Origin of the sequence: Pantoea sp. NPDC088449, from assembly GCF_044753225.1 — a bacterium.
GTDB lineage: Bacteria > Pseudomonadota > Gammaproteobacteria > Enterobacterales > Enterobacteriaceae > Pantoea > Pantoea floridensis.
Window position 1 is genome coordinate 2,117,214 of the sequence record NZ_JBIVMT010000001.1, and the last position, 57,064, is coordinate 2,174,277.

Consider the following 57,064-nt stretch of genomic DNA (forward strand, 5'->3'; position numbering starts at 1 on the left):
TTGCCCTGGCGTACGTGGCGGCTGCGCGCGGTTACAAGCTGACGCTGACGATGCCGGAGACTATGTCAATTGAGCGTCGCAAGCTGCTGAAAGCACTAGGCGCGAATCTGGTGCTCACTGAAGGCCCAAAAGGCATGAAAGGTGCCATTGCGAAAGCCGAAGAGATTGTAGCCAGCGATCCCGATAAATATGTGCTGTTACAGCAATTCAGCAATCCAGCGAATCCAGAAATCCACGAGAAAACTACCGGACCAGAAATCTGGGAAGATACCGATGGTGAGGTGGACGTATTTATCGCCGGCGTCGGCACTGGTGGCACACTGACTGGCGTAAGCCGCTACATCAAAAATACCAAAGGCAAGAAAGACCTGATTACCGTTGCGGTTGAACCAACCGATTCTCCGGTCATTGCTCAGGCGTTGGCTGGCGAAGAGATAAAACCTGGCCCGCATAAAATTCAGGGTATTGGTGCCGGCTTCATTCCTGGCAACCTTGATCTGAAACTGATCGATCGCGTGGTGGCGATCACCAATGAAGAAGCCATCAGCACGGCACGCCAGTTAATGGAAGAAGAAGGGATTTTGGCGGGAATATCGTCAGGCGCTGCTGTGGCAGCCGCCCTTAAGCTGCAGGAAGACGAAGCCTTCGCCAATAAGAATATTGTGGTGATCCTGCCCTCCTCGGGCGAACGCTATTTAAGCACCGCACTGTTTGCCGATCTCTTCACCGAGAAAGAACTGCAGCAATGATGTACAAAGTCTGAAACTGATGAAAAAAGCACCCGCATGGGTGCTTTTTTGTGGCGCAGATCTCACTTTTATCACCAGACAGATTGCTTTCAGTGATAGGGCTCTGGTATTTAAGCTTCCAATTATTTCGGTGCCTGAAATTAATCTGCCTTTGAAGTGGATCAAGCTGAATCGATTTACTGATTTGGCTAAACGGCGAATCACGGCATAATGAGAAGAGTGACGAATCAGTGCGGTTTTTGATCTTTCCAGGTTAATGACCTACTTATTCAAGCGCATTTTTTGGTCAGCTTTATGCCATACCAGCGCACCTATACAGGCTAAAGTTACGGCTCCAGGCTAGACTTTAGATCCATAACACCAAACCTGATAAAGTTGGGGAAATAGAATGTTCCAGCAAGAAGTTACCATTACCGCACCTAACGGCCTTCATACCCGTCCTGCAGCTCAGTTCGTTAAAGAAGCCAAGGCTTTCCAGTCAGAAATCACTGTGACTTCCAATGGCAAATCGGCCAGCGCGAAAAGCCTGTTCAAACTGCAGACTTTGGGTCTGACTCAGGGTACGGTTGTTACGCTGTCTGCCGAAGGTGAAGACGAGCAGCAAGCGGTTGAGCACCTGGTTAAGCTGATGGCTGAGCTGGAGTAACCGGCTCAGTTCGCAACAAAACCGACCCCTTTGCCCCATTGAGTGCAAATATCTTGATCGCGGACAACCTGTCCGCGTTATTGCTTCCTTAGAGTACTGCTCCGCGACAGTGGCGACGCATTGGGTCAATGAGCCATCGTGATTAAAAGGTAGGGTTATGATTTCAGGCATTTTAGCATCACCGGGTATCGCTTTCGGCAACGCACTCCTGCTGAAAGAAGATGAGATCGTCATCAGTCGTAAAAAAATTACCGACGATCAGGTTGAGCAGGAAGTTCAGCGCTTCCTCGATGGACGCAGCAAAGCTGCTACACAGCTCGAAGCCATTCGCATTAAAGCCGGTGAAACCTTCGGTGAAGAGAAAGCTGCGATCTTTGAAGGTCACATCATGCTGCTCGAAGACGAAGAGCTTGAGCAGGAAATCATCGACCTCATCAAGAAAGATCACGCTACTGCTGACGCTGCCGCACATTCTGTGGTTGAAGGCCAGGCCGTTGCGCTGGAAGAGCTGGATGACGAATACCTGAAAGAGCGCGCCGCTGACGTGCGTGATATCGGTAAGCGTCTGCTGCAGAACATTCTTGGACTGCACATCGTCGATCTGAGCGCGATTGCTGAAGAATCTATTCTGGTGGCCAAAGATTTAACGCCGTCAGAAACCGCACAGCTGAACCTGAAAAAGGTGCTGGGCTTTATTACCGATCTGGGTGGACGTACCTCTCACACCTCGATCATGGCGCGTTCGCTTGAGCTACCAGCGATTGTTGGTACCGGCAACGTGACTGCCACTGTTAAAAACGGCGATTTCCTGATTCTGGATGGCGTAAACAACAAGGTTTACGTGAATCCTACTGAAGAAGTACAGGAAGAACTGAAAGCCATCCAGACACAGTATCTGTCTGAGAAACATGAGCTGGCAAAACTGAAAGATCTGCCAGCGATTACGCTGGACGGTCATCAGGTTGAGGTCTGCGCCAACATTGGTACAGTACGTGATGTAGCAGGTGCAGAGCGTAACGGCGCGGAAGGCGTAGGCTTATACCGCACTGAATTCCTGTTTATGGACCGTGATTCATTGCCAACTGAAGAAGAGCAGTTCCAGGCTTATAAAGCGGTAGCTGAAGCAGTCGGTTCACAAGCGGTTATCGTGCGTACCATGGACATCGGTGGCGACAAAGATCTGCCTTACATGAACCTGCCGAAAGAGGACAACCCGTTCCTCGGCTGGCGCGCCATCCGTATTGCGATGGACCGTAAAGAGATCCTGCATGCGCAGCTGCGCGCTATTCTGCGTGCCTCCTCTTTCGGCAAACTGCGCATCATGTTCCCAATGATTATTTCAGTAGAAGAAGTTCGCATCCTGAAAGGCGAGCTGGAGCTGCTGAAAACGCAATTGCGTGAAGAAGGCAAATCCTTTGATGAGACCATTGAAGTGGGCATCATGGTAGAAACGCCAGCTTCCGCAGTGATTGCTCGCCATCTGGCGAAAGAAGTCGACTTCTTTAGTATTGGGACAAATGACCTGACGCAGTATACTCTGGCGGTCGATCGTGGTAATGATTTGATTTCACACCTCTATAACCCAATGTCACCGTCTGTTCTCGGTCTCATTAAGCAAGTGATCGATGCATCACATGCCGAAGGGAAATGGACCGGCATGTGTGGTGAGCTGGCTGGTGATGAACGTGCTACACTACTGTTACTGGGAATGGGGCTGGATGAATTCAGCATGAGCGCCATTTCAATCCCGAGCATCAAGAAGATTATTCGTAATACTAATTTCGAAGATGCGAAGGCATTGGCGGAGCAGGCTCTGGATCAACCGACAGCGGATGATTTAATGAATTTAGTTAACAAATTCATTAAAGAAAAAACGCTCTGCTGATCCACGGACGCTAGCCTCAAATTACTGCTTAGGAGAAGATCATGGGTTTGTTTTCTAAACTTTTTGGCGAAAAATCAGAGAGCGCGTCAGGCACTATTGATATCGTTGCGCCTCTGTCAGGCGAAATCGTAAATATCGAAGACGTACCTGATGTGGTATTCGCTGAGAAAATCGTGGGTGACGGTATCGCAATCAAACCAACCGGTAACAAAATGGTTGCTCCGGTTGATGGTACTATCGGCAAGATTTTCGAAACTAACCACGCATTTTCAATCGAGTCTGATAATGGTATCGAGCTGTTCGTTCACTTCGGTATCGACACGGTTGAGCTTAAAGGTGAAGGTTTCAAACGCATCGCTGAAGAAGGCCAGAAGGTCAAGAAAGGCGACGTGGTGATCGAGTTTGATCTGGCACTGCTGGAAGAGAAAGCGAAATCGACGCTGACGCCGGTTGTGATCTCGAATATGGACGAAATTAAAGAGCTCATCAAACTCTCCGGTCAGGTAACGGTAGGCGAGACGCCGGTTATCCGCATCAAGAAGTAAGCTTCGGCTGATTCGCGATAATAAAAAAACGGCACCCACTGGGTGCCGTTTTTGTTTTACAGCCGCAACAATGCAATGCGATCGCTAATACCAGACGAAATCACTGCTGCTTCCAGCGCGGCAGCCTTAACGTCAACTCCAATCCCCCTTCCGGGCGATTGACCGCCTTAACTTCACCGTGATGTGCCAGAATCACTTTCCGGACAATCGATAGCCCTAAACCGTAACCTTTGCCCATCAAGGGCGAATTCACGCGCACAAAGGGATCGAAGATGCTCGACAGCTTCTCATCATCCACTCCGGGCCCCTGATCGCGCACGCTGATCGCCAGCCACTGATTTTCCGCCTGTAGACTCACGTTGATATGCTGCCCTTTATGCGAAAAACGCAGCGCATTGCGCAGCACGTTCTCTACGCCACGCCGAATCAACTCGGCATTACCGTGCACGGTATAATCCGCATTTTCATCAACCTGGAAATCAACTTTCACACCGGGGATCTGAGCCTCATAGCGAACGTCGGTGACCACCGCGTGCAACAGGCCGGTGAGGTCGAAATATTGCTCGCCCGGCATGCTCTCATGTTCGGCTCGCGACAGCGTCAACAGCTCGCCAATCATCTTATCCAGACGGCGCGCTTCTTCATCAATGCGGTTGAGCGAGGATTCCACCGAGGCTGGCGTTTGACGCGCAAGGCCGGTCGCCAGCTGTAGACGCGCCAACGGTGAGCGCAGCTCGTGCGAAATATCGTGCAGCAGCTCTTCACGCGCTTTCACCAACGTATCAAGCCGCTCGACCATCGCATCGAAATCTTGTGCAACATTTGAAAGCTCGTCATGGCGCTTACGCATCACCGGATAGAGGCGCACCGACAGATCACCGCTGGACACGCGCGCAAAGCCCTCGCGCAGCTGACGCATAGGGCGTGTCAGGTTCCATGCCAGCAGCAGGCTGAACAGTAATCCCAGCGCACCGGCAAAGGTAAACATCGGCTCCGGGATATTGAGGATACGTCGCGGACGGCCACCGCCCATCGAACTGTCTTCGCGCAGCCCCTTCACGTCATAGCGCAGTTCGTACTGCTTGCCATCCTGCCCTTTCACCCAACGCACAATCACATCAGGGAAAGGTCCATGAAACGGCGCACTAAAGGTTTCAGGCGGCGCATTACCTGGCATCGCGACGGGTTTATCGTGCTGAATAACGGAGAAAAATTGACGATCGTTAGGTTCCCAATCCGCCATCATATCGTCCAGCGAACTTAAGCCACCGCGTTCCAGTACCGAAACCGCCGATGCCATTTGCAGATTAACGATGCGTCGAATAGCGACGATCTCCGGTGGCTCGTGGCGATTACCCGATAACGTAAAGCCAAGCCACAGCAGCTGGCTAATAATGACAAACACAATCCAGAAGCCCAGCAAAATCTTCCAGAACATGCGGCCGCGGTAGCTGTGTTTCATCGAATGCGGTAACCAATACTGCGCACAGTTTCAATATTGACGCTGTCAGCCGTTAACGCTGCCAGCTTTTGGCGAATATTGCTGATATGCACATCCACGCTGCGATCGTACGCTTCACGTGGGCGACCAAGGCCTTTTTCCGATAGCTCATCTTTCGATACCACGCGATCCGGTGCACGCAGCAACAGATCCAGCAAATTAAACTCGGATGCGGTGAGATCAAACGCTTTGCCCTGCCATTCAGTAATCCGCGTAGCCGGATTGAGGCTCAAATCGCCCCAGCGCAGCAGCTCTTTCTTATCGGGCACCGGAGCCTGATCTTCAAAGCGGCGCAGTACCGCACGCAAACGAGCCACCAGTTCACGCGGATAGCACGGTTTTGGCATGTAATCGTCTGCGCCCATTTCGAGACCAATCACGCGATCGATGTTGTCTCCTTTGGCCGTCAACATAATCACCGGTAAGCGGCTGTTCTGACGCACCTGCCGCAGCACATCAATGCCGCTCATATCGGGCAGCATGATGTCGAGAATCATCGCGGTATAGTTGCCGGATAACGCACCTTCCACGCCAGCGTGACCGGTTAAAACCAGTTGTGTTTCAAAACCTTCCGCAATCAGGTATTGGCTCAACATGGTGCCGAGTTCTACATCATCATCAACAAGCAGAATTTTCATCTTTATCTCTCGTACAAAATTGCCGCTATTTTGTCCTGAGTTCATTACGAACGCAGCCGGTTTTACGCGATCCTTACAGACGATTATTAGGGAGACTATAGACAAGAATGGCCTGTGCGCACCATTACGGTAGGCACAGGCCAGATAAAATGCGGAAATAATGACTCAGTGGAAAACGCCAGTGGAGAGATAGCGATCGCCGCGATCGCACACAATCGCGACCACCACGCTGCCAGGTTGAGCCGCAGCAATACGCAATGCGCCAGCTACCGCACCGCCAGAACTGACGCCACAAAAAATACCTTCACGCTGAGCCAGCGCTCGCATTGTCTCTTCGGCTTCACGCTGCGTCATATCAATCACCTGATCCACCAGTTCCGGACGAAAGATACCGGGCAGATAAGCTTCCGGCCAGCGACGAATACCGGGAATGCTACTGCCCTCTTGCGGCTGCAGGCCAATCACCTGCACCGTCGGCGCAAACTCTTTAAGGTAACGTCCCACGCCGGTAATCGTGCCGGTAGTGCCCATGCTGGAGACAAAATGCGTCATGCGCCCATGAGTTTGCTGCCAGATTTCCGGGCCGGTGGTGAGATAGTGTCCTAGCGGATTATCGGGATTGTTGAACTGATCCAGCACGCGACCCTCGCCGCGATCGGCCATCGCCTGTGCCCGATCCCGCGCCCCTTCCATGCCCTGCTCACGCGTCACCAGCAGCAATTCAGCACCGTAGGCGCGCATCGCATCCTGACGTTCCTGGCTCATGTTATCGGGCATCAGCAAACGCAGCTTGTAGCCTTTCATCGCCGCAATCATCGCCAGCGCAATGCCCGTGTTACCGCTGGTCGCTTCGATTAAGGTATCACCCGGTTTAATCTCACCGCGCAGCTCCGCCTGATGAATCATCGACCAGGCCGCACGGTCTTTCACCGAGCCGGCTGGATTGTTGCCTTCCAGCTTTAGCCAGATTTCGCTGCCGTTGTCAGGCGTCAGGCGCTGCAACTTAATCAACGGCGTATTGCCGATGGTATTTTCCAGTGTGGTCACGTTTGATTCCAGACGAAAGAGAGGCAAATAATTCGGGCGGGAAAGTCCCGCCCGAAGGAGTGTCAAAAATATCAGGCGCTCTCGGCAAAGGCAACCGGGCTTAGCGGCGTAGTGCCATGATAGATGCGGGCCTGTTGCAGGCCGACAAACAAGCGTTCACCGCGAATCGGCGCAGTATGATCGCCATCGAACACCACGGAGAAGACGTCGCCCTGCCAGCCACTTGGCTGCACGACCAGCTGCCAGAAGTGGCCGCGCGGGCTAATTTCCAGCACCTGCACCGGCAGCGGTGTTTCCAGGCTGCTCTGGCGTGAAATATCAATTTCCCATGGACGCAGGAACAGCTCGACTTCGCCCTGATGTGCAGGCGTATAGCCCAGCGGCCAGCGATGTGCGGCAACGTGGAACTGCGAGCCGTGCACTTCACCATTAAAGCGGTTCACTTCACCGAGAAACTCCAGCACAAAGCGAGTAGCCGGATCGCGCCACACGTCATCAGGCGTACCCACCTGTTCGATATTGCCCTGGCTCATCACCACCACGGTGTCGGCCACTTCCATCGCCTCTTCCTGATCGTGGGTGACGAACACGCTGGTAAACTTCAACTCTTCGTGCAGTTGACGCAGCCAACGGCGCAGCTCTTTACGCACCTGCGCATCCAGCGCACCAAACGGTTCATCCAGCAGCAGAATTTGCGGCTCGACCGCCAGCGCACGTGCCAGTGCCACACGCTGCTTTTGGCCGCCCGAAAGCTGTGCCGGGAAACGATTTGCCAGATGGCCCAGCTGCACCATCTCCAGCAGACGCGTTACGCGCTTTTTGATCTCTGCCGCATTCGGCCGTTCACGGCGCGGCAGTACGGTCAAACCAAAAGCAATGTTGTCGAATACCGTCATGTGACGGAACAGCGCGTAATGCTGGAAGACGAAGCCGACCTGGCGATCGCGCGCATGGATGCGGCTCACGTCTTTGCCATTAAAATGGATCTGGCCGCTGTTCTGATGTTCCAGCCCGGCGATAATGCGCAGCAGCGTGGTTTTCCCGGAACCGGACGGTCCCAGCAGCGCCACCATCTTGCCGGAAGGAATATCCAGAGAGATGTCGTTCAGTACCGACGTGCGGTCAAACGCTTTGTTAATTTGTTTAATCTCAATGCTCATGATTTTCCTCCTGTAGGCGCTTCTGCTGATGCTCTAATCGCCACTGCACCACGCTTTTCAGAAACAGCGTCACAATTGCCATCAGGGTCAGCAGCGCGGCGGCGGTAAAGGCGCCCACGGTGTTGTAATCCTGATGCAGTAATTCAACCTGAAGCGGCAAGGTATAGGTTTCGCCGCGTATCGATCCCGAAACCACCGAGACCGCACCAAACTCACCAATCGCACGTGCGTTAGTCAGCACCACGCCGTACATCAGTGCCCAGCGGATGTTCGGCAGCGTCACGCGGCGGAACATCTGCCAGCCGGATGCGCCAAGCAGCACCGCCGCCTCGTCTTCGTGGCTACCCTGGCTGAGCATCACCGGCACCAATTCGCGTACCACAAACGGGCAGGTAACGAAGATGGTAGCCAGCACCATGCCGGGCCAGGAGAACATAATCTGGATATTGTGTGCATCTAGCCAGCCACCTGCCGGGCCGTTAACGCCCCAGAACAGCAGATACATCAAGCCAGCAACCACCGGCGACACGGCAAAGGGGATATCAAAAAGCGTCAGCAGCAGTTGGCGCCCCGGAAAGGTAAAACGCGTCACCAGCCACGCCAGCAGCGTACCGAACACCATATTCACCGGCACGGTAATCAGCGCCACTAAGAGGGTCAGCCAGATGGCGTGCAGCATGTCGCCATCTTTCAGGTTAGTCAGTGAAGCCACTAAGCCCTGATTAAGTGCCTCCCAAAAGATGGACACCATCGGCACCACCAGCAGCAGCAGGGAAACCAGCGCGCCGATGCCAATCAGCAGCCACTTGCCCCAGTTAATGGGCTGGCGATCGGCGTGATTGAGGTGTGAAATCTCCGCCATCAGTGGCCTCCTAAGCGACGGCCAAAGCGGCTCTGCAGGGTGTTGATCGCAAACAGCAGCAGCAGAGAAGCCGCCATGATCACTGAAGCAATCGCGCTCGCTGCCGGGTAATCGAACTCCTGCAGGCGGACAAAAATCATCAACGACGTCACTTCCGTTTTCCAGGCAATGTTACCGGCGATAAAGATCACCGCACCAAACTCGCCAATGCTGCGGGTAAACGACAGCGCGGTACCCGCCAGTAAAGCCGGTGCGACTTCAGGCAGCACTACGCGCCGGAAACTCTGCCAGCGCGTAGCGCCAAGGGTTTCTGCCGCTTCTTCATATTCCGGTCCTAACTCTTCCAGCACTGGCTGCACGGTACGCACCACAAATGGGATGCTGGTGAAGGCCATGGCGACGGCGATCCCGAGCCAGGTGTAAGAAACTTTGATATCAAAATGCGCCAGCCACTGACCGTACCAGCCGTTTACCGAAAACAGGCCCGCCAGCGTCAAACCCGCGACTGCGGTGGGCAATGCAAACGGCAGGTCCATCAAGCCATCCAGCAGCGTGCGGCCCGGGAAGCGATAGCGCGTCAAAATCCACGCCATCAGCATGCCAAATACCGCATTGAACAGTGATGCCACCCCCGCCGCCAGAATCGTCACTTTATACGCGGCGATCAGCTGCGGATGCGTAATCACATCCCAATATTGCGTCAGCGTCATCTGCGACAGTTGCATCAGTAACGCGCTGATCGGCAGCAGCAGAATCAGGCAGGTGAACAACAGGCTGGTGCCAAGGCTCAAGCCAAAGCCAGGCAAGACTCGTTTTTGCGCCAGCGCGAACATTATCCGCGCCCCGCTGCCAGTAATTTGTCCAGCTCACCGTCTGAACCAAAATGGACTTTCATCACGTTATCCCAGCCGCCAAAGGCATCGTTGACGTTGAACAGGTTGGTCTGCGGGAAGCGGTCTTTCTGCTGCGCCATCAGCTGTGGGTTATTTACGCGATAGTAATAGCTGGTGATGATTTTCTGCGCCTCAGGCGTGTAGAGATAATTCAGATAGGCTTTAGCGGCGTCAGCGGTGCCATTGTGTTCGACATTTTTGTCGACCCACGCCACCGGGAATTCCGCCAGAATATTCGTTTCCGGTACGATCACTTCATACTGATCTTTGCCGTACTGATTGCGGATATTATTCACTTCCGATTCAAAGCTTACCAGCACATCACCTAAGCCGCGCTCGGCAAAGGTGGTCGTTGCGCCACGACCGCCGGTATCAAACACTTCGACGTTCTTCAAAAATTTTGTCATGAAGGCTTCAGTTTTGGCTTTATCTTTACCATCTGCCTGATCGGCAGCGCCCCACGCGGCAAGATAGGTATAGCGCCCGTTGCCTGACGTTTTGGGATTAGGGAAGATCAGCTTCACGTTGTCGCGTGCCAGATCGGCCCAGCTGTGAATCTGCTTTGGGTTACCTTTACGCACCAGAAATGCCATGGTGGAGTAAAACGGCGAGCTGTTGTTGGGTAAACGTTGTTGCCAGTCAGCCGGAATCAGTTGACCTTTGTCATGCAGCACCTGCACATCCGTTACCTGATTGTAGGTCACCACATCAGCGCGCAGACCTTGCAGAATCGCCAGCGCCTGCTTGGAAGAACCGGCATGCGATTGCTTGATCGTCAGCTTGTCATTGGGATGCGCAGCGTCCCACTGCTTTTCAAAGGGCGCATTCAGGGCGACGAACAGTTCGCGTGAAACATCATATGAACTGTTGAGCAACTCGGTCGCCTGCGCCGCACTCGCGATACTCAGCGAGAGCGCGATACCGCCAAGCCATTTTTTCGAAATCGGAAGTGTCATGCTGCACCCTGAAAGACGGCCATTACGCCAATGTCATTAGATGCAGTCAGTGTATTTATAACTCAGGAGAAAGCTGTAACGGTTTTATATATCGTTTAGGGATTTCAAAGTTTAAAAAAGCATAAGACGGCGGGAGAGTTTATGCAGCGGATGGGATTGAACCGGGTTAAACAGGTCGCCATAAATGGCGACACTATAATGCGAGATTTCGTAGGGGCGCCATTTATGGCGCCCTACCTTAATCAAATCGCGTGCAACGCCGCCAGCGACGGCGCAAAAAAGTAGCTGCCGCTGACCGGCTTAGTGAAGCGCAGCATGGCATCCATTTTGCCGTCGCGCTCGCCGAACATGCTCAGCAACTGCTGCTCAATGTTATACAGGCGATGACAGTAGGAAATGAAGTACAAACCGTGCTTACCGCTGGCGCTGCCGTAAGGCAGACTTTGACGCAGAATCTTCAGGCCCTTGCCCTGTTCTTTCAGATCGACACGGCTGAGATGTGAAGTCTCCGGACGTTGATCCCCCGGTAGCTCTTCATTGGTCTCTTTAGTACGCCCAATGATCGCTTCCTGCTTTTCTTCCGCCAGACGATTCCACAGTTGGAGATTGTGCTCCCAGCGCTGAGTAAACACATAGCTGCCGCCAGCATCCGGACCTTCACCAATAATCGCCACCTGTTGGCGCGCCTCGCCCTGTGGGTTTTCCGTGCCGTCAACAAAGCCGGAAAGGTCACGATCTTCTATCCAACGGAAACCGTGCGTCTCTTCTTCAATATTAACGGCATCCGCAAAGGCGCCGATGGCAGCCTGCGCCAGCGCGAAATTCACGTCATGCCGCTGTGATTGAATGTGGATCAGCACATCGCGTTGGGTCGCAGGCGCAATACCTTTACCCAACGGCGCGAAAGCTTTGAGCTCTGGCGCGGAGGCGCTGCCCTGTAGATCGCGCCACAGCGCATCACCAAAAGCGATCACCGCGCCTAGTCCAGCCTGACTGAATTGGGATTGCAGCGCATTGAGCTGCTTTAAGAAGGATTTGCTGCCCTGACGCAGCGCATCAAGGTCGCCCGTAACGCGGGCTTCGAGCCAAATGGCGAATCGGCGGTGTTCCAGCAGGATACCGCTCTGAAACTGAGACATGAATGTGCTCTCCGGCATGAAGGTTAGACGGTATTTTTTCGCCCGTATCATACCGGAAAGCCGCGCACTCAGTGTGCGTTTACGCAACGTTTAATCGATTAACGCTGCCAGACGATCTTACTTATTTTCCAGCTTTTTAGGGTGTCGTCAGATGGCATCAAACCTTCAGGGCCATGCCATTCACCGCTGTAGACAAAGACAATATGCTGGCTGCCCGGTGCACGGCATTCAACATCATGCGCATCCAAACCTGAAGCCATTTTGCAGTTATTAAACGCTTTGCTGAATTTTTCACTGAACAGGTCGCCAATCTTGCTGCCGTCTGCCGCTTTAGCATCGGCATCCTGCACTTCAATACGCTCAACGCTGGTAGTGCCGTTAATCACCAATTTGACGTTGTCGCCATCCAGCGCCTGCCAGAAATCGACCACCTGACCATTCTGCGTGCGCATGCCCTGACGCAGTTTATAATCGCCGTTTAGCGCTTTATTGATGGCCTCCTCCGACATCGCCGTGGTGCTTGTCAGGCCCGCCACGCCTTGTTCAGTCACCTCAAGCGATCCGCCAAACCAGCCCAATGGATTTAGCGCAGACCAGTGATAGCTGAGTGGATTGTACCAATGGCTTTCGCTCGCGCTGGTAGAAGAACCCGAACTGGCGCAGCCAGCCAGAACCATGCTGCTAACCAGCAGTGCGTGACGAACAACTTTCATGAAAACTCCTTGATCTGCTAAGCCGATTGGCGTGCCTGTTGGAGTCACAAACCGGCAAAAAGTTTACTCGACGTGCTGATGCTCTGGTAGAAAGCAGTCGCGTAGCCGCCGTTGGGTTTGCAGCCAGAACAAGGCGAGCAAATCGAAAAGCGTCAATAACAGCGGCAGCGGCGAGTCGGGAAACGCCCCCTGCAGCAAGCTGGAGCCTTGCCACAGCAGGCTTATCAGCAGCGACGCACTCAATACGTGACGCCAGCTTTGCCACAGACGCGGCCAGCGCTGACGATAGCCCGTCAACAACAAGCCGATGGCCGCCGGGATGCCTAATGCCAGTCCCAGCCAGAAGCTTTGGCGATCGGGATAGAACAGCGCCAGCAAATCGTTGCCCTGCTGGCGAGAGGCACCCGCCATCACCAGCAGCAGCCAGGTGCGCGCCTGCAATAACAGAATCAGCCAAAAAAGAAATGGCAGCCGCAGCTGCCCTTTCGCATCGTACTCTTCAGGAAGGTATTTCAAACCGATCATTAATACTCACGATCTTCAATTAAACGCTTGCCCAGCAGCAGCGCGTCCACCGGCTCGTAATCCAGCTTCTCATAAAACGCCACCACCTGATCGTTCTCTTCGCGCACCATCAAATTGATTTTTGGACAGCCACGCGCGATCAGCTTCTTCTCCAGACGATTCATCAACGCATTGGCAAAACCACGCCCCTGATAATCGGGATGTACCGCCAGATAGTAGACAGAACCGCGGTGGCCGTCATAGCCGCCCATCAGCGTACCGACTACTTCACCGCCGACTTCCGCCACCAGAAACAGTTCCGGGTCGTGGTTCATTTTGCGTTCAATATCCAGCTCCGGATCGTTCCAGGGGCGTAACAAATCGCAACGCTCCCAGAGCGTGATCACTTCTTCAAAATCTTCCTGGCGGAAAGAACGGATTTCCATCGACGTTACCCTGCTGTTAGGCACAATTCGCTGATTATCACGCATTCTTTGCCAGGCGCAACCCTCAGGCGACACAACGGTGCAAAAAAAGCGCGACATTTCTGTTAGTCAGTTGCAATAGAAAGTAAACGCTTGAAATAGTTACGAGGTCGCCGCCTGGGCATTGTTACGCTATAACATTGGGCAGGATTTACCTGTCATGGACCCGTTAATGAAGAAGATTTCACTGCTTAAGCGCCTTACCAATCGTCGCCAACTGATTCTTTCCGGTTTAGCGCTGGCGGTGTTGTCGCCGCGCGCCGTGCAGGCAACGGAAGAGAACAGCACTCTGCGCGTCAACTCGCGCCATACGCCACCGAAACCCGCCGCTAATGGCAAACGTATCGTGATGATCGATCCCGGTCACGGCGGCATTGATTCCGGCGCGGTAGGTGAAGAAGGCTCCGAAGAGAAACATATCGTTCTTGCCATCGCCAATACCGTGAAAACGTTGCTGCAATCGCATCCGCGCATCGAAGTCCGCCTGACGCGCGAAAGCGACCACTTTATTCCGCTTTATCAGCGTGTTGAGATCGCCCACCAGCATGGCGCCAATCTGTTTATGTCGATTCACGCCGACGGCTATACCAGCCCGGACGCCAATGGCGCGTCGGTGTTTGCGCTCTCCAACCGCGGAGCCAGCAGTGCAATGGCGCGCTACCTGTCGCAGCGTGAAAACGATGCTGACAAAGTGGGCGGCGCCGAAGTGCAGGATAAAGATCATTACCTCAACCAGATTCTGTTCGATCTGGTGCAGACCGACACCATCCGTAACAGCCTGACGCTCGGCAAGCACGTGCTGGATCAGATCCGCCCGGTGCATCATCTGCACAGCCAGCACACCGAGCAGGCGGCTTTTGCCGTGCTGAAATCGCCGTCGATTCCTTCGGTATTGGTTGAAACCTCCTTTATTACCAATCCGCGCGAAGAGCAGCTGCTCGGCACCCAGGCATTTCGGCAGAAAATCGCCAGCGCTATTGCCGATGGCATCTCCCGTTACTTTGATGAGGTCGATCGTCGCGAAGCCTAGCTTTTTCCTGTGATAGAATCGCGGCAAATTTCCGGAACGAGTAACTGATGAGCAATCCCGATATTTCCCGCGTCAAAGCCTTTTTGCTGGCGCTGCAGGATGATATTTGCGCCCAATTAGCGGCGGAAGATGGCAAGGCGAGCTTTGCTGAAGATGAGTGGCAGCGCCCCGGCGGCGGCGGCGGACGCAGCCGCGTGTTGCGTAATGGTGCGGTATTTGAACAAGCGGGCGTGAACTTTTCACATGTGCATGGCGACCAAATGCCGGCCTCCGCCACTGCGCATCGCCCCGAGTTGGCGGGTCGCAGCTTTGAAGCAATGGGCGTGTCGCTGGTGGTGCATCCGGAAAGCCCTTACGTTCCCACCAGCCACGCCAACGTGCGCTTTTTTATTGCAGAAAAACCAGGTGCCGATCCCGTTTGGTGGTTCGGCGGCGGATTCGACCTCACGCCCTATTACGGCTTCGAAGACGATGCGCTGCACTGGCATCAAACCGCCCACGATCTGTGCCAGCCGTTTGGCGAGGATATCTATCCACGCTACAAAAAATGGTGTGACGATTACTTCTACCTCAAGCATCGCGACGAGCAGCGCGGCATCGGTGGGCTGTTTTATGACGACCTGAACACGCCGGATTTCGACTATTGCTTCGATTTTATGCAAGCGGTGGGCAACGGTTTCTCTCAGGCCTATCTGCCGATTGTGGCGAAGCGCAAAGCGTTGCCGTGGGGCGATCGCGAGCGCCAGTTCCAGCTCTATCGTCGCGGTCGCTATGTAGAATTCAATCTGGTATGGGATCGCGGTACGCTGTTTGGCCTGCAAACCGGCGGCCGCACCGAATCCATTTTGATGTCGATGCCGCCGCTGGTGCGCTGGGAATATGATTATCAACCGGAAGCCAACTCTCCCGAAGCCGCGTTATACCGTGATTTTTTGCCGGTGAAGGATTGGTTGGCATAACTCGTAAGGTCGCCATTAATGGCGACCTGGTTTCACAACGGTTCGGTCTGCGCCTCTACTACCGCTAACGCCACCATATTCACAATACGCCGCACCGAGGCAATACGCGTCAACACATGTACCGGCTTGCTGATTCCCATCAACACTGGCCCCACGGTGACCCCTTCTGAACAGGAGACGCGCAGCAGGTTGTAGCTGATGCGCGCCGCTTCTACGTTGGGCATAATCAGCAAATTGGCGGTGCCCTTAAGCGGGCTATCCGGCATCAGTTCGCGGCGAATACTCTCCACCAGCGCGGCATCTCCGTGCATTTCACCATCAATCTCTAAATCCGGCGCACGTTGCTGGATCAGCGCCAGCACTTCGCGCATTTTACGCGCGCCCGGCGCGTTGGACGTACCAAAGCTGGAGTGCGACAGCAGCGCCACGCGCGGCTCAATCCCAAAGCGCCGCACGGTTTCCGCCGCCAGCAGCGTAATATCCGCCAGCTGCTCGGCGCTGGGATCTTCATTAACGTAAGTGTCAGCGATAAAAGTGTTACCGCTCGGCAGCAGCAATGCATTCATCGCGCCCGCCACCTTCACGTCATCGCGCAGGCCAAACACTTTCTCCACCACATCGTAATGTTCCTGGTAATCGCCGATGGTGCCGCAGATCAGCGCGTCGGCTTCTCCACGATGGACCATAATTGCACCAATCAGCGTCGGATTACCGATCACCGCACGCTGGGCGGTTTCCGGCGTTACGCCGCGCCGTTTCATGATTTGGTAATACTCGTTCCAGTACTCTTTGAAGCGCGGATCGGACTCGTTATTAACGATCTCAAAATCCTTACCCGCTTCGATTTTTAATCCCTGCTTTTGCAGGCGCATGGCGATCACGTTGGGACGGCCAATCAGAATCGGCTTCGCCAGCCCGAGCGTCACCAGCTCCTGCGTGGCGTGCAGCACGCGCACCTCCTCCCCTTCCGCCATCACCACGCGTTTCGGATCTTTGCGCGCCTGCGAGAAGATCGGCTTCATAAACAGGTTGGTTTTGTAGACGAACTCGGTGAGCTTCTCACGGTAGGCATCAAAATCGTCAATGGGCCGCGTAGCCACGCCAGATTCCATCGCCGCTTTTGCCACCGCTGGCGCAATCTGCACAATCAATCGCGGATCAAAAGGTTTAGGAATCAGGTATTCCGGACCGAAACTTAAGTCTTGATCGTCATACGCTGAGGCCACCACATCGCTCTGCTCCGCCTGCGCTAACGCCGCTATCGCATGCACCGCCGCCAGCTTCATCTCTTCATTGATCGCCGTAGCGCCCACGTCCAGCGCGCCGCGGAAGATAAACGGGAAACACAGCACGTTGTTTACCTGGTTAGGGAAATCAGAGCGCCCGGTGCAGATAATGGCGTCAGGTCGTACCTGCTTCGCCAGCGGCGGCATAATTTCCGGTTCAGGATTGGCGAGTGCCAGAATCAGCGGATCCTGCGCCATCTTTTGCACCATCTCCGGCGTCAGCGCTTTAGGGCCGGAACAGCCGAGGAAAATATCCGCGCCGCCAATCACCTCATCCAGCGTGCGTGCGCCGCTGTCGGCAACCGCATATTCAGCTTTGGTCGGCGTCATGTTGGGCTCGCGATGGCGATAGATCACCCCTTTGGAATCGCACACCACAATGTTGTGCTTCTGCATGCCGAGCGCCACCAGCAGATTAAGGCAGGCGATGGCCGAGGCGCCCGCACCGGATACCACCAGCCGCACATCGCTAATGGCTTTTTTGACGATGGTTAAGCCGTTAAGCACTGCGGCGGTGCAGATAATCGCCGTGCCGTGCTGATCGTCGTGAAACACCGGAATCTGCATGCGCTGGCGCAACTGCTGCTCAATATAAAAACACTCCGGCGCTTTGATATCTTCCAGGTTGATGCCGCCAAAGGTCGGCTCCAGCGCGGCGATGACTTCAATCAGCTTGTCGGGATCGTGCTCATCAATTTCGATATCGAACACATCGATGCCAGCGAACTTTTTAAACAGCACGCCCTTGCCTTCCATTACCGGCTTACTCGCCAGCGCGCCAATGTTGCCGAGCCCCAGCACCGCGGTGCCGTTGGAGATCACCGCCACCAGATTGCCACGTGCGGTGTATTTGCCCGCGGCCAGCGGATCGGCGGCGATTTCCAGACAGGGCGCAGCTACGCCCGGCGAGTAGGCCAGCGCCAAATCACGCTGCGTTGCTAAAGGTTTGGTGGGTGAAACCTGAATTTTTCCGGGGGTGGGATATTGGTGAAAATCGAGAGCGCTTTGTTTGAGTTGATCGTCCATTAGGCATCCTGTGGCGCAGCTAAATGAGCGTTCAGTATAGGAATCTGTGCAGCAAAAGAGGGTGAAGGCGCTCAAAGAACGCGCAGTCTGAAAGGCACGGATTGCTACCGCTTCGCCTGCGGCTTTGCCACAGCCTGCTATTCTTAGTGATGGCAAAAAGCGTAGCTGAACCGATTAAGGCCCGTCCTCCTTTCACTATCGCACCTCTTAAGCGCCACGACGGCACAATCAGAGAAAACGCATTTTCTTCGTGCAACGTCTGTAGCACTGTGTTGGACCACTACTTAACAGGAATGGGTGCAGCACGTTTGCCCACATTATTGCTAATCAAGGAGTTAAGCGATGAACCAGCTAGATGCATTAAAACAGTACACCACCGTGGTGGCTGACAGTGGCGACATTGAATCTATTCGCAATTATCACCCACAAGACGCGACCACCAACCCATCATTGATCCTGAAAGCCGCCGGTCTCGAGGGTTACAAGCACCTGATTGATGACGCCATCGACTACGCAAAAAAACAGGGCGGCAGCAAAGAGACGCAAATTATCAACGCCAGCGATAAAGTGGCGATTAATCTCGGTATGGAAATTCTGAAAAGCGTGCCGGGCCGTGTTTCGACCGAAGTGGATGCGCGCCTCTCCTTCGATCGTGGCATGTGTGTCACCAAAGCCGAGAAGCTGGTGCGTCTGTACGAAGAGCACGGTATCGATCGCTCACGCATTCTGATCAAACTGGCCTCCACCTGGGAGGGCATCAAAGCCGCCGAGGAGCTGGAGAAAAATGGTATTCAGTGCAACCTGACGCTGCTGTTCTCGTTCGCCCAGGCGCGCGCCTGTGCCGAAGCCGGTGTGTTCCTGATTTCACCGTTCGTTGGCCGTATTTACGACTGGTACAACTCACGCAAACCTATCGATCCGTATGTGGTGGATGAAGATCCAGGCGTGAAATCTGTGCGTCGTATCTACGATTACTACAAAAAGCACCGTTACAGCACCGTCATTATGGGCGCCAGCTTCCGTAAAGTGGAACAGATCCTGGCGCTGGCCGGCTGCGATCGCCTGACCATTTCGCCAAATCTGCTGGAAGAGCTGGCCAACAGCGACGCGCCACTGGAACGCAAGCTGGAGCCATCAACTGAAGGCTTCCATCAGCCGGCTTCACTGTCAGAAGCGGAATTCCGTTGGGAACATAATCAGGATCCGATGGCGGTTGAAAAACTGTCAGACGGCATCCGTCAGTTCGCCATCGACCAACAGAAGCTGGAAGACGTCCTCTCGTCACGTCTGTAACCCGCAATCACTCTTATGGCGGATGGGCAACGGCTCATCCGCTATCGCCAAATCACAAGGGAGAACCTTATGTCTTCACGCAGAGAGTTGGCTAACGCGATTCGTGCACTCAGCATGGATGCGGTACAAAAAGCAAATTCCGGCCACCCCGGCATGCCAATGGGCATGGCAGATATCGCCGAAGTGTTATGGCGCGATGTCCTGAAGCACAATCCGAACAACCCGGCCTGGGCCGATCGTGACCGCTTTATCCTCTCCAACGGTCACGGCTCAATGCTGCTCTACAGCTTGCTGCATCTCACCGGCTACGATCTGCCGATGGAAGAGCTGAAAAATTTCCGTCAGCTGCATTCAAAAACCCCCGGTCACCCGGAAATTGGTTACACGCCAGGCGTGGAAACCACCACCGGGCCGCTGGGCCAGGGCTTAGCCAATGCGGTCGGTTTGGCGATTGCTGAACGTACGCTGGCGGCGCAGTTTAACCGTCCCGGTCACGACATCGTTGACCATCACACCTACGTGTTTATGGGCGATGGCTGTTTGATGGAAGGTATTTCGCACGAAGTCAGCTCGCTGGCCGGCACGCTCGGCCTTGGTAAACTGATTGGCTTCTACGATCACAACGGTATTTCCATCGATGGTGAAACCGAAGGTTGGTTCACCGATGACACCCACAAACGCTTCGAAGCCTATAACTGGCATGTGATCGGCAGCGCAGAAGGCATTGACGGCCACGATTCAGAAGCCATTGCTGCCGCAATTAAAGAAGCACAAAGCGTCACCGATAAACCGTCGCTGATTATCTGCCGCACCACCATTGGCTTCGGCTCGCCGAATAAAGCCGGTAAAGAGGAGTCGCACGGCGCGGCGCTGGGCGAAGAAGAAGTGGCGCTAACGCGGCAGAAACTGGGCTGGCACTATCCACCGTTTGAGATCCCGAAAGAGATTTATCAGCAGTGGGATGCTAAAGAAGCGGGCGCACAGCGTGAGAAATCCTGGGATGAGAAATTTGCCGCGTATAAAGAGGCGCATCCCGAGCTGGCACAAGAGTTTAGCCGTCGTCTGAACGGTGAAATGCCAGCCAACTGGAACAGCGAAGTACAGAAGTTTGTTGAAGAGCTACAGGCTAATCCGCAAAAAATCGCCAGCCGTAAAGCATCGCAAAATACGCTGGAAGTGTTTGGTAAGCTGCTGCCGGAATTCCTTGGCGGTTCTGCCGACCTGGCGCCAAGTAACCTCACCATTTGGTCAGGCTCGAAATCGATCAAAGAGGATACTGCCGGTAACTACATTCACTACGGCGTGCGTGAGTTTGGTATGACGGCAATCGGTAACGGTATCGCCCATCACGGCGGCTTCGTGCCTTATACCGCCACCTTCCTGATGTTCGTTGAGTACGCGCGTAATGCGGTGCGCATGGCGGCGTTGATGAAAGCGCGTCAGGTATTGGTGTATACGCATGACTCGATCGGCCTCGGAGAAGATGGTCCCACGCACCAGCCGGTTGAGCAAATTGCCAGCCTGCGCGTCACGCCAAACCTTAGCCTGTGGCGTCCGTGCGATCAGGTGGAAACCGCCGTCGCGTGGAAAGCCGCCGTTGAGCGCCATCACGGCCCAACGGCGCTGATTCTGTCGCGTCAAAACTTGCTGCAGCCGGAACGCAGCCAGGAGCAGGTGGCAAATATCGCGCGCGGTGGCTATGTGCTGAAAGACAGCGACGGTGCGCCGGAAGCGATCATCATCGCCACCGGTTCAGAGATCGAAATCGCGTTGGGCGCAGCGGAGAAGCTGACCGCTGGCGGCCATAAAATTCGCGTGGTTTCACTACCAAGCACCGACGTGTTTGATAAGCAGGATGCTGCCTATCGTGAATCGGTACTGCCATCCGGCGTGAAAGCGCGCGTGGCGGTGGAAGCCGGTATCGCCGATTACTGGTACAAGTATGTCGGTCTGGACGGCGCAATTGTCGGCATGACCACCTTCGGTGAGTCTGCACCAGCTGGCAAACTGTTCCCGGAATTTGGCTTCACCGTCGAGAACATCGTCAGCCACACCGAAGCCTTACTCAAGCCGCACTAATTGATTTGGCCCTGCGTCTTTTAGGCGTAAGGGCCATTTTTTGATCACAGCCTGATACAGAAAAAAATCCGCTCTGCCCTCTTCACGCCTCGCACAAACTGATTACTATAAGCTTTCCTCCGATTCTGATAGCGGACGCTTTCCCGTTGAAAAAACGTACCCCTTTTTTACTGGCCTTAATGGTTTCAGTGCTTCCATTAAAAAGCATGGCGCAGTCGTCGCCCGATCCGTTACTGGCTTCACAGATTGTTGATCGCTACGCCGAGCACATTTTCTATGGCAGCGGTGCCACCGGTATGGCGCTGGTGGCTATTGATGGTAACCAGCGCGTTTTCGCCAGCTTTGGTGACACGCGTCCCGGCAATAACGTGCGTCCACAGCCTGATTCCGTCATTCGTATCGCCTCACTAAGCAAGTTAATGACCAGCGAAGTGATGGTGAAAATGGCCGAGCGTGGCCAGATTCGTCTTGACGATCCGCTGAGCAAATATGCCCCACCCGGCGCGCGCGTGCCGAGCTATAACGGACAACCGATTCGCCTAATTAACCTGTCCACGCACACCAGCGGGCTGCCGCGCGAGCAGCCGGGCGGCAAACCGCATCGTCCGGTATTTGTCTGGCCAACCAAATCCGATCGCTGGCAGTGGCTGAGCGGTGCCGAACTGAAAGCGATGCCCGGCTCGCGCGCGGCGTATTCCAATCTCGGCTTCGATCTGCTGAGTGATGCGCTGGCCAAGGCGGCAGGCACGCCGTATCCGGCGCTATTGCAGCAATTAGTGACACGTCCGCTCGGTATGAAAGACACCACTTTTACGCCATCACCGGATCAGTGCCAGCGCCTGATGGTGGCGGAAAAAGGCGCCAGCCCGTGTAACAACACGCTGGCCGCGATTGGCAGCGGTGGCGTTTACTCAACGCCAGACGATATGGGGCGCTGGATGCAGCAATTCCTCAATTCCGCCGTGAATCACCGCACGCCACAAATCGATCGCCTGCAAACCCTGATTTACCGCCGTGACCAATTAACCAAAGTAGAAGGTATGGATGTGCCGGGGCGCGCGGATGCGCTGGGCATGGGCTGGGTATATATGGGACCGAAAGAGGGGCGTCCGGGGATTATTCAGAAAACCGGCGGCGGCGGCGGCTTCATCACCTATATGGCGATGGTGCCGCAGCACAACGTAGGCGTCTTTGTGGTGGTGACGCGTTCACCGCTCACGCGTTTCACCCCGATGAGCGATGGCGTTAACAATATGCTGACCGAACTGGTGGGGAATCAGTCCGGTTCACCTATGACGGTGCAAGCGATTCGCTAACGAGATGGATGGCGGTCGCCATAAATGGCGCCAACTTCAATGCCACGATTAACACGGTCGCCATAAATGGCGCCAACTCCAATGCCGCGATTAACACGGTCGCCATAAATGGCGACCCTACAAACAACCGTAGGGTGCGCATTTATGCGCACCGGGTTAACGCGATTGCACTGCATTCTGCGATTGGCTAACCCACAAGGTTGGCCAGTCATCACTGCTGTGCCATGCATCACAGGTTTTCTCCTCCGCATATTCCGCCAGCACAAACTCGTTGCCGTCAAATTGCCAGCGCGTTGCCACACCGCAATCTCCCAAGCCACGCCCTTTACTGAAGGTGTAGAGCAAGCCATTGCTGGCATCGAACTCCGCATTGACTAACTCCAGCTGATTATCGCTGCGGGAAGCGGGGGTGAATGGCAAAGTTAAGCTCAGACCGCGCGCCACATAAGGCGCGCTACGCGTCACTTCAAATGCCAAATCGATAACGTTATAAGCGCCGGTTTCGCAGCTGACCAGCAGCAGCGCTTTGCTGTCGGTGAGCGGTGAGACACTCACTTCGCGCCGCAGCGGATCGAGCGAGCAGTTATCGGTATTTACGCGCCAGGTGCCGTAATCAATCAATCCGCTGGTCTCTTCCTGAGTCAACGGCGCAGGCGGCGGCAACGGCGTTGGGAGCAGCGGCAGTAGCGGCTGCGGCGGCACGTCCCACTGCACGCGATCGCCGCGTTTCACCCATGCGCTGGCACCGTTCACCCTGCCCTGCACATCATCCATCAACAGCAGCGCTGCCTTCATACCGCTGAGCGGAATGGTGGCATTAGCCTTGTAAGTTAATTGCAGATTTTGTGCATCCAGCGTTTGAGCCAGAAACTCGTCAATAGCGATGGCATTGCTGGTCGCGAGATGGTGAGGTTCTACCGTCCAGTGTTTGAGATCGGGCGTTAAACGGCGCTGATCGAGCAGCAGGTTATCTTTTAGCGGACCGCCCGGCAGCTCACCGCTGTAGGCGCTGCCGTAATCGATACGCAGCAGTGGACGATCGTTAACGCCAGCATGACGCGAGAGTGTCATCACCAGGCCGTTATCGCCGGGAAAACTGCGCGCCACGCAAAAAGCCGCATTGTTACAGGTTAGCTGCCAGTCAGAAAACGACTTTTGCAACGGTTCGGCCTGTACGCACGCGACAAAGAGGAAGGGCAATAAAAGCAGTAACTTCATCCAATACGACATTAAAAAAATCGGTCCCCAAATTCCTGGAAAGAAAATGATAGCGCAACGGGAACGCTGTCAGCAGGCCTAAACTGTGAGCCGGCCCTAAAAGCGGGGTTAACTGCTGCAAAAGCAGTCACCCTATGTCGATCGGGTACGGGATAACGCGATATCTCCATCATCCTTTTCGCACGATTAGTACTCAATCGGATTCGTCGGACAAATGATGCACCATCACAAAACGGTCAAATACACATAAACGGTCACAAGCGGTCATGGTAGCTTTATTTGCCATGGTCGGCATTCAACGCGCGTAGATAGCCAATTAAGCCATATGACGCTTATTGCTGTGACTCGTGTCACTTATTTTTGATAACCAGACATCTCATTTACATAAAAAGCAGATCCAAATCACTCTACTGGGGTCAGGCATTTTGACGACTGCGGACTCGTGCGCAGCCCACACTTTCCTGCGGCACTATCCAGTAATTTATAACCATCGGAGGGAGTCATGTTGCCGATTGAAAGACAGCAGCGAATTATTGATGAATTAAATTTAAATGGTCGGGTCATTGTCGCTGAATTAGTCACGTTATGTCAGGTTTCACAAGAAACTATTCGTCGTGATTTAACTCAGCTGGAGAAACGTGGTCTGTTACAACGCAGCCACGGAGGTGCGGTACCAGCAAAAAGACAGGCCGCCAACATTCAGGGAAATACAAGAGGTGTTAACGAGTATGATCTATCTTTCCGCCAGCGGGTAAATGAAAACGTCGATGCAAAGATGGTTATCGCCAAACGTGCACTCGATTTCATTAGCCCAGGGGATTGTATATTACTCGATAGCAGCACCACTTGCTGGTATTTAGCGCGACAGCTTCCGGATATTGAATTAACGGTGTTAACCAATTCAATCCGAATAGTGCAAACCCTTGCAGCACGCGGCAGCATCCGCACTATCTGCCTGGGTGGAGAATATTCAGACCGTTATGAAGATTTCCACGGCGTCGTCGCTGAGCAGCCGCTCAGGGAATTTCAGATTAATAAAATCTTTTTTTCCTGTAGCAGTTTAGGCAATGACGGTTATTTACGTGAAGGTAACGAAAACAACGCACATTTAAAACAACAGATGTTATTAGCAGCGGAAAGAAAGCATCTGCTGCTTGACGGAAGTAAATTCCTGCGGCCCTCATTCGCGCGTATTTGCCATTATCGCGATGTGGACTTCCTTATTACTGACCAATTAAAAGACAAAGAGCTGGAACAAGAATTAGCCTGGAACGGCGTCAATATTATTGATTGCTCCCAGCGCAGCCATTCTATGCAGCTAATAAAAAATTAAATCGGAGTCTTTATGAAAAAACATCTTATCGCCTGTTCCTTACTCGCCCTGTTCGCTGCCACTGGCGCACACGCCGCTGATAAATTACGCATGGGCATCGTGGTGAAAATTGGCGGTATTCCGTGGTTCAACGCCATGGAAGCGGGCATTAAGAGTGAAGCAGCCAAACGTGGCATTGACGCGTGGATGGTCGGTCCAACTGCCGCCGATCCGGCTTTGCAGGTGCGTGCGATTGAAGATTTGATTGCGCAGAAGGTCGACATCATTGGCGTGGTGCCGAATGACCCGAAAGTGCTGGAGCCGGTGCTGAAACGCGCGCGTGATGCCGGTATTGAGGTGATCACCCATGAATCACCGGATCAGAAAGGCGCGAACTGGGATTTCGAACTGGTGGATGCGTCAACGCACGGCATCAATCACATGAAAGCGCTAGCGCAATGCATGCACGAGGAAGGCAAATACGCCATGTATGTCGGCAGCCTGACGGTGCCGCTGCATCAACAGTGGACCGACGCCGCACTGAATTACCAGAAAGCGCATTATCCAAAAATGCAGATGGTTACCGACAAATTTGGCGTCGGCGAATCGCTGGACGACTCCATTCGCACCACCAACGAGCTGATGTCTAAGTACCCGGATCTGAAGGGCATTATGGCCTTCGGTTCACAAGGTCCAATTGGTGCCGGCCGTGCGGTGATGAACCGCAACAAGATTGACCAGGTTTGCGTGATCGGTGCCTTCAGCCCTGGCCAGGGCGCATCGCTGGTGCAGCGCGGTGCCATCAAAGGCGGCTACATCTGGAACCCACAGACCGCTGGCGAAGTGTTTGTGCGTATCGCTGACATGATGCAGAAGAAAGAGCCCATCACCGACGGAATGACCATTGAGGGTTTAGGCAAAGTGAAAGTTGACGAGGCGACCCACACCATCCTCGGCAACAACACCGAAAGCCTGGACAAAGAGAATCTGCCAAAACTGGTGAAAATGGGGCTGTAATGATGAATGAGGTGATCCCACAGACGCTGATTGCGCTCGATAATCTGTCGAAAACCTTTGGTGGTAACCGCGCACTGAGCGATATCTCGCTGACCTTGCTGGCTGGCGAAGTGCACTGTCTCGCTGGCACTAATGGCTGTGGCAAGAGCACCTTAATCAAAGTCATCTCCGGGGTGCATGCCCCGGATAGCGGCAGCCGCATTACCCTTGGTGATGGGCAAACCTTTCCGCGTCTGACCACCCGTCAGGCGCGTGACTTCGGCATCCAGGTGATTTACCAGGATCTGTCGCTGTTCCCCAATCTCAGCGTGGCGGAGAACATCGCCTTCGAGCATAACCTGAATAGCCTGCTCGGCTGGCATCGCAAAGCCAAACTGCGTACCACGGCGCAGCGCATCATTGATGAATTGAAGTTCGAACTCGATCTCGACGCGAAAGTGTCGTCGCTATCGATTGCGCAGCGCCAGCAGGTGGCGATTTGCCGGGCGCTGGTGGCAGATGCGCGGCTGGTGATTATGGACGAGCCAACGGCATCATTAACGCGTACCGAAGTGAATCAGCTGCTGCGCACCGTGCGTTATCTGAAGGATAAAAACATCTGCGTGGTGTTTGTCAGCCATCGCCTGGATGAAGTACTGGAGATCTCTGACCGCGTCACGGTCATCCGCGACGGGCGCAAAATGGGCTGCTGGCCCGCCAAAGAGATGACGCCGCACCATCTCACCGAACTGATGACCGGCCTGAAGCTGGACTATCAGCTAAAAACGCCGACCCGCAATGACGATCGCCTGATTCTCGAAGTCGAGAAACTGACGCGCGCGGGCCAGTATCACGACGTTAATTTCAAACTCTATCAAGGCGAAGTACTCGGCCTGTGCGGCCTGCTCGGCTCCGGCCGCACCGAACTGGCATTGTCACTGTTTGGCATGACCAAACCGGACAGCGGCAAAATCTGGCTCGACAGCAAACCGGTGCGCTTCCGTGGCCATGAAGATGCGATCAAAGCCGGGATCGGTTACGTCTCCGAAGATCGTCTCACCCTCGGTTTGGTACAGCAGCAATCGGTGGCCGACAACATGGTGCTGCCGATCCTCGACAAGCTGCAGAACCGTTTTCACATCATTGATGAATACCGCAAGAACAAGCTGATTTTGCAGTGGATTCAGCAGCTCGGCGTGCGCGTTGCCGATCCCAATCTGGCGATCTCCACGCTTTCCGGCGGCAACCAGCAAAAAATTGTGCTGGCGAAATGGGTGTTGACCCAGCCGCGCATTTTGATTCTCGATTCGCCGACCGTGGGCGTGGATGTCGGCGCCAAAGCCAGCATCTATCAGCTGATTCATGCGCTGGCGAAGGAAGGTCTGTCGATCATTCTGATTTCCGACGAAGTGCCCGAGGTTTGGTACAACTGCGACCGCATCCTGCACTTCCGTGATGGCACCGTACATGCCGAATACCAACCCGATACCGTTGAGCAACACCAGCTGGCGGAGGTGATCAATGCCTGATTTTTCTCGTTTACGCCCGCACTCCAGCCAGGGCTGGCTCGCCTGGGTGCTGCTGGCTTTCATCCTGTTCTTCTCGATGGCCAGCGACCAGTTCCTGACGGTGCAAAACCTGCTGGATTTGGCGGAAAGCTATGCCGTGACAGGTATTTTCGCGCTCGGCCTGTTTGTGGTGCTGGTGACCGGCGGCATCGATATCTCCTTCGCGGCGGTGGCGTCGGTAGTGCAATACCTGATCGCCTCGCTGTTTGTGCAGTTCCAGTTTGATAACGCCGTGCTCAGCATCGTGCTGGCGGTGGTATGCGGCACGCTGTTTGGCGTCATCAACGCCCTGCTGATTACCACGCTGCGCGTGGTGTCGATCATCATCACCATCAGCATGCAATCGCTGCTGTTTGGACTGCTAATGTGGGCGACCGGCGGCAAAAGCCTCTACTCGCTGCCGGATTGGTGGATCACCCTGCGCAGCGTGCTGCCGTTCACGTGGCAGGGCAACAGTTTTCAGGTTGGCCTACCGCTGGTGACCATGCTGGTGATTGCCGGATTGACCGCACTGCTGCTGAACAAGACCAATCTTGGTCGCCAGCTGTATGCAGTCGGCGGCGATGCGGAATCGGCAAGGCGTATCGGGATTCGCGTGGGCCTGATTCATATTTTCGCCTACGGCTGGCTCGGTGCGATGGCGGCGATTGGCGGATTAGTGCAGGTCTATCGCATGGGTGAAGTGGTGCCGAACGCGCTGGTCGGCGGCGAGCTAGATGTGCTGGCCGCCACCGTTCTAGGCGGTGCCAGCCTGGTGGGCGGCAAAGGTACGGTCAGCGGCACGCTGATGGGCGTCTTTCTTATCGCCATCCTGAAGAACGGCCTGAATCTGATTGGCGTCTCCAACTACTTCATGAACATCGTGGTAGGCGGCGTGATCATGGTGGCTATCGCCGTGACTCACTACAAAAAACGTAAAGAAACTGACGTCAGTTTCGTCTGACCGAAGGGGCAAAATATGAAATCACTCTCTGCTCTGCGTCCGGACGGCACCAATATCGGCCTGATGCTGCTGATTGCACTGGCGCTGGCGCTGTTCACCGTGATGTTGCCGGGGCGCTTTCTCACCGATTCAACCTTTATGAGTATGGCGTTCCAGCTGCCTGAACTCGGCCTGCTAACGCTGGCAATGTTTATCGCCATTCTCAGCGGCGGGCTTAATCTGGCGATCATCGCCACCGCCAACCTGACGGCGCTGTTTATCGCCTGGACGCTGATGAGCGCCCTGCCCGCCGATGCGGGTACCGGCATGCAGCTACTGTGGCTGGTGATTGCGATCATCGGCGCAATGCTGATTGCGGCGGTGATCGGCGTGATAACCGGTGTGATGGTGACGCGTATCGGCGCACATCCGATTCTGGTGACGCTGGCCACGATGATGACGCTGAACGGTATCGGCATCTGGCTGACCAAAGGGGCGGCCGTCAGTGGAATGCCTTCGGTGGTGCAGGCGCTGGGTTCCAATACGCTGCTCGGCGTGCCGCTACCGCTGTGGGTATTCCTGATTGCCGCCGCGCTGCTGGCGCTGTTCCTCGGCAAAACCCGCGCCGGTAAATGCATCTACATGGGCGGCAGCAACATCAACGCCACCTGGTTCAGCGGCATTAATACCCATCGTATGGTGATTCTGGTGTACGTCATTTCCAGCCTGCTGTGCGTGTTAGCCGGATTGATCATGATGGCGCGCTTTAACTCGGCGCGTATGGGCTACGGCGACGCTTACCTGCTGCTCACAGTGCTGGCAATCATCCTTGGCGGCACCGATCCCAACGGCGGTTTTGGCCGCGTCACCGGCGTGGTGCTGGCGCTGATCGCGCTGCAGGTGCTCTCCACCGGTTTCAATCTGATGAATATCAGCCAGCACGTCAGCCTGGCGATGTGGGGCGCGGTGCTGATTGTGGTGCTGGCCTTCAAACACTTTAAAACCCGTTTTAACGAACATCGTGCCGTCAGACTCAGCAAGCTGGCCGCGGCACTTAACCCTTTGACCGAAAAAAAGGAAGTATGATGCGTATTCAAGTCTCCCCGTCGTTGATGTGTATGAATCTGATGGAGATCAAGCACCAGCTCGCCGTGCTGGACTCCCGCGCAGACTTTCTTCATATCGATATTATGGATGGCCACTACGTGAAAAATATCACGCTGTCGCCGTTCTTTATTGAGCAGATCCGCCCCTTCACCAAGGTAGCGCTGGATGTCCATTTGATGGTCGAGCAGCCCACCGATTTCATCGAAGTGATTGCCAAAGCGGGCGCCGATTACATCTGCCCGCACGCCGAAACCATCAACCGCGATGCGTTCCGCGTGATCAATCTGATCCGCAGCTTCGGCAAGAAAGTCGGCGTGGTGCTAAACCCGGCTACGCCGGTCTCGTTTATCCATCACTACATTCATCTGGTCGACAAGATCACCGTGATGACGGTCGATCCTGGCTATGCCGGACAACCGTTTATTCCGGAAATGGTGCAGAAGGTGCAGGAGCTGAAAGCGCTGAAGCAGGCCAACGGCTATAAATACCTGATTGAAATTGACGGTTCCTGCAACACCCGCACCTACCACACGCTGGTCGGCGCGGGCGCCGAAGTGCTGATTGTCGGGACGTCTGGCCTGTTCAATATTCACGACGATTTGGAAACCGCCTGGAATATGATGCGCGAAAGCATTGATGAGGCTCAGGGATTGGCGCAGGTGTCGGCATGATACAACGCTGGTTCGGTATCGACATTGGCGGCACCGGCACACGTCTGCAACTGATGGAAGAAGGTCGCATATGGTCGAGCTTCCGCAAGGTGCCGACGGCCAGCTGGGCGCAGCAGCCCGATGCGTTAACCGCATTGGGTCAGTTAATCAGTGAAACCTTAGAGCAGCAGCCGGTCAGCGGCGTGATGCTCGGTTTACCCGGCATTCTCAGTCGCGATCGTCAGCAGGTGATTTCGCTGCCGTTTATTCAGGCTCTGGATCGTCAGCCCGTTGCTGCCATGCTCACCGCGCGCCTGGGCGTGCCGGTGGCGATGGATAAAGATGTTAACCATCTGATGATGTGGGATTTGCTGCAGCTGGAGCAACTGCCAGACAACGCCGTGGGCTTGTATCCTGGAACTGGCATGGGCAACAGTTTGTGGATCAACGGCCAGTTTTATCACGGTCAACACGGTGGCGCCGGCGAACTTGGCCATGTGCCGATTGCCGGTAACGATCTGCCCTGCCCGTGTGGCAATCACGGCTGCGCAGAAACGGTCACCTCAGGCCACTGGCTGAGCCGCTGGGCGGCCGCTAACGTGCCAGAAACCGGCATGTCGGCGCTGTTTAGCCAGCACCGCGACCATCCGGAATTGCAGGCTTTTGTGCAGCGGCTGGCGCAACTCATTGCTACTGAGATGAACATTCTCGATCCGGAATACCTGATTCTTGGCGGCGGTGTGTTGGCAATGGCTGACTTCCCGCTGGCGCAATTGCGTAGCCAGATTCAGCAGCATTTACGACCGCCCGCCACACGCGATGGCCTGAAGATCGTGTTTAGCCAATCCACCGACCACACCGGTTGCCGCGGGGCCTGTTTAGCTGCAGAACGTCTGTTCAGGAGTGCATGATGAAAGGAAAAGTGTGTGTGTTTGGCTCGTTTAACCTCGATGTGGTGGCGGTGATGAACCGCTTCCCGATGCCCGGCGAATCGCTCACCGCCCATAACAGCATGATGGGGCCAGGCGGCAAAGGCGCGAACCAAGCCACGGCCGCATTGCGTGCCGGGGCTCGCGTGCACTACATCGGTAAAATTGGCAATGACGACTTCGGCATGTTTGCCCGCCGCCATCTGGAAAAAACCGGCTTCGATGCGATCACCTTGTTTACCTGCAAAGAGAAACCCACCGGCAACGCGCTGATCTACGTTGCGGGTGACGATGCTGAGAACATGATTTCGGTCTATCCTGGCGCCAACACTACCGTCACCGCCGCCGAAGTGACGCGCTGTCAGCCCACCGTTGCCGCCGCGGATATTTTGCTGGTGCAGCTGGAGAATAACCTCAGCGCCATTCAGCGCATGATCGATAACGCCCGTGTTGGCGGCACTTTTGTGATTATGAATCCGGCACCGTGGCAGAAAGTGAGTGATGCGCTGCTGGCGAAAGTGGATCTGCTAACGCCGAACAGCACCGAAGCGATGCAGCTCAGCGGCGTGAAAGTGACCGACTTCGCCAGCGCGCAGCGCGCGGCAGAGGTGCTGCACCGCAAAGGCGCGCGTCAGGTGATCATCACGCTGGGAACCTCTGGCGCCTTGCTGTCGGTTGCAGGCCAAGCACCACTGCGCATTCCCCTGTTCCCGGCGCAGCCGCTGGATACCACCGGCGCGGGCGATGCGTTTAATGGTGCATTAGCGGCCCGTCTGGCTTCCGGTGACGAACTGACACAGGCGGCGCTGTTTGCCGCGGCCTATGCTTCACTGTGCGTGGAGCGTTCTGGTGCAGCGCACTCGATGCCTTCATATGCCGAAGCGCTGGCAAGATTGCAGGCATATCCGGAATGTGTCCCGGAAACGTTGGGAGAGTGTGTTTGATGTCGTGCGGTGGATGATTTGGTCGCCATGAATGGCGACCCTACGATTAAAACGCGCACGCTGTAGGGTCGCCATTCATGGCGACCTGGCCGAAATTTACGCCTGCAACCAACCGGCGATCTGCGCGTGCTGCAGCAGCATAATGGCTTTACCGTCGCGGATGCGGCCATCTTTCACCATCATCAACGCTTCCGGGAAACTCAGCTCCAGCACGGTAATCTCCTCATCCTCAACGCCGCCGCCTGTCGTGGCGCGCTGCGCATCGGTATATTCTGCCGCAAAGAAGTGAATCAGTTCCGTTACGCCGCCCGGTGACATATAGGCTTCGAAAATCTTCTCTACTTTCCCCACCTGGTAGCCGGTCTCTTCAATCGCTTCTTTACGAATGCAATCTTCCGGCGAATCGTCATCCAGTAATCCTGCACAGGTTTCAATCAGCTCGCCGCTGGTATTGCCATTGACATAGGTGGCGATGCGGAACTGACGTACCAGCAGAACGCTATTTTTTTCAGTGTTATACAGCAGGATGGTCGCACCATTACCGCGGTCGTAAACTTCGCGTTTATGGCGTACGACTTCGCCATTGTTGCGGGTGAGTTCGTAGGTGTAGTTGCGCAGCACAAACCAGTTTTCTGATAGCAACTTATCTTTGATGATGTTGATCTTTAACGACATAGCCGCTCCACTGCTCATTTGAGGGAGCCTGAGATAATAGGCCGAAGCGGCGGGGAAAACTATCTGAATTGTGAAGTTGGGACGTTTGATAAAAACCAGGTCGCCATAAATGGCGACCCTACGTTTTAGGCCTGCACGGTTTACCTATCAAAAACCGTTTGGCTGATCTTTCATATCCGGCAAATGGTGCGCAATGCCTTTGTGGCAATCGATACAGGTTTTTCCCTCTTCAATGGCCTTGCTGTGCATCTTCGCCGCCACGGTTTTCTGCGCGGTGAAATCCATATAATCGAAGTTGTGACAGTTTCGACACTCCTGCGAATTATTGTTTTGCATCCTGCGCCACTCATTACGTGCCAGCTCAATACGGTGCTCCTCGAACTTCTTCGGCGTATCAATCAGGCCGAAAATCTTGGCATACACCTCTTTACTCGCCTGCAGCTTACGCAGCATTTTCGGGCCCCATTCGTGCGGCACGTGGCAATCTGGACAGGTGGCGCGCACGCCGCTGCGGTTGTTGTAGTGCACCGTCTGCATATATTCCTGATAGACGTTGTTGCGCATTTCATGGCAGCCAATACAGAACTGCTCGCGGTTGGTCATCTCCATTGCGGTATTGAAACCGCCCCAGAAAATAATCCCGCCGGCAAAACCCGCAATCAGCAGCGTGCCCAGCGCCAGACGGCTGGGACGTCGCCACCAGCGCCAGATGCGCAGAAGTTTCTCTTTCATTTATTCCTCACTTACCGAAGCCGTCAGCCGGTTTGAAGGTGTTTTCTACCACCGGTTTGGCATCGGTTTGCGGCACGTGACACTGCAGGCAGAAATAGCGACGCGGCGAGACGGTGCTGCTGACCTGGCCATCGCGATCGGTGAAGTGCGTAGGACTGACGCGCGGCGCACCGGTGGTGAGATAGCTCTGCGTACCGTGGCACTGCAGGCAGCGGTTAACGTTTTTCGTCACCTGATAGCCATCTACGCTATGCGGGATCACCGGCGGCTGGTTCACGTAGTTGAGGGGTTTACGGCTCTGCTCTTTGGGCTGATGAATGGTGCCCTGCTGCGTGGCCGTCACTTCCGGTGACTGATTAAGATCGACGCCGTTATTAGCGTAAACCGTGCCGCCCAGCATCAGGGCGGCCAACGTAACGAATGTGATTAAGGGTTTCATTGCATCCTGCCTTAAATTTTAACCAGCTTGACGGCGCATTTTTTGTAATCGGTCTGCTTCGACAGCGGATCGGTAGCGTCCAGCGTGACGTTATTTGCCAGCACGCCAGCATCGAAGAACGGCATAAACACCAGTCCTTTTGGCGGCTGATTACGACCACGCGTCTCGACGGTAGCAAGGGTTTCACCACGACGTGACATTACGCGCACTTTTTCACCGCGACGGAAATCGCGGTCTTTAGCATCCAGCGGATGCATGTAAAGCAACGCCTGCGGCACCGCACGATGCAGCTCCGGCACGCGGCGCGTCATGGTGCCGGTGTGCCAATGCTCCAACACGCGACCGGTACAGAACCACAGATCGTACTCATCGTCCGGTGATTCCGCCGGGGCTTCATATGGCAGAGCGAAAATGGTCGCTTTGCCATCCGGCTTACCGTAGAAACGCACGCCTTCGCCGGCTTTAACATAGCTGTCGTAGCCTTCGCGATAGCGCCAGCGCGTCTCTTTGCCATCCACTACCGGCCAGCGCAGACCGCGCGCCTGATGGTAAGCATCGAACGGCGCGAGATCGTGGCCGTGGCCGCGACCAAAGCTGGCATACTCTTCGAACAGACCTTTCTGGATATAGAAGCCGAACTCGCGCGCTTCATCATTCAGCTGGTCATCCGCCACTTCGCTCAGCGGGAACTGATTGACCTGGCCGTTGGCGTACAGCACGTCAAACAGCGTTTTATCATGCAGTTCTGGATTCTGCGCGATCAGCGCTTGCGGCCAGACTTCAGCAACCTTGAAACGTTTGGAGAAATTCACCAGCTGCCATAGGTCGGATTTCGCCTCGCCCGGCGCTTTCACCTGCTGATGCCAGAATTGCGTACGACGCTCGGCGTTGCCGTAGGCGCCCTCTTTCTCCACCCACATGGCGGTTGGCAGAATCAGATCGGCTGACAGCGCGCTCACGGTTGGGTAAGGATCGGAGACCACGATAAAGTTGCGCTCATCACGCCAGCCTGGCATACGCTCCTGCGTCAGGTTTGGCCCGGCCTGCATATTATTGTTACACATCACCCAATAAGCGTTGAGCTTGCCATCTTTTAGCGCGCGATCCTGCGCTACCGCATGCAAACCGATTTTGGCCGGTACGGTGCCCTGCGGCAGCTTCCACAATTTCTCCGCCGTGGCGCGGTGTTTGTCATTGTTGACCACCATGTCAGCCGGTAAACGGTGTGAGAAGGTGCCCACCTCACGTGCCGTACCGCACGCCGACGGCTGGCCGGTGAGCGAGAATGGACCGGTGCCCGGACGCGAGATTTTGCCGGTTAGCAAGTGCAGGTTGTAACACAGGTTGTTCGCCCACACGCCGCGCGTATGCTGGTTGAAGCCCATGGTCCAGTACGACACCACGTTGACTTTCGGATCGGCGTACAGCTCAGCCAGCGCGATCAGCTGATCCTGCTCAACGCCGCTCATGGCACTGGCTTTTTCTACCGTGTACTCCGAGACGAATTTGGCAAACTCATCAAAGCTCATCGGCGTCGATTCGCCGCTGTCGGGATTTTTCGCCGAGGCCTGACGCGGATCGGTTGGACGTAAACCGTAACCGATATCGGTGACGCCTTTACGCAGCGTGACGTGATTCTGCAGGAAGGTCTTATCGACCTTGTTGTTCTGAATAATGTAGTTGGCAATGAAGTTGAGGATCGCCAGATCGCTCTGCGGCGTGAATACCATACCGTTATCGGCCAGCTCGAAGCTGCGATGACGATATGTCGACAAGACCGCGACTTTGACATTGTCACTGCTGAGACGGCGTGCGGTGATGCGCGACCAGAGAATCGGGTGCATCTCCGCCATGTTGGAGCCCCACAGCACGAAAGCATCGGCCTGCTCAATGTCGTCATAGCACCCCATCGGCTCGTCCATGCCGAAGGTGCGCATAAAGCCCACCACCGCCGATGCCATGCAGTGACGCGCATTCGGATCGAGATTGTTGGTGCGGAAACCGGCTTTCATCAGCTTGGACGCCGCATAGCCTTCCCATACCGTCCACTGGCCAGACCCGAACATGCCGACCGAATCCGGCCCATTGGCTTTCAGCGCCGCTTTGAACTTCTCTTCCATAATATCGAAGGCTTGATCCCAGCTCACCGGGGTGAATTCGCCGTCTTTAGCAAATTTACCGTCGGTCATGCGCAGTAGCGGCTGAGTCAGACGATCTTTTCCGTACATGATCTTCGGCAGAAAATAGCCTTTGATGCAGTTTAATCCACGATTCACTTCTGCCTGCGGGTCGCCCTGTGAGGCCACCACACGGCCATCCTGGGTGCCAACCAGCACGCCACAGCCGGTACCGCAGAAGCGGCACGGTGCTTTTTCCCAGCGAATCGGCGATACCAGCGAGGTCGCGGCTTTAGTGACGGTGGGAATAGTGAGTCCTGCAGCCGTTGCAGCTGCAGCCGCAGCATTGGCCTTCATAAAATCACGACGACTTATGCTCATGATGCTTCCTTACAAGGTTCTTCAATTTCGTCTTGCTGGTGATAAACCAGCGATACCGCCAACACATCGGGAATGTTGCGGCTCTCTTCAATATTGCGTAGCAGGGCGGCGCTATCCGCTGCGCCCAGCGTCACAGCCAGCGTGCCGCGTGCCGCATCTTCAGCGGCAATGTCGCTATCGGCAAACGCCAGCAGCGCGTCTTTTACGGCAGGTATGGACGCAGGCCGCGCCTGAATTACCAGGCCGCAGACGTGCCAACTTTTTTCATGGTTCATGGTGTAATCCTGTGGCTGAAACCGGGCAAGGCGCAATGCAGGCGCCACAGCCGGTGCAATGCTGCGGCAGGGTTTCAGGCTGTGCGACACCGTTGGGCATCAGGTGGAAACGAATCGCTTGCTGTTCGCAGCTCTCCTGGCAACTGCGGCAGTTGACGCCAAGAAAAGTGATGCAGCGGTTATCAATGCGAATGCGCTGTGAAAAGGGCTCCGTTTCACGGGCATGGAACAGCGGCTGTGGGCAGGCTTCGGCGCAGGCGCCGCAAAAAGTACATTCGCCCTGTCGAAAATCGAGCTGGGGTATTTCTCCGCGGCTAAGCCGGACGATCTGCGTTTCGCAGGCCGTAACGCATTTGCCACAGCCATCACAACCGCTCTCTCCCCGCCACCAGGGTAAAGGGATGCCGTCAGCAGGCGCTACGCGCTGCCCGGTAAAAAGTTCGCGTCGCGACAACGCCATCGGTTCACCTTAAACGGGGAGAAAGAGATGGTGCGTAAAATAGCCTGACATTAATGAGGGCTATATCACCCGAAAGGTGTAAATCCCGACGTCGGATCAAGTGAAGGGGAATTGAAATAAAAACGGGGGCCAAAAGGCCCCCCGAGATGAGAATCGCTAACGTTAACGCGCGTTATCGTCCGCCAGCTTATGCGGTGCATCATCCGGATCGTCAGCATGATGTTCATGCTCTTTCATGGCTTCGGCATTGACGCGTTTACGCACGCCAAACCAGCCAAGAATCAGCACCACGGCAATCAGTGGAATCGAGGCAATGGTGTACGTGCCGTTGGGATAATCGAACGCCATCAACACTAATACGCTCACAAGAAACAGCAGCGTCAGCCACGAGGTGAACGGCGCCCAGGGCAGCTTGAAGCTGACGTCCTCCGCTTTGCCCTCTTTAATCGCTTTGCGCAGACGCATCTGGCACACCACGATGAAGCCCCACGACGAGATGATGCCGAGTGATGCCACGTTCAGAACGATTTCAAATACCTGTGAAGGGACGTAATAGTTCAGCACCACGCCGATGACGTAGACGGCGATGGTCACCAGGATGCCGGCGAACGGTACCTGCTGCTTACTCATCTTCGACATAAACTGTGGCGCAGAACCGCCCATCGACATGGAGCGCAGAATACGGCCGGTGGAATAGAGGCCCGAGTTCAGACTCGACAGTGCGGCGCTCAGCACCACAATGTTCATCACGCTTCCGATATAAGGCACACCCAGCTTGGAGAAGAACGTTACAAACGGACTTTGCCCCGCCTGGTAGGCATTCCACGGCAGCAGCAGCACCAGCAGCACGACTGAACCGACGTAGAACAGGCCGATACGCCAGATCACGCTGTTGATGGCTTTCGGCAGCATGGTTTTCGGGTCTTTACACTCTCCCGCCGCGGTCCCCACCAGCTCAATTGAGGCGAAAGCGAATACCACGCCCTGCACCAGCACCAGCGCGGGCAGCAAGCCATGCGGGAAGAAGCCGCCGTTATCGGTGATCAAATGGAAACCGGTGGTGTTGCCATCCAGCGGTTTACCGGTACCGAGGAACACCACACCCACGATCAGGAACACCACGATAGCCAGCACTTTCACCAGAGCAAACCAGAACTCCATCTCGGCAAACCACTTCACGCCGATCATGTTCATGGTACCGACAATCGCTAATGCGCCAAGGGCAAACACCCACTGCGGCACATCGCCAAACGCGCCCCAATAGTGCATATACAGCGCGACCGCGGTGATATCGACGATACCGGTCATTGCCCAGTTTACGAAGTACATCCAGCCTGCCACGTAAGACGCTTTTTCCCCAAGGAATTCACGCGCATAAGAGACAAAACTGCCGCTGGAAGGACGATGCAATACCAACTCGCCCAACGCACGGAGTATAAAGAAGGAGAAGATACCGCACACCAGATAAACCAATGCCAGTGCTGGACCGGCCATTTGCAGGCGCGCGCCAGCACCGAGGAACAGACCGGTACCGATGGCACCGCCGATGGCGATCATCTGTACCTGACGGTTACCCATCGCTTTGTGGTAACCGCTGTCGTGGGAGTTGAGCCAGCGTCTTTTCGCAGCGCGTTGTTCGGCTGCGGTTTTTTTAATTGATTTCATAGCTATCCTGTTTGTCCTGACCATCAATCACCGCCTAACCAAACGATTGCGTATGGCGGTGCGAAATGGGGTAAAACCCGGTGCCACAGCGGCGGAACGATGTCACGTGGCGGGGCGGGAATTTACGGCGATGAATCCTACCCGTTCTGCAAGAACGAAGCAAAAAATACCGCCAGGCTGCACGAGTTGAATTGTAATAATCCGTCGCGGTGCACAAAAAAACCGGCCAGAGGGCTGACCGGTAAAGGGATGGCTACAGGGATAACTACTGGAGGGAATTAACGGTAAATCTCTGCGGTACCGCTCCACAGGCTTGAATCACCTGGGGTTTGCAGGCCGATAACGCGATAGCTGCTGGCACCTTGCTCTTGCGCTTTTTGCGACAGATGGCGCGTTGCATCATCCAGCGAACCGCGCACACCGCTTATAGAAACGGTGCCTGCGCTTTGCAGGTTTTGCGCTTGCGCGGCACTTAACGGCTCAGCCGCCAGCGTCGAGAAACTGGCGGTGGCCAGCAATGCGGCGGTCAGAATGGCATAACGTGTCTTCATGAGATGCTCCGGTTGTCTTCCATTGGTTAAGCGTTACGAAACTCATTATCACGCAGGGAATGAAAACCAGGTTGAGCATGGGGTAAAGGCGTTTAATAATTCGCCAGCTAAGCGCGGATTATCCAGGGAAAGGTAAAGAGAAATGGTTTTCTCTGCTAAAAGTAACCTGATGTGTCGAAATCAACCTCGCCGTCACTGCGCTGCTGCCCTATAATCCCCCGCTCTTAAAAGGGTTATTATTGTGATTGTGAAACGTCCCGTTACTCGCACTATTGCCCGCGCACTGGGCATGATTGTGCTGCTGTCGCTGTTGACCTCCGGACTGGCGCTGATGACGCTCTCCAGCAGCCTGCGCGATGCTGAAGCCGTAAATGTTGCCGGTTCGCTGCGTATGCAGATTTATCGTCTCGCATGGGATAGCGCGCGCGATCCGCAACAATTGGCACATCACATGGCGCTCTACCAGCAAACGCTGGAATCCCCGGCATTACAACATCTGGAACGCCCGTGGGTACCGCTGGAAGTCAGCAGTCGCTATCGTTATCTGCGGGATAGCTGGCCGATGTTGCAACAAACGCTGCAGCCTGAACGTGCACAAGTTTATCAGCAGCGTGTCGCTGGCTATGTCAGCGAAATCGACCGTTTTGTACTGGCGGTGCAGCATTACGCCGAACTGAAAATGCACCTGGTGGCGGCCAGTAGTTTGTTTGGCTTTTTAGCTATTGTCGCGCTGGCGCTATGGACGATTCGTTTTATTCGCCGCAATGTGGTGCGTCCTCTCAATACGCTAGTGACCGCCAGCCACTCTGTCGAGCAGGCGAATTTCACCTTTCCCGCCCTGCCGGTGGAACAGCCAAATGAACTTGGCGTACTGGCGCAGGCATTTACTACCATGGCGGAACGCCTGCATTCCCACTATCGCCTGCTGGAGTGCGCGGTGCGGGAGAAAACCGAAGATCTCACTCAGGCCAACCGCACGCTGTCACTGTTATATGAAAGCTCACAAATCCTCACCAGTAGCCCACCCAATCCAGAACTGTTTCAGGGGTTGCTACGGCTGGTACAGCGCCGTGAAGCGCTGACGGTGCTGCAAATTACCAGCGAAGGAATTGAGTTTCAGGCGGGTGTGGCGGCGGACGACCTCAGCTGGCAGCGTCTCGCCTTAATGCAGGAAGATCAGACCTTAGGTGAATTGCGCTGGCAAACTCGCCGCGCGCCCCCGGCCGACGAGTTAATGCAGAGCCTGGCGAATATGCTGGCTCGTGCGCTGTGGATCTGGCAGACGCAAAAACAGTATCAACAGATGCTATTAATAGAAGAACGCGCCACCATCGCGCGCGAATTACACGACTCGCTGGCCCAATCGCTCTCCTTCCTGCGCATCCAGCTGGCGTTGCTGCGACGTAATGTTGATGACACTCAGCCCCAGGCGCAGGCGATTATTGCCGATTTTGATCGCGCGTTGTCAGAAGCTTATCAGCAACTGCGCGAGCTGCTCACCACCTTCCGTCTGACTATTGAACAAGCGGATTTGGTTCAGGCGATGCAGGCGATGATCGCACCGCTGCAAGAGCAGTCGCAGGCGGTAATCGAGTTCGATTATCAACCCGGTCTGCAAATGCTCGATGCCCAGCAGCAGGTGCATGTGCTGCAGATTGCACGCGAAGCGCTGCTGAATGCTATTCGCCACGCACAGGCGCAGAATATTCATATTCGCTACCAGCGTGTCGCTGATGAGGACCACCTGCTGACTATTGATGACGATGGCTGCGGCATTCCTAGCCTTGAAGAGCCGCCGGGACATTACGGCCTGACCATCATGGCAGAACGCGCCGCACGGCTTTCCGGTACGCTATCGATCACCCCGCAGACGCAAGGTACGCGCGTCACGCTGCGTTTTCCGCCGCGTCCAGCGCACCGGCTGAGTTAACAATGAGCATGAGATCGCCATGCATGGCGACCCTACAAAATTTGATACTGGAGACATTATGGCCAACCCTTCCCTGACAATTATGATCGTTGACGATCATCCGCTGATGCGCCGCGGTATCCGCCAGCTTCTGGCGCTGGAGCCACGCCTGGAAGTGGTGGCCGAGGCGAATAATGGCACCGAAGCGCTGGCAGAAGCGCGTCGGCTATCACCCGATGTCATCCTGCTGGACCTCAATATGAAAGGCATGTCCGGGCTGGATACGCTGAAAGCCCTGCGTAACGAAGGCATTGCCGCACGCATTTTGATATTAACGGTTTCCGATGCGCGCAATGATATTTACGCCATGGTGGATGCCGGCGCCGACGGTTATCTGCTGAAAGACAGTGAACCTGAGCTGTTACTGGCGCAGATCATGCGGGGAGCCAAAGGTGAGAATGTATTTAGCGAAACGGTCGCCGACTACCTCACCACGCGCCAGCCAACCTCGAATCCTTTTAAGCAGCTCACCGAACGCGAGCTGGATGTGCTGCAGGAAGTGGCGCGCGGCTTGTCGAACAAAGAGATCGCAACAACCCTGCATATCTCCGAAGAGACGGTAAAAGTGCATATTCGCAATCTGCTGCGCAAGCTGGACGTGCGCTCGCGCGTGGCCGCCACGGTATTGTGGCTGGAGAGCCGTAATGTGTAGCAGCGCACAGAAAGCCGCGACCACATTTACACTTTCTCCTTAATTTATCCACGATTCTCTAATTTGTGCCGCGTAGAGTAGCAGCAGCAGGAGTTTTCTGAGAGAGCACTTTGCACTCCGCCAGCGTGAAGCCATCCTTGCTTCGCGCTCAACATAATAAAAGTAAAAAATACGCAGCTGAGGAGTGTCGGTTCCATGTCGAATTTTTTTATCGACCGCCCCATTTTTGCCTGGGTTCTGTCTATTTTGCTCTGCCTGTGCGGCACGCTAGCGATCATCTCGCTGCCGATTGAGCAGTATCCCGATCTCGCGCCACCTAACGTGCGTATCACCGCGAACTATCCCGGGGCATCGGCGGAGACGCTGGAAAATACCGTCACGCAGGTTATCGAACAGAACATGACCGGTATCGATAACCTGATGTACATGTCCTCGAACAGCAGCAATACCGGCCAGGCTCAAATCACTCTCACCTTTACGGCCGGTACCAATCCCGACGAAGCGCGTCAGCAGGTCCAGAACCAGCTGCAAAGTGCGCTGCGCAAACTACCCGCGGCGGTACAATCACAGGGCGTGACGGTAAATAAAACCGGTGATAGCAACATCCTGATGATTGCCTTTGTCTCGACCGACGGCAGTATGGACAAGCAGGATATTTCAGATTATGTCGCCAGTAACATTCAGGATCCGCTGAGCCGCATTGACGGTGTGGGCCAGGTGGATGCCTACGGTTCGCAATATGCGATGCGTATCTGGCTCGATCCTAACAAGCTGATTGCCTATGCGCTGACGACCGAAGACGTGGTCAGCGCCATTGAATCACAGAACACTCAGGTAGCGGTGGGTCAGGTGGGCGGGTTGCCGTCGGTGGACAAGCAGGCGCTTAACGCCACGGTAAATGCGCAATCGATGCTGCAAACGCCCGAACAGTTCAAAGCGGTGACGCTGAAAACCAACAGCGATGGCTCAGTGGTAACGCTGGGCGACGTGGCGAACGTGGCGATGGGCGCGGAGAAATATGACTTCCTTAGCCGCTACAATGGCCAGGCGGCTTCCGGGCTCGGTATTAAGCTGGCATCTGGCGCCAACGAGATGAACACCGACAAGCTGGTCCGCGCGCGCATCGCGGAGCTATCACACTACTTCCCGCACGGGCTGGAAGCTAAAGTCGCCTATGAAACCACGCCGTTCGTTAAAGCCTCAATTACGGACGTGGTCAAAACCCTGCTGGAAGCCATCCTGCTGGTGTTCCTGGTGATGTATCTGTTCCTGCAAAATTTCCGCGCTACGCTGATTCCTACCATTGCGGTGCCGGTGGTGCTGCTTGGCACCTTTGCGGTGCTCTACGCCTTTGGCTACAGCATCAATACGCTCACCATGTTCGCCATGGTACTCGCCATCGGCTTGCTGGTGGATGATGCCATCGTGGTGGTGGAAAACGTTGAGCGCATCATGAGCGAAGAAGGCCTTTCACCGCGCGCGGCGACGCGCAAATCGATGGGACAGATTCAGGGTGCGCTGGTGGGCATTGCGCTGGTGCTGTCGGCGGTATTTGTACCGATGGCGTTCTTTGGCGGCACGGTGGGCGCGATCTATCGTCAATTCTCAATCACCATTGTTTCGGCAATGGTGCTGTCGGTATTGGTGGCGATGATTCTCACGCCCGCGCTCTGTTCGACGCTGCTGAAACCGCTGGCGCAGGGCCATCATCATGGCCGCAGCGGCTTCTTCGGCTGGTTCAACCGTACATTCAACGCCAGCGCGGAGCGCTATGAGCGCGGCGTGGCAAAAATTCTACTGAAAGGCGGGCGCTGGCTGTTGCTCTATCTCGCCATTATCGGCGTGATGGCGTTTCTGTTTATTCGCCTGCCAACCTCCTTCCTGCCGCTGGAAGACCGCGGCGTGTTTCTGACGCAGGTGCAATTACCCGCCGGTGCCACTCTGGAGCAAACCTCAGACGTGGTGGCAAAAGTCGAAAATTACTACATGACCAGCGAGAAAGATAACGTGCTCTCGGTGTTCTCAACCATCGGTGCCGGTCCTGGCGGCAACGGACAGAACGTAGCGCGCCTGTTTGTGCGGTTGAAAGATTGGGAAGCACGTCCAGGCAGCGATCGCACCTCTTTCGCGATCATCGAACGGGCAACGAAAGCTTTCCACAAGATTAAAGAAGCGCGCGTGATTGCCAGCAGTCCACCAGCGATTACCGGCATGGGTAGCTCATCGGGCTTCGACATGGAATTGCAGGATCACGGCGGCATCGGGCATACCCAGCTAATGGCGATGCGCGATAAATTGCTGGAGCTGGCGGACAGCAATCCGTCGCTGTCGCGCGTGCGTCACAACGGTCTTGATGACAGTCCACAGTTACAGATCGATGTCGATCAGCGTAAAGCGCAGGCGCTCGGCGTATCGCTGGATACCATCAACGACACCTTAACCACCGCGTGGGGTTCAACCTACGTTAATGACTTCCTCGATCGCGGACGCGTTAAGAAGGTTTATGTACAGGCCGCGGCAGAGTTCCGTATGCTGCCGGAAGATGTGAATAAGTGGTATGTGCGCAACAACAGCGGCGGCATGGTGCCCTTCTCGGCCTTCGCCACCAGCCATTGGGAAACCGGTTCGCCGCGTCTGGAACGTTACAACGGATACTCTTCACTGGAGATTGTTGGCGAGGCGGCAAACGGCGTCAGCAGCGGCACGGCGATGGACGTCATGGAAAAACTGGTCGGGCAGTTACCGCTGGGCGTAGGCTTCCAGTGGACTGGCGCATCCTATCAGGAACGCTTGTCCGGCTCGCAGGCGCCGGCGCTCTATGCCATTTCGCTGCTGGTGGTGTTCCTGTGTCTGGCGGCCTTATATGAGAGCTGGTCGATTCCTTTCTCGGTGATGCTGGTGGTGCCGCTCGGCGTCGTGGGCGCACTGGTGGCGACATGGCTGCGCGGACTGGAGAACGACGTTTATTTCCAGGTGGGATTGCTCACCGTTATCGGCCTTTCGGCAAAGAATGCCATTCTGATTGTAGAATTTGCCAATGAGATCAACAGTAAAGGCCGGGAACTGCTGGAATCGACGCTGGAAGCCTCACGTCAACGTCTGCGCCCGATTTTGATGACCTCGCTGGCGTTTATCTTTGGCGTATTGCCGATGGCGATCAGCAGCGGCGCAGGTTCCGGCAGCCAGCACGCGGTGGGTACCGGTGTAATGGGGGGGATGATCTCGGCCACCGTATTGGCCATCTTCTTCGTGCCGCTGTTCTTCGTGGTGGTCCGCCGAAGATTCCCGCTGAAAGAGAAGCCGCACGATTAGGTTTATTAGGTCGTCATAAATGACGCCCCTACGTCCGTGCATACCCCAACCGCAGGATCGCCATTTATGGCGACCGTTTTTTAAAGGCCCGTGACGACGCAATAAAAAAGCCGCCATTGCATACATGGCGGCTTTATTGTTGTGTGTGGTAAGAATTACAGCAAGTTGGGAAGTGCCCTGCTTTTCTCTTCACGCGTTACTTACGTAACATCGCTTCGATAAATTCTTTCCAGTTTCCCATTTCAGTGTCGACCATAAAACCCTCTCTTATTGTAGTGGCGATTCTACGCCGATTTTTTCTACAGGTGAATACGCTTCCACCTGTTATCACTATCGGCAAAAGTAAACAAAAGCTGCAATTTTCTGAAATTGTGTACTGACGCACATTTCAGCAACCCGCTAATGCTGCTAGGAAAAAGTGAGTTTTGCATTGAGTAGCACACATTCACGCTTAAGATAATCCTTAGTGGCCTGATGATGCTGCAGGTGATTATTGAAGGCGTGAATGAAAGCGCTTACTGGATCTAAGTAATAAAATTTATCGCCGTAAAATTGTCATGAAAAATCCAGCAATAAAGCGTACAGCCGCCGTCAACGCTCACGGCACTTAGAGCGCTGTGGTAAACTCGCGCTTTATTTTTATCAAAATGGGAATAAGCGATGACAGCGCAGTGGGTGATGTACGGAATTAAAAATTGCGACACGATAAAAAAAGCACGCAACTCTTTAGCATCATCCGGCATCGACTATCGTTTTCATGATTATCGCGTTGATGGCCTTGATGATGCGCTGCTGCAATCTTTTATTGATCAGTTAGGTTATGAAGCGCTACTCAACACGCGGGGCACCACCTGGCGTAAGCTGCCAGAAGCCGAGCGCGCGGCCGTTAACGATGCAGACAGCGCCAAAGCCGTGATGCTCGCCCAGCCGGCCATCATCAAGCGCCCGGTATTGGCGTCGCCGCAGGGCGATCTGCTGGTCGGCTTCAACGATTCCCTTTACCACGCGTTTATCCAGGAGAAGTCATAACATGTTTTGTCCGGTCATTGAGCTGGCTCAGCAGCTTATCCGTCGCCCCTCTCTCAGCCCGGATGATGCCGGTTGCCAGGCGTTGCTGATTGCGCGTCTGGAGGCTATCGGCTTTCGCGTTGAACCGATGCACATTGGCGATACGCTAAACTTTTGGGCAACGCGCGGTCAGGGCGAAACGCTGGCATTTGCGGGTCATACCGATGTGGTGCCGCCAGGCGATGCCAATCGCTGGATCAGCCCGCCGTTCGAACCCAGCATCCGCGACGGCATGCTGTTTGGCCGCGGTGCAGCTGACATGAAGGGCTCGCTGGCGGCGATGGTGGTGGCAGCAGAACGCTTTGTCGCCGCTCATCCTCAGCATAAAGGGCGTCTGGCTTTCCTGATTACCTCGGATGAAGAAGCCAGCGCGGTTAACGGTACGGTAAAAGTGGTTGAGCGTTTAATGGCGCGCAACGAACGCATGGATTACTGCCTGGTCGGCGAGCCGTCAAGCACCGAGATTGTTGGCGACGTGGTGAAAAACGGTCGTCGCGGATCCATGACGGCAAATCTAACCCTTCACGGCGTGCAGGGCCATGTGGCGTATCCGCATCTGGCGGATAATCCGGTACATCGCGCCATGCCCGCGTTGAATGAGTTGGTGGCGACGGTGTGGGATGAAGGTAACGAATTCTTCCCGCCCACCAGCATGCAAATTGCCAATGTTCAGGCGGGTACCGGCAGCAATAACGTGATCCCCGGTGAATGCTTTGTGCAGTTTAACTTCCGCTTCAGCACGCAGCTCACCGATCAAATGATTAAAGATCGCGTGGCAGCGTTGCTGGATCGTCACCAGTTACGCTATACGCTGGAGTGGAATGTTTCCGGTCAGCCGTTCCTGACTTCACGCGGTAAGCTGGTTGATGCCGTAGTGAATGCTGTCACGCACTATAATGAGATTAAGCCGCAGTTGCTCACCACCGGCGGCACCTCCGATGGGCGCTTCATCGCCCGCATGGGAGCGCAAGTGGTAGAACTGGGCCCGGTGAATGCCACCATTCATAAGATTAACGAGTGCGTGAAGGCGTCAGATTTGCAGATGTTGAGCCGTATGTACCAGCGCATCATGGAACAGCTGATCGCCTAAGCGCGCAGAAGGAGATAAGGGATGGAATTCTTTAAAGAGTACTGGTGGATCCTGGTGATCCTGCTAATGGTCGGTATTTTGATGAACGTTTACAAAGACCTAAAACGTATTGACCATAAAAAATTCATGGAAAACAAGCCGGATTTGCCGCCGCATCGTGATTTTAACGATAAATGGGATGATGAGGACGACTGGCCGAAAAAGAAATAACCACAGTTAAAAGCCATTCTGAAAATGTAGGGTCGCCATTTATGGCGACCGATTCCCGGGGTGCATTAATGCACCCCCTACGTTGCGCGGCTAGATCATCATCACCACATCATCATCGCCAGGTTTAGCGCCGCTCAACGCTTCATCGAAGTAACGACGCGGCACGGTATAGCGCAGGTGATTGAGCGCCAGTTCCATGCTGCGGTCGTCAATCGCGTGTGGCAAGTCTTCAACAATATCCAACGTCACATCGCCGCCTAATAAAATGAGCCGCTGCTTTGCCGCCTCCGCATGCTGTAGCGGAATCTGATCGTCTTCATCGCCATGAATCAAATGGATGGTGTTGCGCGTTGTTGCACGCTGCGGCAGCGTGGCGTAGCGTCCACTAAACACAATGGCTCGCCCTGCCAGATCCGGCTGCGCTTTTATGCCTTCCAGCACCATCATTCCACCTTGCGAAAATCCTACCAGCGCAGTGGCTTCAGCACGAACGCCGCTCTTCTGCTGCCAGTGACGCACCGAGGCAATGAATTCAGGCATTATCGCATCGACGCCCTGCTGCTCCGAACGATCGTGCGGCGGAATTTCGACAAACCATTGCCGTCCCTGCGGCGCACTGCCGGCATAGGGCGCACCAACAGAAACCACCAGCGCCTGCGGAAACGCTTTGGCGAACCAGCTGCCAATCTGCGCCATCGAATCAGGGTTATCGTTTACGCCGTGATACAGCAGAAACAGCTGTGCTGCACTGCTCGGCTGCTGAACAATTACATATCGTAGTGCCATAAGATCCTCCTGCAATCACTATACGCCGCTGCTCGCACAGAGATATCGGGAAAATTTGAACGAGATAATGGATTTATTGCAACGAGCGGAGCCGCTGCTGCCAGCGATCTGCGGCATGTGCATCGTGTTGGATCAGCACCTGCGCAACCTCGCCGCGCAGCTTATGCATCAATGCTTTACGCCCGTTAAGACCGACATGTTGCGCGACATCGTGTAGCGTTTGTTTTTGCAGCAGGATGGCATTCAATAGCGGTGAAGGAGAGTGGCGTACCAAACGCTGCAGCGCGGCATAGCTGGCTTCAAACGGTCGCAGTGCCCAGGCAAACCCTGCCAGCAGCCACTCATCATCCTCATTCAATTGCTGATTGGCATCGCTAGCAATCACCAACGGCAGATCGACAAGATCTTGTAGCCACGGCCAATCACGGGCGAGCCGCTGTGCAGCCTGCTGCTGTAAGGCGCTTCCCGCCGGCGTGATCGCCAACATCGCCATGGCGGCATAACAACCGCTGCTGGCTTCGCGCTGCGAACCAATACGTACCAGCGTAAATCCACAGGCGCGCCAGAACTGCCACAGCGCCTCAGTGTAGCCAAAGCTCACGGAAAGGTAGTCATAATCCTGTGCCTGTTGCCGTGCGGTAGCCACCAGGGTTTTGCCGATTCCGCGCTGGCGCTTGGCCGCCTGGACCGCAATTCGGCTAATACGCAATGAGCGCAATGTTGCTGCCTCAGCGAACCCGGCATGTGCCGCTAGCGACTGTGCCACCAGATTACCGCGCGGCCGACGATAACCCGCCCATACTGCATCGGCAAGCGGCTGCGCTAAACCGCCCTCCTCCACCAGCCACAGCGCGCCGGTGATGTGTTCAGCTTCGCCGGCTAACCAAAAGCGCATGCCGGGCGCATCCAGCATCCGACGCAAATCCAGCGGTGAAGTACGATAGTGCGCGCTGGCAAGCAGGCGATAACCCGCTTCCAGCGCCGGTAAATTGTGTTGTGGCGTGGCTGGATAAATCGCGATTTCAGCGTTTACGCGGTTTTCCTGCGCATCTTCAAACAGCAGCGCCTGGCTGAGCCACTGCTCCAGCGGATCGTTGGGCGACCAGCGCAACGGCTCGTCGAGCTGGAAGTAGCGCACATCGGGCAACGTGGCGCAGAAACGCAGCATAAAACCGCGCCCGGTGCCTTCATAACCTTGCACGGTGGTGGTGAGCAGTACGCGTGGAAAGCGTTGCACCAGCTGCTGCAACAGCGGCGCAGGGATCGCGGCCGCTTCATCAACAATCAGCCATTGCGCCGGTGGAGGCGATTCCAGTGCGAGGATGGCATCCGGCGCCATAAAACGGAAATGCTCACCGGCAAACGCGGCTAGCACGTCGGTTGAAACTTTGGCTGGAGCGGTAACTAAGGCGTGCTGATTGTGCTGCGCCAGCATGCCGGCTAGCGCTGATTTACCACGACCGCGCGCGGCGGTAATCACCGCAACGCCTTTGGGCATTGCTGAGAGCTGTTGCAGCATCTGTGCCTGCTGCTGCGGTGCCTGACAGCGCCACGCCGGCCAATCTATCCCGGCGGCCTGGCGCACGGGCTGATGTTGACGCAGTAACATCACCTGCGGATCGCGCAGCATAAGCGATTGCAGATGCTGGATGAAATGCGGTGTGGCGATGGGCTCTGCGACATCAGCCCAGCGCAGGCTGTCAGCATCAGGTTGATTCGGCCAGCTTTTCCACGCGGGCGTCAGCAGCAACAGCCAGCTGCCCGCACGCAAGGTGCCCGCCAGCGCCGCAAAGGCTTCGGCATGGAAACCGTCACGCGCATCAAAGATTGCATGCTGGAATTCACGCCCTAACAAAGTACGCAGTGCGGTGGGCGCAACGGCGTCAGGAAGCTCATGGCTGTCGCTGAGCGTGAGCCAATCACCGGGTAGCTCTGCGCGCCAGCGGGCGGCTTGCTGCCATACCCAATCGGCATCGCCACCGATCGCGCACAGGCGACGAATGCCCGCACGCTGCATTGCCGCCGTCACGTCAACTAAAGACATCAGTTGCTAGCGAAGGTGTTGCACTGGCCCGGATCGCCACTATCGAAACCGCGCTTCAGCCAGGTGTAACGCTGCTGCGAGGTGCCATGAGTGAAGCTATCCGGCACCACGCGGCCCTGCCCTTTCTGCTGCAGGCGATCGTCGCCAATCGCTTCAGCGGCATTCAGCGCTTCCTGCAAATCGCCCACTTCTAAGATGTTCTGCTGCTGCATGTAATGGCCCCAGACGCCGGCGAAGCAATCAGCCTGCAACTCCATTTTCACCGACAGCTGATTTGCCTGCACCTGGCTCGCGCCCTGCTGCATCTGGCGAACTTTAGGCTCAATGCCCAACAGTTTTTGTACGTGATGGCCGACTTCATGAGCAATGACATAGCCCTGAGCAAAATCGCCGCCGGCACCCAGTTTGGTTTTCATATCATCGTAAAACGACAAGTCGATATAGACGGTTTGGTCGGCTGGACAGTAAAACGGTCCCATCGCCGATTGGCCGGTACCACAATTAGTACGCGTCGCACCGCGGTACATCACCAGCTTCGGCGGCACGTACTGTTTATTCATCTGCTGGAACAGCTTGCTCCAGGTATCCTCAGTCGTCGCCAGAATTACCGAGGTGAATTTGGCATCTTCATTACTTTGCGCCGAGTTCACCTGACGCTGCTGCGATGTGGGTGCGACACTGCCACCGCCTTCCAGCAACGCGGTAAGATCGTAACCGTAATAGCCCGCCACGGCGACTACCACCAGTAAAATCAGGCCACCTTTGCCGCGTGGAATGCGAATTTGCCGCCCACCGCCGCTGCCAAAGCCGGGTGAGTCATTGCGTCGATCTTCTACGTTGTCGCTCTCACGACGCCCTTGCCAGCGCATGGTCTAACTCCTTTAAACATGTTTGGCATGATTTTAGTTGGCGTCAGCGGGAAGCACCAGTGTTGTAGTCACATAACACCGTAGGGCCGTCATTAATGACGACCTGTATTGCGGACATAAAAAAGGTCGTCATAAATGACGACCTTACAAGCTTGATGGATGGACTTAATCCAGCTTCACACCCAAACGCTGGGCGACTTCTTCGTAGGCTTCAACCAGCCCACCGAGGCTCTGGCGGAAACGGTCTTTATCCATTTTGTCCAGGGTGTTTTTATCCCACAGACGCGCGCCGTCTGGCGAGAACTCATCGCCGAGCACCACTTCGCCGTTGAACAGGCCAAATTCCAGCTTGAAGTCGACCAGGATTAAGCCCGCGTCATCAAACAGCTTGCTCAGCACATCGTTGGCTTTAAAGGTCAGCTCTTGCATTCGCGCCAGGTTGGCTTTGCTGACCCAGCCGAAGGTTTCGCAATAGGATTCGTTGACCATCGGGTCGTGTTTAGCGTCATCTTTCAGGAAGAGATCAAACAGCGGTGGATTGAGCACAATGCCCTCCTCCACGCCCAGACGTTTTACCAGCGATCCTGCCGCACGGTTGCGTACCACGCACTCGACCGGCACCATCTCTAGCTTTTTCACCAGCGCTTCGTTATCTGACAGCAGCGCTTCCATCTGGGTAGGAATGCCCGCTTCCTGCAATTTGGTCATGATGAAATGGTTAAACTTGTTATTGACCATTCCTTTGCGATCAAACTGCTCGATTCGTGCACCGTCTCCTGCTGACGTATCGTTGCGGAATTCAAGTACCAGCAGATCCGGATTATCGGTGCTGTATACGGTTTTCGCTTTACCGCGATACAACTCAGCTCGCTTTTGCATCTTGTTAACTCCAAACATGAAAAAACCCGTGTTCAGCGGTGCTTCACCGCGCGCCGACTGCGTGACGCAATCGTTTACTTCGCCGGGCGCTATTATACACAAAATAATTCGAGATGCAGGAAGGCGGCAAACGAATGACAAATCCAAAACAAAAAGGCCGGAGAATCTCCGGCCCTTTGGCAATTTATTTCAACGCGCCTTGAATCACTTGCACCAGCGCATCGTTCTGCGTCTGGGTTAGCACATGACCTTTTGGATCGATGAACTGCAGACTGCTGCGGTTATCCAGATCGCCAACCTGCAATTTGTAATCGCCGTTCGGTAATTCCGGATCTTTGGCGCCAATTTCATCCCACACGCCGCTGCCCGGCTGCTTGTAGGTGACTTTCAGGCTACCTTGCGAACGGTTGTCGTCAGTGACTTCCATCCCCACGCGTTTTAGCGCTGCTGGCAAACGCTGCCAGGTGACGTTAAACGGTGCACGCAGAATCAGCAGCGGTAAACCGGTGTCATCCGCACCGCTCTGGACGTCAATCTGTCCGGTCGCGCGGTTTGCGGCCGCATCCTGGCTGGCAGAATCCACTTTATCCAGGCCGGTGCTGATGTCGTTCAACATCTGGCCGGTATAGCGTTGGATTTGCGCCGGAGACGTTACGGCCTGTCCTGACTGCTGCAGCTCAAGCAGACGTACCGTCAGCACTTGCTGGTAGCTTTGATTCTGTACGCTGATCTGGTAGCGACCGCGATACTGGTTATCTTCGTCTGCACGGTTCCACTGCACCCAATCGGTGGTCAGCTGCTGTGAAGCATCATCACGCTGGGCAATCGGGAATTTGTAAGACTGAATAACGCCAACAACCTGTGACCAGATAGAACCCCGGCTGCTTTCGATGGCCAGCACGCCGGTGTTACCGGTGAACTGCGCACGTGTACCGTTCAGCAGCGCCAGCGGCTGGGCAGGCGGACGAATATCGAGCTCTTTACCTACCGCGCCTTTTGCCACGCTATGCGGAACATCATAATCACCATTCTGCAGCGGCAGAATCATGCCCGCCGGGGCTTTTAAATCATGCAGTTCCGGCGCCTGCAGGTAAGATTCATCACCACTGACCTGGCGCTTATAACGCTGATCGTTGGAACACGCTGTTAGCAGCATCAGGGTGGAAAGGCCCACAACCGTTGCCAGCGTCGAGCGCTTAACTGAATAACTCATTGATTCTCCCTAAATTATCGCAGACCCGCTTTAATCAGCGCTTGAGCCGTTTTTGCCTGACCGGCATCGGTCAGAGGCGTCATTGGCAAGCGCAGCGTGTCATCCGCGATTAATCCTAGCTGTTTTGCTGCCCATTTCACCGGGATTGGATTGGGTTCACAGAAAAGCGTCTGGTGCAGATGCATCAGACGCTGATTCAGGCGACGCGCTTCGGCGAATTTGCCCTGTTGCGCCAAGGCACAGAGTTCTACCATTTCACGCGCTGCAATGTTAGCCGTGACTGAAATTACGCCTTTGCCGCCCAGTTGCATTGAGTCCAGCGCCGTGGCGTCATCGCCACTGACGATGATGAACTCATCATTAACCAGCTCTTGGATCTGTGAGATACGTGATAAGTTCCCGGTGGCCTCTTTGATTCCGATAATATTTTTTATTTCGGCTAAACGCGCGACGGTTTCCGGCAGCATGTCGCAACCGGTACGCGAAGGAACGTTATACAGCATCTGCGGCAGATCGGTACTTTCGGCAATGGCTTTAAAGTGCTGGAACAGCCCTTCCTGAGTGGGACGGTTGTAGTAAGGCGTTACTGTCAAACAGCCCACCACGCCGCTGCCGGTAAAGCGTTTTGTCAGAGAGATGCCTTCGGCTGTGGCATTAGCGCCGGTGCCTGCGATAACCGGAATACGGCCATCCGCCAGTTCCAGCGTTTGCATAACAACATCACCATGCTCTTCATGGCTCAGCGTGGCAGATTCGCCGGTAGTGCCAACAGAAACAATCGCCGCGGTGCCGCTGGCAACATGATAATCAATCAGTTTTTTTAGACTTTCGCGGCAGACATTACCTTTTTCATTCATTGGCGTAATGAGCGCAACAATACTTCCGGTGAACATGGGCTATCCCCTCGACAAACAAGTGCCTCATGTTACGTTTTACATTGAAAGAAAAGCAAGTGAGCCACGCCATTCCTGCCCTTGTCAGCAGTTTTTTTTATGTTTACCTTATGGTTATTAGCGAACGTACAGGAAATGCCATTTTGCCGCAGTCACAGCCTCACCATCTGGTGATCACCGCGTTGGGCGTTGATCGTCCAGGTATCGTCAATACCATCACCCGTCACGTCAGCAGCTGCGGCTGTAATATTGAAGACAGCCGCCTGGCAATGCTGGGTGATGAGTTCACCTTTATTATGCTGTTATCCGGTAGCTGGAATGCGATAACCCTGATTGAATCAACGCTGCCGATGAAAGGTGCCGAACTGGAGCTGCTGATTGTGATGAAGCGCACCAATGCGCGCGCCACGCCACCGATGCCGGCAACAGTTTGGGTGCAGGTTGAAGTGCCCGATTCACCGCATATTATTGAGCGTTTCACCGATTTGTTCGATAAACACCAGATGAATATCGCCGAACTGGTTTCGCGGATTAAACCGGCACAGGACGACGTGGCGCCTACGCTCTATATTCAGATGACGGCGCACAGCCCGGCAAATCCCGTCAGCGCGCCAATTGAGCAGGCGTTTAATCAGCTGTGTGAAGAACTGCATGCACAAGGCTCAATTCGTCTTTATAGTGTCACCGACGATGCAGACAGCAGCGTTTAATCAGGCTCCGGGTTATTTCGCCACACACTCTGCCGTCATACGCAAACCGTGTAGTGAAATAACCCTGACGGTAAACCCCATCTGGCACTTTCGCTCTTGATGGTGTATTACCCACAGCATGTCGAAAAAATGGAGAGTTGTGATGAATCCACTGAAAGCCGGTGATACTGCACCGAAATTTAGCTTGCCCGATCAGGACGGCGAACAAGTAAATTTGGCCGACTTCCAGGGACAGCGTGTTCTGGTCTATTTCTATCCGAAAGCCATGACGCCGGGTTGCACCGTGCAGGCCTGCGGTCTGCGCGACAACATGGATGAGTTGAAAACGGAGGGTGTCACGGTACTGGGCATCAGCACCGATAAAGCCGAGAAACTGTCGCGCTTTGCCGATAAAGAGATGCTGAATTTCACGCTGCTATCCGATGAAGATCATCAGGTGTGCGAGCAGTTTGGCGTGTGGGGTGAGAAAACCTTTATGGGTAAAACCTATGACGGCATTCACCGCATCAGCTTCCTGATCGATGGCGAAGGCAAGGTCGAGAAAGTGTTCGACGATTTCAAAACCGCTAACCACCACGATATCGTGCTGGATTATTTGAAATCAGCCTAAAGAAAACGGGTGCGACTATCGCACCCGTTTTCTGTCACTCCGCGTGTGGCGCGTCCAGCGCTGGCGTTTCAGGCCACGCACGCACCACGGCCTTCACCAGCGTTGCCAACGGAATCGCAAAGAACACGCCCCAGAATCCCCACATCCCGCCAAAAATCACCACGGACAGAATGATCACCAGCGGATGCAAATTAACCGCTTCAGAGAACAGAATCGGCACCAGAATATTGCCATCCAGCGCCTGAATCACCAGATAGATGGCGATCATCGTCCAGAAATCGCTGCCTAATCCCCACTGGAACAAGCCGACGCCGATCACGGGAAGGGTGACGACCATCGCGCCGATATAAGGAATCAACACCGAAACGCCTACCAGCACCGCCAGCAATAGGGAATAGTTGAGTCCTAGCATCAGGAAGGCCAGCCAGGTGACAAACCCCACAGCCACCATTTCCAGAACTTTGCCGCGGATGTAGTTGGTTATTTGCTGATTCATCTCTTGCCATACCACGCCCGCCAGACCGCGATTGCGCGGCAGCACGCGACGCACCGCGTTCAGCATCTGCTCTTTATCTTTCAGCAGGAAGAACACCATTAGCGGTACCAGCACCAGATAGATCATCAGCGTCATCAATCCCACCAGCGACGCCAGCGAATACTTCACCAGCGAATCGCCCAGCCCCGTTAAACGGCTGCGCAGGTTTTCAACGATGATATCAATGATGCCGGCATCAACCAGCGCCGGATAGCGCTTCGGCAAGCCGGCAGCAAATACGTAGAGTTTATTCAGCATATTAGGTAAATCACGCGTGAGATTAATACCCTGCTGCCAGGCCACGGGGGCGACAATCAACACCATGACCAACAAAATGCCCGCAAACATCACTAACACCACGCTGGTTGCCCAGGTGCGGCTACAGCCTACCCGCTGTAAACGTACCGTTGGCCACTCAAGCAGATACGCCAGTACTAATGCCACCAGCAGCGGTGCCAGCAAGCCGCTGAAGAAGAACAAAATACAAAACGCCGCCAGCAGAATCACTAACAGGCCAATGGCTTGCGGATCGCTGAAGCGGCGTTTGTACCATTGATAAAGCAGAACGAGC

The 57,064-nt window shown here is 55.0% G+C and carries 54 protein-coding genes (2 of these 54 only partly in view); 25 read left to right on the forward strand and 29 right to left on the reverse strand.

Annotated features, from left to right (window positions below):
- From cysK to crr, 4 genes are all read left to right on the forward strand, one after another.
- Window positions 1–749: the 3' portion of a cysteine synthase A gene (gene cysK, locus ACIP6T_RS10130; RefSeq protein WP_345828818.1), read on the forward strand. 223 nt of this gene lie to the left of the window's left edge; 749 of the gene's 972 nt are visible here — the last part of the coding sequence; its start codon lies off the left edge, out of view; it ends in the stop codon at window positions 747–749.
- A 388-nt stretch (window positions 750–1,137) separates the two neighbouring features.
- On the forward strand, window positions 1,138–1,395 hold the full coding sequence (ptsH, locus tag ACIP6T_RS10135; protein ID WP_007889063.1) for a phosphocarrier protein Hpr: 258 nt from the start codon (window positions 1,138–1,140) through the stop codon (window positions 1,393–1,395).
- 157 nt (window positions 1,396–1,552) lie between these two features.
- On the forward strand, window positions 1,553–3,280 hold the full coding sequence (ptsI, locus tag ACIP6T_RS10140) for a phosphoenolpyruvate-protein phosphotransferase PtsI (RefSeq protein ID WP_097096510.1): 1,728 nt from the start codon (window positions 1,553–1,555) through the stop codon (window positions 3,278–3,280).
- Between the two features lie 41 nt (window positions 3,281–3,321).
- Entirely contained in the window at window positions 3,322–3,825 is a 504-nt protein-coding gene (gene crr / locus ACIP6T_RS10145; RefSeq protein ID WP_097096509.1) for a PTS glucose transporter subunit IIA, read from the forward strand.
- A 100-nt stretch (window positions 3,826–3,925) separates the two neighbouring features.
- Here crr and ACIP6T_RS10150 read toward each other — a convergent pair whose 3' ends face one another.
- The 11 genes from ACIP6T_RS10150 to ACIP6T_RS10200 form a co-directional block, all read right to left on the reverse strand.
- Window positions 3,926–5,287, reverse strand: a complete 1,362-nt coding sequence (locus ACIP6T_RS10150; RefSeq protein WP_097096508.1) for an ATP-binding protein — start codon at window positions 5,285–5,287, stop codon at window positions 3,926–3,928.
- Entirely contained in the window at window positions 5,284–5,964 is a 681-nt protein-coding gene (locus tag ACIP6T_RS10155) for a response regulator transcription factor (RefSeq protein WP_097096507.1), read from the reverse strand. The genes ACIP6T_RS10150 and ACIP6T_RS10155 overlap by 4 nt, the downstream gene beginning before the upstream one ends.
- A gap of 165 nt (window positions 5,965–6,129) precedes the next feature.
- Window positions 6,130–7,011: a cysteine synthase CysM gene (gene cysM, locus ACIP6T_RS10160; protein WP_345828799.1), complete on the reverse strand. Its 882-nt coding sequence runs from the start codon at window positions 7,009–7,011 to the stop codon at window positions 6,130–6,132.
- Window positions 7,012–7,082: 71 nt separating this feature from the next.
- On the reverse strand, window positions 7,083–8,171 hold the full coding sequence (gene cysA, locus ACIP6T_RS10165) for a sulfate/thiosulfate ABC transporter ATP-binding protein CysA (RefSeq protein ID WP_097096505.1): 1,089 nt from the start codon (window positions 8,169–8,171) through the stop codon (window positions 7,083–7,085).
- Window positions 8,161–9,033 carry a sulfate/thiosulfate ABC transporter permease CysW gene (gene cysW / locus ACIP6T_RS10170; protein WP_097096504.1) on the reverse strand — a complete coding sequence of 291 codons (873 nt, stop codon included), beginning with the start codon at window positions 9,031–9,033 and terminating at the stop codon, window positions 8,161–8,163. Before cysW ends, cysA begins: the two co-directional genes overlap by 11 nt.
- Window positions 9,033–9,866: a sulfate/thiosulfate ABC transporter permease CysT gene (cysT, locus tag ACIP6T_RS10175; RefSeq protein ID WP_097096503.1), complete on the reverse strand. Its 834-nt coding sequence runs from the start codon at window positions 9,864–9,866 to the stop codon at window positions 9,033–9,035. Before cysT ends, cysW begins: the two co-directional genes overlap by 1 nt.
- Complete coding sequence (locus ACIP6T_RS10180) at window positions 9,866–10,882, reverse strand: sulfate ABC transporter substrate-binding protein (RefSeq protein WP_345828797.1); 1,017 nt, start codon at window positions 10,880–10,882, stop codon at window positions 9,866–9,868. Before ACIP6T_RS10180 ends, cysT begins: the two co-directional genes overlap by 1 nt.
- Before the next feature lie 242 nt (window positions 10,883–11,124).
- On the reverse strand, window positions 11,125–12,021 hold the full coding sequence (locus ACIP6T_RS10185) for a Dyp-type peroxidase (protein WP_400456741.1): 897 nt from the start codon (window positions 12,019–12,021) through the stop codon (window positions 11,125–11,127).
- A gap of 98 nt (window positions 12,022–12,119) precedes the next feature.
- Complete coding sequence (locus ACIP6T_RS10190; protein ID WP_400456743.1) at window positions 12,120–12,734, reverse strand: RpoE-regulated lipoprotein; 615 nt, start codon at window positions 12,732–12,734, stop codon at window positions 12,120–12,122.
- A 63-nt stretch (window positions 12,735–12,797) separates the two neighbouring features.
- Window positions 12,798–13,259, reverse strand: a complete 462-nt coding sequence (locus tag ACIP6T_RS10195; RefSeq protein WP_097096499.1) for a DUF2919 domain-containing protein — start codon at window positions 13,257–13,259, stop codon at window positions 12,798–12,800.
- Window positions 13,259–13,684: a GNAT family acetyltransferase gene (locus ACIP6T_RS10200; protein WP_097096498.1), complete on the reverse strand. Its 426-nt coding sequence runs from the start codon at window positions 13,682–13,684 to the stop codon at window positions 13,259–13,261. The genes ACIP6T_RS10195 and ACIP6T_RS10200 overlap by 1 nt, the downstream gene beginning before the upstream one ends.
- 211 nt (window positions 13,685–13,895) lie before the next feature.
- Here ACIP6T_RS10200 and amiA point away from each other — a divergent pair, with 211 nt between their 5' ends.
- Window positions 13,896–14,753 carry an N-acetylmuramoyl-L-alanine amidase AmiA gene (gene amiA / locus ACIP6T_RS10205; protein ID WP_097097670.1) on the forward strand — a complete coding sequence of 286 codons (858 nt, stop codon included), beginning with the start codon at window positions 13,896–13,898 and terminating at the stop codon, window positions 14,751–14,753.
- A gap of 47 nt (window positions 14,754–14,800) precedes the next feature.
- A complete protein-coding gene (gene hemF, locus ACIP6T_RS10210) occupies window positions 14,801–15,712 on the forward strand; it encodes an oxygen-dependent coproporphyrinogen oxidase (RefSeq protein WP_097096497.1) in 912 nt (303 codons plus the stop codon).
- Window positions 15,713–15,744: 32 nt separating this feature from the next.
- Here the strand turns inward: hemF and maeB are convergent, their stop codons facing one another.
- The gene (gene maeB / locus ACIP6T_RS10215; protein ID WP_400456748.1) at window positions 15,745–18,024 is read right to left on the reverse strand and encodes an NADP-dependent oxaloacetate-decarboxylating malate dehydrogenase; all 2,280 of its coding nucleotides are present in this window, start codon (window positions 18,022–18,024) and stop codon (window positions 15,745–15,747) included.
- Window positions 18,025–18,366: 342 nt separating this feature from the next.
- On the opposite strand from maeB, the gene tal reads away from it, so the two are divergent.
- The 3 genes from tal to ampH all read left to right on the forward strand — a co-directional run bounded on the left by tal (window position 18,367) and on the right by ampH (window position 22,712).
- Window positions 18,367–19,317: a transaldolase gene (gene tal / locus ACIP6T_RS10220; RefSeq protein WP_097096495.1), complete on the forward strand. Its 951-nt coding sequence runs from the start codon at window positions 18,367–18,369 to the stop codon at window positions 19,315–19,317.
- A 69-nt stretch (window positions 19,318–19,386) separates the two neighbouring features.
- Window positions 19,387–21,396, forward strand: coding sequence for a transketolase (tkt, locus tag ACIP6T_RS10225; protein ID WP_097096494.1), 2,010 nt, complete (start codon window positions 19,387–19,389; stop codon window positions 21,394–21,396).
- Between the two features lie 146 nt (window positions 21,397–21,542).
- The gene (gene ampH / locus ACIP6T_RS10230; protein ID WP_400456749.1) at window positions 21,543–22,712 is read left to right on the forward strand and encodes a D-alanyl-D-alanine-carboxypeptidase/endopeptidase AmpH; all 1,170 of its coding nucleotides are present in this window, start codon (window positions 21,543–21,545) and stop codon (window positions 22,710–22,712) included.
- 156 nt (window positions 22,713–22,868) lie between these two features.
- Here the strand turns inward: ampH and ACIP6T_RS10235 are convergent, their stop codons facing one another.
- Window positions 22,869–23,942, reverse strand: coding sequence for a DUF1176 domain-containing protein (locus ACIP6T_RS10235; RefSeq protein ID WP_097096492.1), 1,074 nt, complete (start codon window positions 23,940–23,942; stop codon window positions 22,869–22,871).
- 490 nt (window positions 23,943–24,432) lie between these two features.
- On the opposite strand from ACIP6T_RS10235, the gene ACIP6T_RS10240 reads away from it, so the two are divergent.
- The 8 genes from ACIP6T_RS10240 to ACIP6T_RS10275 are packed head-to-tail and all read left to right on the forward strand — an operon-like array spanning window position 24,433 to window position 32,358.
- Entirely contained in the window at window positions 24,433–25,263 is an 831-nt protein-coding gene (locus tag ACIP6T_RS10240) for a DeoR/GlpR family DNA-binding transcription regulator (RefSeq protein ID WP_097096491.1), read from the forward strand.
- A 12-nt stretch (window positions 25,264–25,275) separates the two neighbouring features.
- The gene (locus ACIP6T_RS10245; RefSeq protein WP_097096490.1) at window positions 25,276–26,259 is read left to right on the forward strand and encodes a substrate-binding domain-containing protein; all 984 of its coding nucleotides are present in this window, start codon (window positions 25,276–25,278) and stop codon (window positions 26,257–26,259) included.
- 2 nt (window positions 26,260–26,261) lie between these two features.
- Window positions 26,262–27,767 (forward strand): sugar ABC transporter ATP-binding protein, encoded by a 1,506-nt coding sequence (locus ACIP6T_RS10250; protein ID WP_097097669.1) that lies wholly within the window; start codon window positions 26,262–26,264, stop codon window positions 27,765–27,767.
- Window positions 27,760–28,749 carry an ABC transporter permease gene (locus ACIP6T_RS10255; RefSeq protein ID WP_400456752.1) on the forward strand — a complete coding sequence of 330 codons (990 nt, stop codon included), beginning with the start codon at window positions 27,760–27,762 and terminating at the stop codon, window positions 28,747–28,749. Before ACIP6T_RS10250 ends, ACIP6T_RS10255 begins: the two co-directional genes overlap by 8 nt.
- A gap of 15 nt (window positions 28,750–28,764) precedes the next feature.
- A complete protein-coding gene (locus tag ACIP6T_RS10260) occupies window positions 28,765–29,814 on the forward strand; it encodes an ABC transporter permease (RefSeq protein ID WP_097096488.1) in 1,050 nt (349 codons plus the stop codon).
- Complete coding sequence (gene alsE, locus ACIP6T_RS10265; RefSeq protein ID WP_345828784.1) at window positions 29,814–30,506, forward strand: D-allulose 6-phosphate 3-epimerase; 693 nt, start codon at window positions 29,814–29,816, stop codon at window positions 30,504–30,506. Before ACIP6T_RS10260 ends, alsE begins: the two co-directional genes overlap by 1 nt.
- The gene (gene alsK / locus ACIP6T_RS10270) at window positions 30,503–31,396 is read left to right on the forward strand and encodes an allose kinase (RefSeq protein WP_400456755.1); all 894 of its coding nucleotides are present in this window, start codon (window positions 30,503–30,505) and stop codon (window positions 31,394–31,396) included. Before alsE ends, alsK begins: the two co-directional genes overlap by 4 nt.
- Window positions 31,396–32,358 (forward strand): ribokinase, encoded by a 963-nt coding sequence (locus tag ACIP6T_RS10275; protein ID WP_400456757.1) that lies wholly within the window; start codon window positions 31,396–31,398, stop codon window positions 32,356–32,358. Before alsK ends, ACIP6T_RS10275 begins: the two co-directional genes overlap by 1 nt.
- 96 nt (window positions 32,359–32,454) lie before the next feature.
- Here the strand turns inward: ACIP6T_RS10275 and nudK are convergent, their stop codons facing one another.
- The 8 genes from nudK to ACIP6T_RS10315 all read right to left on the reverse strand — a co-directional run bounded on the left by nudK (window position 32,455) and on the right by ACIP6T_RS10315 (window position 39,653).
- The gene (gene nudK / locus ACIP6T_RS10280; protein ID WP_097096484.1) at window positions 32,455–33,033 is read right to left on the reverse strand and encodes a GDP-mannose pyrophosphatase NudK; all 579 of its coding nucleotides are present in this window, start codon (window positions 33,031–33,033) and stop codon (window positions 32,455–32,457) included.
- A gap of 147 nt (window positions 33,034–33,180) precedes the next feature.
- A complete protein-coding gene (gene napC, locus ACIP6T_RS10285) occupies window positions 33,181–33,765 on the reverse strand; it encodes a cytochrome c-type protein NapC (protein WP_345828780.1) in 585 nt (194 codons plus the stop codon).
- A 7-nt stretch (window positions 33,766–33,772) separates the two neighbouring features.
- Window positions 33,773–34,204 carry a nitrate reductase cytochrome c-type subunit gene (gene napB / locus ACIP6T_RS10290; RefSeq protein WP_097096482.1) on the reverse strand — a complete coding sequence of 144 codons (432 nt, stop codon included), beginning with the start codon at window positions 34,202–34,204 and terminating at the stop codon, window positions 33,773–33,775.
- A gap of 11 nt (window positions 34,205–34,215) precedes the next feature.
- Window positions 34,216–36,702 carry a nitrate reductase catalytic subunit NapA gene (gene napA, locus ACIP6T_RS10295; RefSeq protein ID WP_400456760.1) on the reverse strand — a complete coding sequence of 829 codons (2,487 nt, stop codon included), beginning with the start codon at window positions 36,700–36,702 and terminating at the stop codon, window positions 34,216–34,218.
- Complete coding sequence (locus ACIP6T_RS10300) at window positions 36,699–36,977, reverse strand: chaperone NapD (protein WP_345828777.1); 279 nt, start codon at window positions 36,975–36,977, stop codon at window positions 36,699–36,701. Before ACIP6T_RS10300 ends, napA begins: the two co-directional genes overlap by 4 nt.
- Window positions 36,967–37,437, reverse strand: a complete 471-nt coding sequence (napF, locus tag ACIP6T_RS10305; RefSeq protein WP_097096479.1) for a ferredoxin-type protein NapF — start codon at window positions 37,435–37,437, stop codon at window positions 36,967–36,969. The genes ACIP6T_RS10300 and napF overlap by 11 nt, the downstream gene beginning before the upstream one ends.
- A gap of 162 nt (window positions 37,438–37,599) precedes the next feature.
- The gene (gene ansP / locus ACIP6T_RS10310; protein ID WP_400456763.1) at window positions 37,600–39,102 is read right to left on the reverse strand and encodes an L-asparagine permease; all 1,503 of its coding nucleotides are present in this window, start codon (window positions 39,100–39,102) and stop codon (window positions 37,600–37,602) included.
- Between the two features lie 278 nt (window positions 39,103–39,380).
- Entirely contained in the window at window positions 39,381–39,653 is a 273-nt protein-coding gene (locus tag ACIP6T_RS10315; protein ID WP_097096477.1) for a YdgH/BhsA/McbA-like domain containing protein, read from the reverse strand.
- A 241-nt stretch (window positions 39,654–39,894) separates the two neighbouring features.
- Between ACIP6T_RS10315 and narQ the strand changes: the two genes are divergently transcribed.
- The 3 genes from narQ (at window position 39,895) to acrD (ending at window position 45,586) form a co-directional block, all read left to right on the forward strand.
- Window positions 39,895–41,583, forward strand: coding sequence for a nitrate/nitrite two-component system sensor histidine kinase NarQ (gene narQ, locus ACIP6T_RS10320; protein WP_345828773.1), 1,689 nt, complete (start codon window positions 39,895–39,897; stop codon window positions 41,581–41,583).
- 58 nt (window positions 41,584–41,641) lie between these two features.
- Complete coding sequence (locus tag ACIP6T_RS10325; RefSeq protein WP_097096475.1) at window positions 41,642–42,274, forward strand: response regulator; 633 nt, start codon at window positions 41,642–41,644, stop codon at window positions 42,272–42,274.
- Between the two features lie 195 nt (window positions 42,275–42,469).
- Window positions 42,470–45,586, forward strand: coding sequence for a multidrug efflux RND transporter permease AcrD (acrD, locus tag ACIP6T_RS10330; RefSeq protein ID WP_097096474.1), 3,117 nt, complete (start codon window positions 42,470–42,472; stop codon window positions 45,584–45,586).
- Between the two features lie 196 nt (window positions 45,587–45,782).
- On the opposite strand, the gene ypfM is transcribed toward acrD, so the two are convergent.
- Window positions 45,783–45,842: a protein YpfM gene (gene ypfM / locus ACIP6T_RS10335; protein ID WP_137386901.1), complete on the reverse strand. Its 60-nt coding sequence runs from the start codon at window positions 45,840–45,842 to the stop codon at window positions 45,783–45,785.
- Window positions 45,843–46,246: 404 nt separating this feature from the next.
- On the opposite strand from ypfM, the gene ACIP6T_RS10340 reads away from it, so the two are divergent.
- From ACIP6T_RS10340 to ACIP6T_RS10350, 3 genes are read left to right on the forward strand one after another with little or no spacing between them, the layout of a single operon-like run.
- Window positions 46,247–46,615 (forward strand): ArsC family reductase, encoded by a 369-nt coding sequence (locus ACIP6T_RS10340; RefSeq protein ID WP_097096473.1) that lies wholly within the window; start codon window positions 46,247–46,249, stop codon window positions 46,613–46,615.
- A 1-nt stretch (window position 46,616) separates the two neighbouring features.
- Window positions 46,617–47,744 (forward strand): succinyl-diaminopimelate desuccinylase, encoded by a 1,128-nt coding sequence (dapE, locus tag ACIP6T_RS10345; RefSeq protein WP_345828771.1) that lies wholly within the window; start codon window positions 46,617–46,619, stop codon window positions 47,742–47,744.
- Between the two features lie 21 nt (window positions 47,745–47,765).
- Window positions 47,766–47,954, forward strand: coding sequence for a YpfN family protein (locus ACIP6T_RS10350; RefSeq protein WP_097096471.1), 189 nt, complete (start codon window positions 47,766–47,768; stop codon window positions 47,952–47,954).
- Window positions 47,955–48,044: 90 nt separating this feature from the next.
- Here the strand turns inward: ACIP6T_RS10350 and ypfH are convergent, their stop codons facing one another.
- The 6 genes from ypfH to dapA form a co-directional block, all read right to left on the reverse strand.
- Window positions 48,045–48,740, reverse strand: a complete 696-nt coding sequence (gene ypfH, locus ACIP6T_RS10355; protein ID WP_400456767.1) for an esterase — start codon at window positions 48,738–48,740, stop codon at window positions 48,045–48,047.
- A gap of 73 nt (window positions 48,741–48,813) precedes the next feature.
- On the reverse strand, window positions 48,814–50,784 hold the full coding sequence (locus ACIP6T_RS10360) for a tRNA(Met) cytidine acetyltransferase TmcA (protein ID WP_400456770.1): 1,971 nt from the start codon (window positions 50,782–50,784) through the stop codon (window positions 48,814–48,816).
- Window positions 50,784–51,653: a neutral zinc metallopeptidase gene (locus ACIP6T_RS10365; RefSeq protein ID WP_097096468.1), complete on the reverse strand. Its 870-nt coding sequence runs from the start codon at window positions 51,651–51,653 to the stop codon at window positions 50,784–50,786. The genes ACIP6T_RS10360 and ACIP6T_RS10365 overlap by 1 nt, the downstream gene beginning before the upstream one ends.
- Window positions 51,654–51,818: 165 nt before the next feature.
- Window positions 51,819–52,532, reverse strand: coding sequence for a phosphoribosylaminoimidazolesuccinocarboxamide synthase (gene purC / locus ACIP6T_RS10370; RefSeq protein ID WP_097097668.1), 714 nt, complete (start codon window positions 52,530–52,532; stop codon window positions 51,819–51,821).
- A gap of 184 nt (window positions 52,533–52,716) precedes the next feature.
- Window positions 52,717–53,745, reverse strand: a complete 1,029-nt coding sequence (gene bamC / locus ACIP6T_RS10375) for an outer membrane protein assembly factor BamC (RefSeq protein WP_097096467.1) — start codon at window positions 53,743–53,745, stop codon at window positions 52,717–52,719.
- Window positions 53,746–53,759: 14 nt separating this feature from the next.
- Window positions 53,760–54,638, reverse strand: coding sequence for a 4-hydroxy-tetrahydrodipicolinate synthase (gene dapA / locus ACIP6T_RS10380; RefSeq protein ID WP_097096466.1), 879 nt, complete (start codon window positions 54,636–54,638; stop codon window positions 53,760–53,762).
- Window positions 54,639–54,781: 143 nt separating this feature from the next.
- On the opposite strand from dapA, the gene ACIP6T_RS10385 reads away from it, so the two are divergent.
- Window positions 54,782–55,348 carry a glycine cleavage system transcriptional repressor gene (locus ACIP6T_RS10385; RefSeq protein ID WP_097097667.1) on the forward strand — a complete coding sequence of 189 codons (567 nt, stop codon included), beginning with the start codon at window positions 54,782–54,784 and terminating at the stop codon, window positions 55,346–55,348.
- 142 nt (window positions 55,349–55,490) lie between these two features.
- Window positions 55,491–55,958, forward strand: a complete 468-nt coding sequence (bcp, locus tag ACIP6T_RS10390) for a thioredoxin-dependent thiol peroxidase (RefSeq protein WP_097096465.1) — start codon at window positions 55,491–55,493, stop codon at window positions 55,956–55,958.
- 34 nt (window positions 55,959–55,992) lie between these two features.
- On the opposite strand, the gene ACIP6T_RS10395 is transcribed toward bcp, so the two are convergent.
- On the reverse strand, window positions 55,993–57,064 hold the 3' portion of the coding sequence (locus ACIP6T_RS10395; protein ID WP_097096464.1) for an AI-2E family transporter. It continues 2 nt past the right edge of the window; only the last 1,072 of its 1,074 coding nucleotides appear in the window; the start codon is cut by the window's right edge — 1 of its three bases falls inside, at window position 57,064; its stop codon occupies window positions 55,993–55,995.

Excerpts from the sequence above, each read along its gene's own strand:
- ACIP6T_RS10195 (WP_097096499.1), bottom strand. The coding sequence starts at position 13,259 with ATGATCGGTTTGAAATACCTTCCTGAAGAGTACGATGCGAAAGGGCAG.
- napF (WP_097096479.1), bottom strand. The coding sequence starts at position 37,437 with ATGGCGTTGTCGCGACGCGAACTTTTTACCGGGCAGCGCGTAGCGCCT.
- ACIP6T_RS10315 (WP_097096477.1), bottom strand. The coding sequence starts at position 39,653 with ATGAAGACACGTTATGCCATTCTGACCGCCGCATTGCTGGCCACCGCC.
- purC (WP_097097668.1), bottom strand. The coding sequence starts at position 52,532 with ATGCAAAAGCGAGCTGAGTTGTATCGCGGTAAAGCGAAAACCGTATAC.
- ACIP6T_RS10350 (WP_097096471.1), top strand. The coding sequence starts at position 47,766 with ATGGAATTCTTTAAAGAGTACTGGTGGATCCTGGTGATCCTGCTAATG.
- ACIP6T_RS10235 (WP_097096492.1), bottom strand. The coding sequence starts at position 23,942 with ATGTCGTATTGGATGAAGTTACTGCTTTTATTGCCCTTCCTCTTTGTC.
- ACIP6T_RS10275 (WP_400456757.1), top strand. The coding sequence starts at position 31,396 with ATGAAAGGAAAAGTGTGTGTGTTTGGCTCGTTTAACCTCGATGTGGTG.
- ACIP6T_RS10155 (WP_097096507.1), bottom strand. The coding sequence starts at position 5,964 with ATGAAAATTCTGCTTGTTGATGATGATGTAGAACTCGGCACCATGTTG.
- cysT (WP_097096503.1), bottom strand. The coding sequence starts at position 9,866 with ATGTTCGCGCTGGCGCAAAAACGAGTCTTGCCTGGCTTTGGCTTGAGC.
- ACIP6T_RS10325 (WP_097096475.1), top strand. The coding sequence starts at position 41,642 with ATGGCCAACCCTTCCCTGACAATTATGATCGTTGACGATCATCCGCTG.
- ansP (WP_400456763.1), bottom strand. The coding sequence starts at position 39,102 with ATGAAATCAATTAAAAAAACCGCAGCCGAACAACGCGCTGCGAAAAGA.
- ACIP6T_RS10360 (WP_400456770.1), bottom strand. The coding sequence starts at position 50,784 with ATGTCTTTAGTTGACGTGACGGCGGCAATGCAGCGTGCGGGCATTCGT.
- ACIP6T_RS10340 (WP_097096473.1), top strand. The coding sequence starts at position 46,247 with ATGACAGCGCAGTGGGTGATGTACGGAATTAAAAATTGCGACACGATA.
- tal (WP_097096495.1), top strand. The coding sequence starts at position 18,367 with ATGAACCAGCTAGATGCATTAAAACAGTACACCACCGTGGTGGCTGAC.
- ACIP6T_RS10150 (WP_097096508.1), bottom strand. The coding sequence starts at position 5,287 with ATGAAACACAGCTACCGCGGCCGCATGTTCTGGAAGATTTTGCTGGGC.
- ACIP6T_RS10365 (WP_097096468.1), bottom strand. The coding sequence starts at position 51,653 with ATGCGCTGGCAAGGGCGTCGTGAGAGCGACAACGTAGAAGATCGACGC.
- amiA (WP_097097670.1), top strand. The coding sequence starts at position 13,896 with ATGAAGAAGATTTCACTGCTTAAGCGCCTTACCAATCGTCGCCAACTG.
- hemF (WP_097096497.1), top strand. The coding sequence starts at position 14,801 with ATGAGCAATCCCGATATTTCCCGCGTCAAAGCCTTTTTGCTGGCGCTG.
- dapE (WP_345828771.1), top strand. The coding sequence starts at position 46,617 with ATGTTTTGTCCGGTCATTGAGCTGGCTCAGCAGCTTATCCGTCGCCCC.
- alsE (WP_345828784.1), top strand. The coding sequence starts at position 29,814 with ATGCGTATTCAAGTCTCCCCGTCGTTGATGTGTATGAATCTGATGGAG.
- alsK (WP_400456755.1), top strand. The coding sequence starts at position 30,503 with ATGATACAACGCTGGTTCGGTATCGACATTGGCGGCACCGGCACACGT.
- ACIP6T_RS10260 (WP_097096488.1), top strand. The coding sequence starts at position 28,765 with ATGAAATCACTCTCTGCTCTGCGTCCGGACGGCACCAATATCGGCCTG.
- bcp (WP_097096465.1), top strand. The coding sequence starts at position 55,491 with ATGAATCCACTGAAAGCCGGTGATACTGCACCGAAATTTAGCTTGCCC.
- ACIP6T_RS10180 (WP_345828797.1), bottom strand. The coding sequence starts at position 10,882 with ATGACACTTCCGATTTCGAAAAAATGGCTTGGCGGTATCGCGCTCTCG.
- bamC (WP_097096467.1), bottom strand. The coding sequence starts at position 53,745 with ATGAGTTATTCAGTTAAGCGCTCGACGCTGGCAACGGTTGTGGGCCTT.
- ptsH (WP_007889063.1), top strand. The coding sequence starts at position 1,138 with ATGTTCCAGCAAGAAGTTACCATTACCGCACCTAACGGCCTTCATACC.
- ACIP6T_RS10240 (WP_097096491.1), top strand. The coding sequence starts at position 24,433 with ATGTTGCCGATTGAAAGACAGCAGCGAATTATTGATGAATTAAATTTA.
- dapA (WP_097096466.1), bottom strand. The coding sequence starts at position 54,638 with ATGTTCACCGGAAGTATTGTTGCGCTCATTACGCCAATGAATGAAAAA.
- ACIP6T_RS10250 (WP_097097669.1), top strand. The coding sequence starts at position 26,262 with ATGAATGAGGTGATCCCACAGACGCTGATTGCGCTCGATAATCTGTCG.
- napA (WP_400456760.1), bottom strand. The coding sequence starts at position 36,702 with ATGAGCATAAGTCGTCGTGATTTTATGAAGGCCAATGCTGCGGCTGCA.
- cysA (WP_097096505.1), bottom strand. The coding sequence starts at position 8,171 with ATGAGCATTGAGATTAAACAAATTAACAAAGCGTTTGACCGCACGTCG.
- maeB (WP_400456748.1), bottom strand. The coding sequence starts at position 18,024 with ATGGACGATCAACTCAAACAAAGCGCTCTCGATTTTCACCAATATCCC.
- crr (WP_097096509.1), top strand. The coding sequence starts at position 3,322 with ATGGGTTTGTTTTCTAAACTTTTTGGCGAAAAATCAGAGAGCGCGTCA.
- ACIP6T_RS10255 (WP_400456752.1), top strand. The coding sequence starts at position 27,760 with ATGCCTGATTTTTCTCGTTTACGCCCGCACTCCAGCCAGGGCTGGCTC.
- tkt (WP_097096494.1), top strand. The coding sequence starts at position 19,387 with ATGTCTTCACGCAGAGAGTTGGCTAACGCGATTCGTGCACTCAGCATG.
- napC (WP_345828780.1), bottom strand. The coding sequence starts at position 33,765 with ATGAAAGAGAAACTTCTGCGCATCTGGCGCTGGTGGCGACGTCCCAGC.
- ACIP6T_RS10200 (WP_097096498.1), bottom strand. The coding sequence starts at position 13,684 with ATGGAAATCCGTTCTTTCCGCCAGGAAGATTTTGAAGAAGTGATCACG.
- cysW (WP_097096504.1), bottom strand. The coding sequence starts at position 9,033 with ATGGCGGAGATTTCACACCTCAATCACGCCGATCGCCAGCCCATTAAC.
- napB (WP_097096482.1), bottom strand. The coding sequence starts at position 34,204 with ATGAAACCCTTAATCACATTCGTTACGTTGGCCGCCCTGATGCTGGGC.
- acrD (WP_097096474.1), top strand. The coding sequence starts at position 42,470 with ATGTCGAATTTTTTTATCGACCGCCCCATTTTTGCCTGGGTTCTGTCT.
- ACIP6T_RS10245 (WP_097096490.1), top strand. The coding sequence starts at position 25,276 with ATGAAAAAACATCTTATCGCCTGTTCCTTACTCGCCCTGTTCGCTGCC.
- ACIP6T_RS10190 (WP_400456743.1), bottom strand. The coding sequence starts at position 12,734 with ATGAAAGTTGTTCGTCACGCACTGCTGGTTAGCAGCATGGTTCTGGCT.
- ptsI (WP_097096510.1), top strand. The coding sequence starts at position 1,553 with ATGATTTCAGGCATTTTAGCATCACCGGGTATCGCTTTCGGCAACGCA.
- nudK (WP_097096484.1), bottom strand. The coding sequence starts at position 33,033 with ATGTCGTTAAAGATCAACATCATCAAAGATAAGTTGCTATCAGAAAAC.
- ypfH (WP_400456767.1), bottom strand. The coding sequence starts at position 48,740 with ATGGCACTACGATATGTAATTGTTCAGCAGCCGAGCAGTGCAGCACAG.
- ACIP6T_RS10300 (WP_345828777.1), bottom strand. The coding sequence starts at position 36,977 with ATGAACCATGAAAAAAGTTGGCACGTCTGCGGCCTGGTAATTCAGGCG.
- ACIP6T_RS10185 (WP_400456741.1), bottom strand. The coding sequence starts at position 12,021 with ATGTCTCAGTTTCAGAGCGGTATCCTGCTGGAACACCGCCGATTCGCC.